Origin of the sequence: Acinetobacter sp. YH12137 (assembly GCF_013418535.1) — a bacterium.
In the GTDB taxonomy this organism is placed as follows: domain Bacteria; phylum Pseudomonadota; class Gammaproteobacteria; order Pseudomonadales; family Moraxellaceae; genus Acinetobacter.
Window position 1 is genome coordinate 1 of record NZ_VPBW01000015.1, and the last position, 57671, is coordinate 57671.

The 57671-nt window shown below is 40.9% G+C and carries 36 protein-coding genes, 9 pseudogenes and 2 other annotated features (1 of these 47 running past the window's edge); of the genes and pseudogenes, 17 read left to right on the forward strand and 28 right to left on the reverse strand.

The window, feature by feature from the left end; translation table 11 throughout:
- Positions 1-293: 293 nt before the first annotated feature.
- The 5 genes from FTU72_RS09215 to FTU72_RS09235 all read right to left on the reverse strand — a co-directional run bounded on the left by FTU72_RS09215 (position 294) and on the right by FTU72_RS09235 (position 7431).
- On the reverse strand, positions 294-1193 hold the full coding sequence (locus tag FTU72_RS09215) for a cation diffusion facilitator family transporter (RefSeq protein WP_005028603.1): 900 nt from the start codon (positions 1191-1193) through the stop codon (positions 294-296).
- Between the two features lie 86 nt (positions 1194-1279).
- A complete protein-coding gene (locus FTU72_RS09220; RefSeq protein WP_016658776.1) occupies positions 1280-4420 on the reverse strand; it encodes an efflux RND transporter permease subunit in 3141 nt (1046 codons plus the stop codon).
- Complete coding sequence (locus FTU72_RS09225; RefSeq protein ID WP_016658777.1) at positions 4410-5639, reverse strand: efflux RND transporter periplasmic adaptor subunit; 1230 nt, start codon at positions 5637-5639, stop codon at positions 4410-4412. Before FTU72_RS09225 ends, FTU72_RS09220 begins: the two co-directional genes overlap by 11 nt.
- Before the next feature lies 1 nt (position 5640).
- The gene (locus FTU72_RS09230; RefSeq protein ID WP_035269736.1) at positions 5641-6966 is read right to left on the reverse strand and encodes a TolC family protein; all 1326 of its coding nucleotides are present in this window, start codon (positions 6964-6966) and stop codon (positions 5641-5643) included.
- A 48-nt stretch (positions 6967-7014) separates the two neighbouring features.
- Complete coding sequence (locus tag FTU72_RS09235; protein ID WP_257223833.1) at positions 7015-7431, reverse strand: cation efflux protein, CzcI-like; 417 nt, start codon at positions 7429-7431, stop codon at positions 7015-7017.
- Between the two features lie 289 nt (positions 7432-7720).
- Between FTU72_RS09235 and FTU72_RS09240 the strand changes: the two are divergent.
- Positions 7721-7957: pseudogene (locus FTU72_RS09240) on the forward strand (hypothetical protein); the annotation flags it as partial.
- A 123-nt stretch (positions 7958-8080) separates the two neighbouring features.
- On the opposite strand, the gene brxL reads toward FTU72_RS09240, so the two are convergent.
- The 8 genes from brxL to FTU72_RS09280 are packed head-to-tail and all read right to left on the reverse strand — an operon-like array spanning position 8081 to position 22904.
- Entirely contained in the window at positions 8081-10120 is a 2040-nt protein-coding gene (brxL, locus tag FTU72_RS09245; RefSeq protein WP_005021615.1) for a protease Lon-related BREX system protein BrxL, read from the reverse strand.
- A 29-nt stretch (positions 10121-10149) separates the two neighbouring features.
- Positions 10150-12774: a BREX-1 system phosphatase PglZ type A gene (gene pglZ, locus FTU72_RS09250; protein WP_180052743.1), complete on the reverse strand. Its 2625-nt coding sequence runs from the start codon at positions 12772-12774 to the stop codon at positions 10150-10152.
- Complete coding sequence (locus FTU72_RS09255; RefSeq protein WP_180052744.1) at positions 12771-13550, reverse strand: hypothetical protein; 780 nt, start codon at positions 13548-13550, stop codon at positions 12771-12773. The genes pglZ and FTU72_RS09255 overlap by 4 nt, the downstream gene beginning before the upstream one ends.
- Positions 13547-17056 carry a BREX-1 system adenine-specific DNA-methyltransferase PglX gene (gene pglX / locus FTU72_RS09260; RefSeq protein ID WP_180052745.1) on the reverse strand — a complete coding sequence of 1170 codons (3510 nt, stop codon included), beginning with the start codon at positions 17054-17056 and terminating at the stop codon, positions 13547-13549. Before pglX ends, FTU72_RS09255 begins: the two co-directional genes overlap by 4 nt.
- A 46-nt stretch (positions 17057-17102) precedes the next feature.
- A complete protein-coding gene (gene brxC / locus FTU72_RS09265; protein WP_180052746.1) occupies positions 17103-20783 on the reverse strand; it encodes a BREX system P-loop protein BrxC in 3681 nt (1226 codons plus the stop codon).
- A 40-nt stretch (positions 20784-20823) separates the two neighbouring features.
- The gene (locus FTU72_RS09270; RefSeq protein WP_136143646.1) at positions 20824-21399 is read right to left on the reverse strand and encodes a DUF1788 domain-containing protein; all 576 of its coding nucleotides are present in this window, start codon (positions 21397-21399) and stop codon (positions 20824-20826) included.
- A 16-nt stretch (positions 21400-21415) separates the two neighbouring features.
- Positions 21416-22027 carry a DUF1819 family protein gene (locus tag FTU72_RS09275; protein ID WP_136143647.1) on the reverse strand — a complete coding sequence of 204 codons (612 nt, stop codon included), beginning with the start codon at positions 22025-22027 and terminating at the stop codon, positions 21416-21418.
- 10 nt (positions 22028-22037) lie between these two features.
- On the reverse strand, positions 22038-22904 hold the full coding sequence (locus FTU72_RS09280) for a WYL domain-containing protein (RefSeq protein ID WP_180052747.1): 867 nt from the start codon (positions 22902-22904) through the stop codon (positions 22038-22040).
- A gap of 208 nt (positions 22905-23112) precedes the next feature.
- On the opposite strand from FTU72_RS09280, the gene FTU72_RS09285 reads away from it, so the two are divergent.
- Entirely contained in the window at positions 23113-23442 is a 330-nt protein-coding gene (locus tag FTU72_RS09285) for a DUF4236 domain-containing protein (RefSeq protein ID WP_000506885.1), read from the forward strand.
- Between the two features lie 131 nt (positions 23443-23573).
- Here FTU72_RS09285 and FTU72_RS16565 read toward each other — a convergent pair.
- From FTU72_RS16565 to tnpA, 4 genes and pseudogenes are all read right to left on the reverse strand, one after another.
- Positions 23574-23675, reverse strand: a pseudogene (locus FTU72_RS16565) (HNH endonuclease); the annotation flags it as partial.
- A 38-nt stretch (positions 23676-23713) separates the two neighbouring features.
- Positions 23714-24946 carry an ATP-binding protein gene (locus FTU72_RS09290; RefSeq protein ID WP_005021600.1) on the reverse strand — a complete coding sequence of 411 codons (1233 nt, stop codon included), beginning with the start codon at positions 24944-24946 and terminating at the stop codon, positions 23714-23716.
- A 552-nt stretch (positions 24947-25498) separates the two neighbouring features.
- On the reverse strand, positions 25499-27154 hold the full coding sequence (locus tag FTU72_RS09295) for an HNH endonuclease signature motif containing protein (protein WP_180052748.1): 1656 nt from the start codon (positions 27152-27154) through the stop codon (positions 25499-25501).
- A gap of 644 nt (positions 27155-27798) precedes the next feature.
- Positions 27799-28197 carry an IS200/IS605 family transposase gene (tnpA, locus tag FTU72_RS09300; RefSeq protein WP_074382711.1) on the reverse strand — a complete coding sequence of 133 codons (399 nt, stop codon included), beginning with the start codon at positions 28195-28197 and terminating at the stop codon, positions 27799-27801.
- 58 nt (positions 28198-28255) lie between these two features.
- Here tnpA and FTU72_RS09305 point away from each other — a divergent pair, with 58 nt between their 5' ends.
- The gene (locus FTU72_RS09305; protein WP_180052749.1) at positions 28256-29560 is read left to right on the forward strand and encodes an RNA-guided endonuclease TnpB family protein; all 1305 of its coding nucleotides are present in this window, start codon (positions 28256-28258) and stop codon (positions 29558-29560) included.
- Between the two features lie 254 nt (positions 29561-29814).
- Here the strand turns inward: FTU72_RS09305 and FTU72_RS09310 are convergent, their stop codons facing one another.
- The 3 genes from FTU72_RS09310 to FTU72_RS09325 form a co-directional block, all read right to left on the reverse strand.
- Positions 29815-35061, reverse strand: a complete 5247-nt coding sequence (locus tag FTU72_RS09310) for a tyrosine-type recombinase/integrase (RefSeq protein ID WP_257220261.1) — start codon at positions 35059-35061, stop codon at positions 29815-29817.
- A complete protein-coding gene (locus FTU72_RS09320; RefSeq protein WP_180052750.1) occupies positions 35058-35729 on the reverse strand; it encodes a hypothetical protein in 672 nt (223 codons plus the stop codon). Before FTU72_RS09320 ends, FTU72_RS09310 begins: the two co-directional genes overlap by 4 nt.
- 177 nt (positions 35730-35906) lie before the next feature.
- Positions 35907-36806, reverse strand: coding sequence for a LysR family transcriptional regulator (locus tag FTU72_RS09325; RefSeq protein ID WP_180031414.1), 900 nt, complete (start codon positions 36804-36806; stop codon positions 35907-35909).
- 102 nt (positions 36807-36908) lie between these two features.
- Here FTU72_RS09325 and FTU72_RS09330 point away from each other — a divergent pair, with 102 nt between their 5' ends.
- Entirely contained in the window at positions 36909-37352 is a 444-nt protein-coding gene (locus tag FTU72_RS09330) for a CidA/LrgA family protein (protein WP_180052751.1), read from the forward strand.
- A 2-nt stretch (positions 37353-37354) separates the two neighbouring features.
- Positions 37355-38038, forward strand: coding sequence for an LrgB family protein (locus FTU72_RS09335; protein ID WP_166137095.1), 684 nt, complete (start codon positions 37355-37357; stop codon positions 38036-38038).
- 87 nt (positions 38039-38125) lie between these two features.
- Here the strand turns inward: FTU72_RS09335 and FTU72_RS09340 are convergent.
- Positions 38126-38206, reverse strand: a pseudogene (locus FTU72_RS09340) (type II toxin-antitoxin system RelE/ParE family toxin); the annotation flags it as partial.
- A gap of 70 nt (positions 38207-38276) precedes the next feature.
- On the opposite strand from FTU72_RS09340, the pseudogene FTU72_RS09345 reads away from it, so the two are divergent.
- The 3 pseudogenes from FTU72_RS09345 to FTU72_RS09355 all read left to right on the forward strand — a co-directional run.
- Positions 38277-38438: pseudogene (locus FTU72_RS09345) on the forward strand (IS1 family transposase); the annotation flags it as partial.
- A 15-nt stretch (positions 38439-38453) separates the two neighbouring features.
- Positions 38454-38567, forward strand: a pseudogene (locus tag FTU72_RS09350) (transposase); the annotation flags it as partial.
- Positions 38568-38617: 50 nt separating this feature from the next.
- Positions 38618-39837: pseudogene (locus FTU72_RS09355) on the forward strand (IS3 family transposase).
- Positions 38893-39009: a sequence feature (AL1L pseudoknot), on the forward strand. Its footprint overlaps the pseudogene before it by 117 nt.
- Positions 39838-39875: 38 nt before the next feature.
- Here the strand turns inward: FTU72_RS09355 and FTU72_RS09360 are convergent.
- Positions 39876-40019 (reverse strand): annotated as a pseudogene (locus FTU72_RS09360) (IS481 family transposase); the annotation flags it as partial.
- 184 nt (positions 40020-40203) lie between these two features.
- A complete protein-coding gene (locus tag FTU72_RS09365; protein WP_180031416.1) occupies positions 40204-41376 on the reverse strand; it encodes a replication initiation protein in 1173 nt (390 codons plus the stop codon).
- Between the two features lie 857 nt (positions 41377-42233).
- Here FTU72_RS09365 and FTU72_RS09370 point away from each other — a divergent pair.
- The 5 genes from FTU72_RS09370 (at position 42234) to acnA (ending at position 48393) form a co-directional block, all read left to right on the forward strand.
- Positions 42234-43007: a ParA family protein gene (locus tag FTU72_RS09370; protein ID WP_166134659.1), complete on the forward strand. Its 774-nt coding sequence runs from the start codon at positions 42234-42236 to the stop codon at positions 43005-43007.
- A gap of 12 nt (positions 43008-43019) precedes the next feature.
- Complete coding sequence (locus FTU72_RS09375) at positions 43020-43931, forward strand: ParB/RepB/Spo0J family partition protein (protein WP_180052752.1); 912 nt, start codon at positions 43020-43022, stop codon at positions 43929-43931.
- A 218-nt stretch (positions 43932-44149) separates the two neighbouring features.
- Positions 44150-45067: a DnaJ C-terminal domain-containing protein gene (locus FTU72_RS09380; protein ID WP_180031418.1), complete on the forward strand. Its 918-nt coding sequence runs from the start codon at positions 44150-44152 to the stop codon at positions 45065-45067.
- A gap of 11 nt (positions 45068-45078) precedes the next feature.
- The gene (locus FTU72_RS09385; RefSeq protein ID WP_166134667.1) at positions 45079-45387 is read left to right on the forward strand and encodes a chaperone modulator CbpM; all 309 of its coding nucleotides are present in this window, start codon (positions 45079-45081) and stop codon (positions 45385-45387) included.
- A 249-nt stretch (positions 45388-45636) separates the two neighbouring features.
- The gene (gene acnA, locus FTU72_RS09390) at positions 45637-48393 is read left to right on the forward strand and encodes an aconitate hydratase AcnA (RefSeq protein ID WP_180052753.1); all 2757 of its coding nucleotides are present in this window, start codon (positions 45637-45639) and stop codon (positions 48391-48393) included.
- A 388-nt stretch (positions 48394-48781) separates the two neighbouring features.
- Here the strand turns inward: acnA and FTU72_RS09395 are convergent, their stop codons facing one another.
- Entirely contained in the window at positions 48782-50293 is a 1512-nt protein-coding gene (locus FTU72_RS09395; protein ID WP_166134673.1) for an aldehyde dehydrogenase family protein, read from the reverse strand.
- 201 nt (positions 50294-50494) lie between these two features.
- Between FTU72_RS09395 and FTU72_RS09400 the strand changes: the two genes are divergently transcribed.
- Both FTU72_RS09400 and FTU72_RS09405 read left to right on the forward strand, forming a co-directional pair.
- A complete protein-coding gene (locus tag FTU72_RS09400) occupies positions 50495-51676 on the forward strand; it encodes a transcriptional regulator (protein WP_159123513.1) in 1182 nt (393 codons plus the stop codon).
- Positions 51677-51911: 235 nt separating this feature from the next.
- The gene (locus tag FTU72_RS09405; protein WP_180052754.1) at positions 51912-52973 is read left to right on the forward strand and encodes an RNA-guided endonuclease TnpB family protein; all 1062 of its coding nucleotides are present in this window, start codon (positions 51912-51914) and stop codon (positions 52971-52973) included.
- A 144-nt stretch (positions 52974-53117) separates the two neighbouring features.
- Here FTU72_RS09405 and FTU72_RS09410 read toward each other — a convergent pair whose 3' ends face one another.
- From FTU72_RS09410 to FTU72_RS09420, 4 genes and pseudogenes are all read right to left on the reverse strand, one after another.
- Positions 53118-54290 carry an iron-containing alcohol dehydrogenase gene (locus tag FTU72_RS09410; protein WP_159123511.1) on the reverse strand — a complete coding sequence of 391 codons (1173 nt, stop codon included), beginning with the start codon at positions 54288-54290 and terminating at the stop codon, positions 53118-53120.
- Positions 54291-54545: 255 nt separating this feature from the next.
- Positions 54546-54818, reverse strand: coding sequence for a hypothetical protein (locus FTU72_RS16515; RefSeq protein WP_166134682.1), 273 nt, complete (start codon positions 54816-54818; stop codon positions 54546-54548).
- A pseudogene (locus FTU72_RS16520) lies at positions 54815-55159 on the reverse strand (PepSY domain-containing protein); the annotation flags it as partial. The pseudogene FTU72_RS16520 and the gene FTU72_RS16515, both read right to left, overlap by 4 nt.
- 39 nt (positions 55160-55198) lie before the next feature.
- Positions 55199-56276, reverse strand: a pseudogene (locus tag FTU72_RS09420) (IS3 family transposase).
- Positions 55885-56001: a sequence feature (AL1L pseudoknot), on the reverse strand. Its footprint overlaps the pseudogene before it by 117 nt.
- Positions 56277-56533: 257 nt before the next feature.
- On the opposite strand from FTU72_RS09420, the gene FTU72_RS09425 reads away from it, so the two are divergent.
- Positions 56534-57466: an IS5-like element IS17 family transposase gene (locus tag FTU72_RS09425; protein WP_099475569.1), complete on the forward strand. Its 933-nt coding sequence runs from the start codon at positions 56534-56536 to the stop codon at positions 57464-57466.
- Positions 57467-57468: 2 nt separating this feature from the next.
- On the forward strand, positions 57469-57671 hold the beginning of the coding sequence (locus tag FTU72_RS09430) for an Imm44 family immunity protein (RefSeq protein WP_218947516.1). It continues 247 nt past the right edge of the window; only the first 203 of its 450 coding nucleotides appear in the window; it begins with the start codon at positions 57469-57471; the stop codon falls past the right edge of the window.

Here is a 57671-nt window from a genome sequence, read left to right on the forward strand (position 1 = left end):
AGTACCAGCGTACGGCCCACAGAATGATGTCACGCTGAAAATGCCGGCCTTTGAATGGGTTCATGTGCAGCTCCATCAGCAAAAGGGGATGATAAGTTTATCACCACCGACTATTTGCAACAGTGCCGAAAAATGAACAATTTCGTAAATTATAAATTTTTAATACCAAAGTTACATGTTATATATGATTAAAAATCATTTAAATGGTACATAATTTTACGAACTTTTAGGCTGTTACTTTAGGGTATACTTTAAAGTTACACAAAACATCTATATGAAGACTAAAGTCCAAATTAGTGTTTATGTTGGTTCAATGTATTACATTTCGTATTTTCTATTTGTAACGTAATTTCAGTAATATTATGATTATGTTTTAGAACTTCTAAGGCCTTTTGATAGAGTTGATCTGTATTGCTATTCGGAGCAACCAAATGAGCAGTTAAATGAATATTTCTTGAGGATATAGCCCAGACTTTCAACTGATGAATCCCTTCAACGCCCTCTAGCTTCAATAAATCATTTCTTAACGACTCAATATCAATCTCATCAGGAACTCCTTCAAGCAGAATATGAATACTTTGTTTTAATAAAATCCAAGTTCGAGGTAAGACCCAGAAGCCAATTAACACAGCGATTACGGTATCAACCCACATCCACTGGGTAAAATAAATAACTATTCCTCCGATAATCACGCCTATCGATCCTAGAGCATCACTAAGAACTTCTAAATATGCACCTTTTATATTTAGACTTCCTTCAGCACTAGCAGAAAGGATTTTCATTGAAATCAAATTTATGACCAAACCAATGACCGCGACAATCATCATTCCAACACTTTGAATTTCAGCAGGATTCGTAAAACGTTGATAAGCTTCATATACAATATATATTGCTACCACAAAAAGCATCACCGCATTAAACAGAGCCGCTAAAATTTCAAATCGCTGATAGCCAAAAGTTCTTTTATCATCTGCGGCTTTTTTACCAATTTTGATAGCGGCAAGAGCAATAGCTAAAGCGGCTACATCAGTAAACATATGAGCTGCATCAGATAACAAAGCCAAACTTTGGGTAATAAAAGCAGCGACAACTTCTACTATTAAAAAAGTAGTCGTTAAACCTAAGGCAACCATTAACTTCTTACTATTTTCTTCAGTAACAACCGCATGGCTATGATCATGATGTTCTGACATAAAATATTTTCCTTATTCTATTTATGATGAGCAGAGATATTGGATAACAGCCAATATCTCTGCTGTAAATCGACTAATCTATTGGATTAAGAAACTTTCTTTTCATTTATCCAACGATAAAGCACGGGTAACAGCACCAAAGTTAGTAATGTTGAAGAGATAATCCCGCCAATCACTACGGTTGCCAGTGGCCGTTGAACCTCAGCCCCTGTTCCGGTTGCCAGCGCCATTGGTACAAAACCCAGTGAAGCCACACAAGCTGTCATCAACACTGGTCTTAAGCGCAAAATAGCCCCTTGCCACACGGCTTTATGCACTGGATATTTGTCCCTTAATTCCTTAATAAAGGTCAGCATTACCAGTCCATTGAGGACTGCAACACCAGATAAGGCAATAAAGCCAATTCCAGCTGACATCGATAATGGAATATCCCTTAGCCAAAGGAACAGCACACCACCGGTCAAGGCAAAGGGTACCCCGGTAAAGACCAATAGACTTTCTTTGACATTGTGAAAGACCGCCATCAGTAAAATAAAGATAGTGATTAAAGCCAGTGGAATCACGATTTGCATCCGTGCTTTGGCTGAAGCCAAATTTTCAAACTGACCGCCATATTCTATCCAATAACCACTTGGCAAAGTGTATGCTTTGAGCTGTGTCTGTACATCAGAAACAAAAGACCCTAAATCACGCCCTTCAACATTCGTTGTAACCACAACTCGGCGTTTACCATTTTCTCGACTGACTTGGTTGATTCCTTCAATGGTCGAGACTTGCGCGACATCCGACAATAAAATACTGCCACCATTTGGAAGCTGAATAGGTAACTGGGAAACAGATGCGACACTACGGTCTTGCTCTCCAAGACGGATAACAAAATCAAAACGACGATCGCCTTCTAAAATCTCTCCCACGCTTTGTCCACCAATACTGGTTGCCACAAGGTCTTGAATTGAACGCACACTCAAACCATATTGTGCAGCCAAAGTTTTATTTACCTCGACATTCAGTAATGGCAAACCTGAGGTCTGCTCAACTTTCACGGCACTGCTACCCGATATTTGCTGAATGATTTTGGAGATTTTAGTCGCCTCAGTATTGAGGACATTCATATCATCACCGAAGATTTTCACACCAACATCACTACGCACACCTGAGATCAATTCATTAAATCGGAGTTCAATCGGTTGTGAAAATTCACTATTATTGCCTGGAATCGTGGCTAAATACGTCACCATACGGCCACGTAATTCATCTAAACTTTCTTTAGGATTTGGCCATTCTGAACGAGGCTTTAACATGATATAGCCATCTGAAATATTGGGTGGCATGACATCTGTTGCAACCTCGGCTGTACCCGTTCTGGCAAATACTGCCTTAATTTCAGGGAAACTCTTTAAAAGAAGTTTTTCAGTATTCTCCTGAATACGTAAAGACTCTTCTAAGCCTGTACTTGGTGAACGTAACTGTTGTACCGCAAAGTCTCCTTCACTGAGCTGTGGTGCAAATTCACTGCCGAGTTTGGTACTGATAAATCCCGTAATCACTAATACACACAGTGCAAAAGTCAGCACAACTGCTTTGTATTGATACGAAATATCAAGAGTTTGCTGATATTTAGCTTTTAGCCATAACATCCAACGACTTTCTTTTTCTTGAATATCGCCTTTGACCCACAATGCCACAGCAGCAGGCACAAAGGTGATCGATAAAATAATGGCTGCAACAAGGGCGAGTACCACTGTCAATGCCATCGGATGGAACATTTTTGCTTCCACACCACTTAAAGCAAAAATCGGCAAATACACCACCAAAATAATAAGCTGACCAAAAATAAGAGGACGACGTGCTTGGCGGGCAGCCAGAAAAACTTCCTTAAAGCGTTCACTTTGTGTGAGAGGTCGTTTTAACAGTTGCTGTGTATGGGCTAAACGCCGGATACAGTTTTCGACAATCACCACAGCACCATCGACAATGATGCCGAAATCGAGTGCACCTAAACTCATCAGATTGGCACTGATATTTTTCTGTGCCATCCCGGTTAAGGTAAACAGCATAGAGAGTGGAATGACACAGGCAGTAATCAAGGCAGCACGGATATTCCCTAAAAACAGGAACAGAATGATGATGACCAGGATTGCTCCCTCTACCAAGTTTTTCTGAACGGTTTTAATCGCCTTCTCAACCAAGGTAGTACGGTCGTACACCGTTTCAATCACTACCCCTTTAGGCAAACTATTCTGAATATCTTGAAGCTTGGCATCCACAGCTTTAGAAACAGTCCGGCTATTTCCACCCATCGCCATCATGGCAACCCCTAAAACGGTTTCTTTGCCGTTATAGGTTGCCCCACCGGTTCTTAAATCATGCCCAATAGAGACTTGCGCAATATCACCAACCCGAATTGGGCTGCCATTTGGGCTACCCAGCATGGTGTTCTCAATATCAGAAAGCCCATTGAATGCACCCGGTACACGTACCGTCAGTTGCTGACCATTGTCTTCAATATAACCTGCACCTCGGTTCTCATTATTTTGCGCTAAAGCCTGTTGCAGTTGTTCTAATGAGATATTCAGTTGCTGCATCCGGTTTAAATCGGGAGAGACCACATAGGTTTTTTCAAAACCACCAATACTGTTGACCTCTGCAACTCCCTTAACACGTTGCAGTTGAGGACGCACAATCCAGTCCTGAATCTCACGCAAATCCATCGGCGTGTATGCAGTTCCATCCGGCTTTTTCGCATTCGGATCTGCCTTCAGTACCCATTGATAAATCTCACCGAGACCCGTAGAAACGGGGGACATCGTCGGTGCGATTTGTGCAGGCAACTCAGATTGCGCCTCCTGTATCCGTTGGTTAATCTGCTGACGGGCCCAATAAATATCAGTCCCATCTTTAAAGACAATGGTGACTTGAGAGAGTCCATAACGGGATATGGAACGGGTAAGCTCCAGATCCGGAATGCCAGCCATGGCATTTTCAATGGGATAGGTAATCCGCTGTTCGACTTCAAGCGCAGTAAAACCCTTGGCTTGAGTATTAATCTGGACTTGGGTATTGGTAATATCGGGTACAGCATCAATCGGGAGTTTCTGATAGCTATACACCCCGACCGCAATCCAGGTACAGACAAAGAGCAACACCCAAATCGCATTTTGTATGGAAAACTGAATGATTCGTTCGAATAAACCTTCTGGTTTTGGCAGATCAGAATTAATGTTCATGGCCTGCCTCGTCTTTTTCTAATTCAGATTTCAACAAGAAACTGCCTTGAGCGATATACTTCTGCCCTTCAGTCAGCCCAGAAATCACTTCAAGCCATTGTCCATCACTTGAAGCCTGCCCCAATTGCACTTTCTGTGCTTTTAAGTGGACTTGACCTTTTTGTTCTGAATCTACGATGAAAATACTGTCTTCACCTTCAATACTTTGCAGCGCAGACTTTTGAATCCGAAGGGCTGATTTTGCTGTAGCTTCCGGAATCAACACTCTCACTAACACATTAGAACGCAACTCAGTAGCTTGCGCATCGAGTTTTGCGCGCACCACCAGACGCCCTGTTTGTACATCTGCCTGAGAGGTTAAGCTTTGTACAGTAGCTTTATAGATTTGATCTGAATCATTCACTTTAAAGTCAATTTTTTGCCCGGCTTGCAGTTGACCTGAGAATTGATTCGGCAAATTAAACTCAAGCCATAAATCTTTCAGCTGTTCAATGACAAAGAGCTGATTAGCCAGTTGCACATTTTCACCGACCACAATATCTTTTTGACTGATCACCCCAGAGATCGGTGCTTTAATCAGAAAACGCCCATTGTTATTGCCACTTGCACCTAATGCATTTAAACGTGCTTGTGAGGACTGGACAGTAATCTGCGCTTGACGGTAGGCATTTTCGGCACGCTGGTAATCCTGTTTGGCAGAAATCCCCTGTGACCAGAGTTGCTGTTCGCGCTGGTAATCTTTACGGGCCAAATCCAGATTCACCTGTGCCATACGCAGATTTGCCTGTTGGTCGATCAGTTCAGGCACGATTAGTACAGCCAGCGTTTGTCCTTTTTGCACGCTCTGTCCTAAAGCCACATTGACCTGCTCGACATGACCACTAAAATTAGGCGATATATGCGCTTGTTGATCGGTATTCACCACCAATTTACCTGGCAGGGTTGTCAGCTTTTCAACCAATCCTGTGGATGCAACAGCAACTTTTAAACCTTGTTCAACCATTTGTTGGCTGGTCAGTTGTATTTCGCCTTCTTCAGCATGTCCTTCTTCAGAACTATCTTCATCAGAATGTTCGGCATTTCCCTCATCATGACCATGCCCCTCAGATTCAGTTTTTTTTGAACTTAACCAAATAACCAGACTGACCAAGACCGTAATCAGAATCAAAATTGCAATCATGAGAGACTGGGATATTTTTCCGTTTTGCTTGGCGTTCATTTTATCGTGCTCCCCCATTGATTAAATTTTGCGATGCTTCGACTGCCTTTTTATTCAGTTGTGTATAGGCATCCGAACGGCTAATTTCTTCATAACTTGTGCCAATACTGAGTGCCTCAGCTGCGAGGGCAGTTTGCCAAGCTTGACGTAGAATTTGTAATTGACCCAATCGAAGATTCTGCAGTTGGGTGGTTGCTTGCTGAACGTCGGTAATGGACAGTTTCCCTGCCTGAAACCCTTGTAAAGTACGGCTCTGAACTTTGGTCGCCAAAGTAACTTGTGCTGTTGTGGCATCGAACTGGCTACGTAAACCTTTGAGCTGATGCATGCTGTTGGCAATATTGAGTATTTGTTGCTTCAGCTCACGCTGCTGCTGTTGGTTCAGCAATATTTGCTGTTGCTGGACCATCGGGATCGCATATTGCTGGCGGTTGAAAATATTCAGTGGAATAGCCACGCCGATTGCCAAAGTCGTATCGTTGCTTTCATTAGGGGTTTTGCTACGTTTCATGCCTACATTTAAAGTCGGATTGGGACGTGCCTGAATTCTTAAATTTTCAATTTGATGATCCGATTGCTGAATGTTCAAGGCATAGAATTTTTCTAGCCACCCTTCAGCAATATACCGTTGCACAGTTTGGAGACTTTGCTCTGGCCAAGGGATAGCGGTTTTATTCAATTGAAGATGTGAAGATGTTTCTCCCCCCCACAAATTAGACAGCTGACGACCGGCAGCTTGTTTATTCAGCATCGCTTGCTGATAAAGTCGTTGGATTTCTAGCGCTTCAATTTGGGTACGCTCAAAATCAACCAGGGCAATACTGCCTGCCTGATAGCGTTTCTGGGCACTGTCCAGATTGGCTTTACTTGTTTTTAACTGTACTGAATAAGCAGACTGCTCAACCTCAGCAAGTGCAAATTGCGACCATGCAAATTTAACAATCAGTTGGCTTTGTGCCTTCCATAATTGCTGTTGCAATTGGATTTGTTGATTCGAGGTATTGGCAATCACCCGGTTCAGCTTACGCTGACCAAATAGATCTAGAGGTTGACTAACGCCAACATTGAATTCCTGTTCTTGACCTGAGCCAAAGCCAGACTGTTCTAAACTTATACTTGGATTCTGCCATAACCGACTTTGCTGAATATTCAATTCAGATATTTGCTGAACTTGTTGCCACAGCTTGTCTTGAGTCTGGTAACTTTGTACTTTTGCTAAAGCGGATTCAAAGCTGGTAACGTTTTCAGCATAGCTATATTGCATAGCCGCTGCACATATACAAGCAACCAAGCTATGACGCAAGAGTATAATTGATTGTGAAGACATGATTTTTCCCACTTATTTAAATAATAAAAGTGGTGGGAATGTTTTAGGCTACCCCACCATGAGCGGGGAAAATTCGGGAGGTGGGCTTTGTTGAAACAGGTCAGGAGCCTGATAGCTGTTTTTCCAATGAAATTGTGGATTCACTTTAACTTCAGAGCTTGGAGGAAACACATCTACTTTTTCATTTTGTACAATCAAATGCGTCATCGATGGTAGATGATCTTGATGATCTTCACCGATTTCTAAATCGCTACTGAATGTTTTTATGTTTTCTGACTGTCCATTATGATCGTGTTGACGACTATCGCTGGCACACAAGGTATTTTGGTGATGACCAAAATGATAACTCTGCTGTGATTGAGGCTGTTGTTCATGGACACAAAAGGCCGCCGCCACATTCCAAAAGCTTTGGAACATGAACAATCCAACCAAGACTGTAATCCATGTAGTAGAACGCATCATCATAACAATCGAAAAATTTGTACCAAGTATAAGGCTTAGAGCCACTCCAAGGTCAAGCTTAATAAATTAAATTAAACATTCAATGAACACTGAATAGCCGGCACTTTTGCAAATTTACCTTGTCTCTATAAGCTCACATCAATTTCAGGTAAGAATAACAATAGATAGTGAACCGTACCGGGTTTGTCGGAGACTTTTTATTTAAGTTAGGCCACCTGACCTAACGGGTTAATCTTATCATTGTACATTGCTTCAAACTCAAAAGGCGATACATTGTCAACGGCATTCTAAAATTGACCCCTTTTACCTTACAAATGGCAAAGTAAAATTGCCCCCTGAAATCAGAGAAAGAGCGGTTCAATTATTGATTGAATCTGAAAAAGATTATCCTTCTACTTGGGCAGCAATCACAGCTATTGATCCTAAAATCGGTTGTACTCCTGAAACATTGCGTGTTTGGTATCAAAAATATTTAGATCAACAAAATCCTGTCAAAGTACAACAGATATCTGATCAAGAAAAAATGAAGGGTAATCCCCCCTAAAATACTAGCTCTTTAAAAGAGGCAGTATTATGCTTTTACAACATGGTGTTTAACTTGAGAAACTGAATTTAAAACAATCTACTGTAACTCTTCCAGACAGATATGAAATTAATCCACCCCTAGCCCCTTAAACACAGCATCTACCGGATCTGCATAAAAGCTGGTCTGGAACTTGGTAAACAGTTCCACAGGAATCGTTGGGATATCTGCCGCACTACTCATTGGCAAAGCAACCTTCTTGGCACCCGCATCAAAAGCAACTTGCAGACATTCGGCAATACTTTCCACCGGTGTCACTGAACCACCCAAGCTCATATCACCCAGTACCACCATCTGACTTTGAACCGATCGTCCTAAGAGGCCAGAAGCGAAAGCCACTAAACTTGGCAGAGCAAGATGGCTGAGCGGCCCGGTATTCTGTAATTCAACCACATGTAAGTGGAAGTCATGTTCCAGCACCTTACTGCCACCCGATATTCTGGATGCATTGGCCTTGAAGTAGTCAAATGCGATCTTGACCTGCTCCTTGGCACTGCTTGAATTCCATAAGCCTGATGTCGCCAATTTTCCAGAACCTTTGGTCACTTGAAGTTCTAAGCGGTATAACCCCGGCATGCCTTTATTACTGAGCCCGATGGTATATAAGAAACCTGGCTTGGCTGGACCTTCGGGAATCAGTCCGCCACCACCCTGCTCTTTGACTGAGACAAAATGTTCTTCTAAGGTGTCATTGTCGATATAGCTGAAATGAACGTCATAGAATTCCATACCACCAATTTTCTTCAGCTGCTCTTTGACCCGACGGCGTACCTGCAGCGCATATTCCAGACACTGGCGTACATCTTCTTTATTAAACTGACCGTGTGGGTAGAGCAACTTCATCAATCCAGAAACCGTCTTGCGAACGGCAATCACATCGCGCTGATTCAGGTTATTTCCGAGTTTGAAGTACTTCTCAATGGCATCCGCAAAACTACGCTTACGCATTTCCCGGAAGAATTCAGCCAGATAATCAACGATTAGACCATAACGGTTGGTAAAGAATTCCGGACGCATTTTTGGAATTTCCCAACCTGGAATATAGGCATGAAAACGATCGAAGAATGCCGAATCGATCATGGCTTCAGGGAAAGGTGCCAAGAGATGGCTGGTTTTTACCAACGATTCGACGCTTTGGTTAATATTACCCACAAAAACCATTGAAGCAGATGCTTCCATCTGTTCCCGGCCACGGGCAAAAGATCCCGATGCCATGTAGTCTTTCATGATCTGAACGCCATCTTTGTCCTTAAAGGAAATACCGGCAACTTCATCAAAGGCCACCACATCCCACAACCCCACCAGACCAATACGGCGGCTACTCATGTTATAGAACAGATTGGCGACAGTCGTTTGCCCACCCGAGACTAAAATACTGTTCGGTGAACACTCTTTGTAAATATGGCTTTTCCCGGTACCGCGTGGTCCAAGTTCACAGACGTTATAGTTATTTTCAACGAACGGAACCATACGCGCTAATAGGTGCCATTGCACATCCTCTTTTAGCGAAGCCGGTTCCATGCCGATCGAACGGATTAAACTCTCGCGCCACTGATCCGTGCTTAATGCTGCTCTGCCACTGAAAAGTTCATCCATATTCATATTCGGCATCTGAATCGGCTTGAGTAAGCTGACACCAAATGGCGAGCTGGTCTGTCCTTCTTCAAAATAATAACTGAGCGTAGCAATGACCCAGATACCACCAACAAGTAATTTTTCATACTCTTTGACGATGCCTGCCGAGATTTCGGCATCTTTGATGCCCAGATTACTAAATGATGCTTCGTATTTGTCCTTACGCTCATTCAGCTTTACGGTCACCCGATCAATGACCTTATAACTGCCCCGTTCACGGACCAGGGATTTCACCTTCTCAGCTTCATCAGGACGGACGTAGTTCTCAGCCAGTACGGTCTTTACGTTACGTAGTCCCTGCTCAATGATCTCAGGATCATCCGAGGCACAATACATCCCTAGCAGGTATTCGAGTACATAGACAGGAACGTTAGCCCCTTCTTTGATCAGTTTAGTCAGATCCTTACGTACCACCCGCCCAGCAAAGTGTTCATTCAGCAGCTGATCCAGTTCTTTATCGTTAGCAGATTCCATGTAGGCTACGCTCTATCGTTAATTCGTTATTAGAAGAAGTCATCGGTAAATGCCAAATCAATGGTGACCTTATAGCGCTGCACTTCGATATTTAGGTCTTTGTCCTTCAGTACCAGGAAGTAATCTTTCTTACGGTCAAAATCAGTACCGGACAATGACAGTCTGACCTGTTTTACCCGTTCCGCAACAGAGTCGGTACTGCTATCAAAGGTCAGAGTTTCTTCACTGGAAACTTTGACATCCCCATCATAAATGGCAATCGATAGGGTTACTGGCATAACCAGCTCACTGACAGCTTCGGTTTGCATCAAATCAAACTTCTGGATGTTATTGACCATCTTCAGCGTGGATTTTGTAGAAATGACCTCAACTTTACGCTTGGTCCGCTGTCCAGCCTTTTCACCACGTAGCTGTTTTACCGTCAGTACCGGCACCACAATTTCCTGAGGCATGATGCCACCATGCACGAAACGTGAGCCTCCTACAAAATGGAAACGGTTCGCCCCTTTTGGAATCCAAAAATCAGTCGCAGATAATGTGCCTGCCGTAGCTTGGGTTGAGCCTTTCCAGGCTTCCTTACTCTCTGGCAAACCATGCCCAATCACATAGCGTTTCTTGCTCTTCAATGCATTGGTCGGTTTTTCAGTCAAGCTTGAACGATCCGCAGATTCCAGTTTACTTTGCTGGAACAAGAAGCCATGGTCGGCTGTAATCAACAGGGTGGAAATATTGAAGTGCATTAAAATTTTACGGCTGAGTTCAGTCAGCTCTTCAATAGCATGTTCCACCGCCATAAAGGTCTCAGATTCTGTAGAGGCACTGTCTCCCCGAGCATCAATCACGTTGTGATAAACGTAAATCAAATCATGGTCTTTAAGTGCTTCACGGCCTTCATCACGCGACCAACCTTTTACCGTTTCAGCGGTAACCGCCAATCCATTATAGGCAGCCAGAATTTTGGATCGTGCTGCAGTCCCTTTGCTGGACTGCCCATCTACTAAAACATCATCACCTGCGGCCTCTTTGTACTCCAAAGTCTGATGCGGCAACAACGAGGCCATGCCAAGTGTGGTGTAACTTGGGACAACGCCCAGCTGTGAAGACAAGGTCGCTTCAGAATAACGCTTTTCATTGATACGATCACGCAGCTCTACCGCAGCTTCATAACGGAAAGCATCACTGATAATCACCACAATACGGCGTTTCGTTGCGGAACTGAGTAAGGGTCTAACGTGAGTATCGTAGAAGTTCTGCTGATTTGGGATATCTGCCATTTTCCAGACATTCAAGCGTTGCTCAGCTTCAATCCGCTCGCCCCAGTTGCGTGCCAAGTGGTCAATAAACCAGTAGGAATAGCAATTTTCCACTTCTTCATCGAGTTTTTTCAGGATATCGACATGAGCGCGTTGAGAAGCAGCACTGTAGTGGCGATAGGCCATATCAAAGCGATACAACTCCTGCTCGTAGGCTTTATACAAAGCTTCACTGGAGTCGAAATAGAAACCGGCATCAAACTGCTGTCGCAGGCTAAACAGCTCAATGGCTGCCTGCAACGCTGTATAGACAGTACGATATTTACGGCGTGTTGCATCATCCTTATGTTTGGAAGCCCAATAGCCATCCAGACGGGTAGAAATAATCGTTCTGAAATGTTCCAGTTCAGCTTTGGCTGCTGCAGGGATATGACTGGCCAGATCAATAATGATCTTTTGTTCAATCACTTCAAAGGTCATGACATCGAGCAGCTGCTCCAGATCAAAGGCCCCGACCTTCTCCTGGATCCGCAGTGCATTGGCCACGGTCTGGGAGAGTGTATCGAAGGTTGGGTAGTATTTAGAACTGTCTCTCCAGCGCGACAAAAAGGCTCTAGCCGTCGCACGGGAGCTGACGGATGACATCACCAGTTCTTGAGCCCATAGCGGTATATCGCCCAGGCTTTCACAGAAACCTGTAGTCATCAAACGGATAAAGAACGTACCGAGCTTGAATGGTGCTTCCCCATTCAATTCTTCAACCGATGCTGGATAACCAATTTCCGCCTGTAATGCGGTGACCAAAGCTGGCACCAGTTGGAATTTTTCCAGTTCAGCAAAGGAGTCTGGATTGACTTCCAGAGCCAGGTTCTGCTGTACCATTTCATCTGCCAGTGCCAGAACGATATGCATCAGCTCGGCACTATCAGCCTTGACCACAGCCGCAATCATGGCCATGTCCAGATCCTGTTCATCTGCATCAGGCTGGATATAGCGTTTCAATGTACTCAGACGGGCTTTGGCTTTAAGGAATTCTTCACGTTTGGCCAGATGTTCTCTTAGACTCTGCTGCTGTAAACCCAGCTCATTGAAGATAATTGAGAAACGATCGGCATAAAAGCTACGTGAATACAGCTTGATGTCCAGTAACCAGTCTTTTTCGGTTTCAGGCTCAGGACTTGGAAAATACAGCAAGTATTTGCCCTCCTGATCCTCAAGTTCCAGTTTAATCTTGATCGCCAAACTCGATTCTTCTGCCATATTCAGAATCTGGACATCTTTCAGTTTTAACGCCTGTATTTCATCACTGAAAGATTGTTCCGCATCGTACCAGAAGACAATCCGGTGATTTTCATGAAAGAAAGCCTGCTCTAAGCCTTGCTGAAGTTGACTTAAATTCATTGCAGCACCTGCGAATCCACTTCTTTTTGCTTTTGTTCCCATCTATCCAATAAATAGGCAATTTTAGGATGGGCATCTTGTGAATTTTGCAAAATATCTTGTTCAATTGCTTTTAGTTGTTGACCAGCACCTTCAACAGTCCATGAAGGACTTTCAAAAATACTGACGAGATCAAATACTTTGTGCCCATCAAATGCTGAAAAAATAGCTTTTAAAGCTGGGTGACTTTCACTAGATTTACTTAAAAGGTTATAAGCATTATCTGCGATAACAACTCGTGGATAAATCGCTAGTTTAGATTCCAAAGAATAGGCTTCATTCATAGCAGGACCAAATAATGCTCCACCTTCTTCATGAATGAGCCGTCCTAGAGCAATTCCTCCACGCAAAATCATACCTAAATCATAAAAGAACATAAGTTTTATTGTATAAATACATTCTAATAATAAAATACAAGATGCTGAATTATTACTTGGGCAAGAAATAACAAATGAATCAGAAAATTGAGTGATCTTTAAAGGAAAAGACTCTGAAAACTGTTCTACAACATTGTCACCAAATACGTCACCTGCAGGTTTTACTGTATTTTTCTCATCCAAAGTAAAAAAGGGGATGTTTCCATAAACTCTCTTTTTTAGTGAGCTCTCTTTTAGATCATGAATTAAATCATACAAAGCTTTACATATTTCATTATTTTTAATCGACTGGTCTATGGCTGATTTAAATCCTAATAAATCGATAAAACAAACCAGATGTTCTTGATAATCTATGCTCATTCCCCACTCCCCCCAGTAATGTCCTTCACATTCGCCAACAAGTCGCCAAACTTGCCATAGTTCACTTTCACCCCATCATCTAGATCCAGTGATATACGCTGATCGGCATAATGACGTAGTTTTTCTTCAAAAGTACTCAGCTCAGCCTGTTGCTTATGCAAGTTTTGTAGCTCTTTCTCTTTGCGTTTGATTTCAGCAGCTGAATCACTGTTTTCGATTTCACTTTGCAAAGAATTAACCATAGCCGCCATTTTTGAAATCAGTGGCATGACATATTCGGTACGCATACGTGCCAAAGTACTTTCGTTATAGCGGTGCAAGTACACCAACGCCTGGAAAGCCCCCTGTTTACCACTGCTAAATAACCAGTAAATCGGGCGCTTTTTATAGGTTTGCATGTGGTCTTTATAGAACTTACTCGCTAGGTAACGGCGAATCGTATCTTCAGCAGTTTCGTTGGCTTTTTTATCCAAGCTTTCTGCAAGCCACTGCATATTGGCATCCAGCGTGTCTTTACCCCAAACCGCAGTTAAGAACTCTCGAATACGATGTGTAGCATCATCTTCAAACCAGTGCATTTCGGTCAATGGAATAATACCGTCTGCATCGGCTGGAAATGTTTGATAACGGCTAGCATCAAAGTCTTGATTACCTGCATGGGCATAGATCAGACCTGGTTCATCCAGACTATAACGCCCCATCATGCAGCCAAGTGCATAAGAGACTAAACGCTGGCTGTCTTTTTCACGGTCGGCACGAGTTAAAGTGATCTGTTCATCTGGTACGTCTGGTGTAAGTTCATCCTGTAATCCATAAGCATCAATAAACAGTTTATTGTTTTCTTCTTCCAAGCGTTTCATTTCAGCCACGGCGGCAGCATTTTGCTGTTGCCATGTATTAAATGCTTGTTCGAGGTTTAGCTGCCCCGTACGGATAATTGGGTTTTGAGTAAAGTCCCATGAAGTTTCGTAGGAGTCCCAGTCTAATTTTGCAATTTTGATACACTTTTTGGAGTTATTAGCAACCGAAATAATATTTTGAATGAAAGGAACTTTTCTCAATGGTCCTTCATGATAATCAATAGTTGGGCTTAATGCTTTTAGAAAAAATTGAACTACTTTTGTATTTAAATATCCTAAAAGATAATATACATCAATTGATTCTTTAGGAAAGCAAATTGAACCTTTGGTCTCAAAAATAGAATTATTGGAATATCTAAAAGAAATTAATGCATTACTTAAAGTTGACCATGTTGCTCCCTCGCGAAAATAAAATTCACGTGATGGTAGATGATTCCCCATATTTGATAAATCATCATAACTTTTAGAATCGAATTTAATAAGAAAGTCATTATTACCATACCATCTTCTGTAAGATCCCCCTTTTGTAACAGGAAACCAAATTCCTGTTACACCTTTCTGATAGGAAGTAAAACTTTCAACATTTTTATTAATTTCTTTCTGCCCAACCTCATGCCAAAGTCTTAGAAATCTTTCATTATTACCTGTCGCTAAACCTTGCCTAGGTTCTGCAAAATCATTTAATAAATTATTTTCGTAAGCATCAAATACTCTTGGACTAGACCAATATGCTAATGGACTTCCTGGAATTTTTTTAAAATTATTTTGATCTCTATCAAAAATTATCTGAGAAGTTCTACTTAAGAAAATTTTATTTTTATCTGCAGTCTGTGGTGCATTATTTAGATTAACATAATTACCTTTAATGGATTTTATGTTTGTCTTTAAAATTGAAAAGCCACATGCTTGAGCCACCTTTGAATTAAGTTCAGGAAAACTATTATACCCAATTTGGATAAGCGAAATAACGCTCCGATCCTGTAACATTTTTTCACGCATCGCTTCATAAGAGGATAAAAACATCCAGTTTTGCATGGTCACCATGCTGTTAAAACCACTGTCTTTACACCATGCAAAGCCGCGCTCTATAAACATGGCGAACAAGTCTGATTTACTGTCAGGAAACTTTTTTTGGGCGAAGTTTTTTAAAAGCTTAATACCGGAGCCTCCCATATACGGCGGGTTGGCAATCACAGCATCATATTGCTTAGCGAGTAATTTAGCTTGCTGTACTAAAGGTAACAGCTCCTGCGCTGACTGCTGTGCAAAAATATCCCCTGACTCTGACGCTGTATTCAGCTTGCTTTCTAAATCAGGCAGCTTTTTAGCAAATGCTACAGGGATTTGAATCAAAGAACCAAAGGTTGAGGCATGTTCAAACAAGTCCAACAGTTCTTTTAAATCTGTCTGTGCAATACCAGTACTTGCCAAGTCCTGACTGAATGCATCCAAACGTTCCGGCTGACTATCCTGTAACGCAATAATATTCAGCCTCGGTGGACTGCTAAATAAACGGCGGTCGTCCTCACGCGCTTTCATCAATAGCGCAAAACTGGCGAGCTGTGCGGCACGGGTATCAATATCAATGCCGTAGAGGTTGTTTTCCAGAATCAAACGTGGAATATCTCGGCTACGGTAGCCACGCTCTAAGTAAATTGCTTTTAAGCAATCATAGGCTTCCACCAGAATATGCCCCGAACCACAGGCTGGATCCAGCACCGTAATACTTTCAGGGTTTAAAGTATCGCCATCTTCACTGATCCGCACATCAATCAGTTGTTTTAACTGTGCATTGACTTCATCGCTTTGCTCAGCCGGCTGAATATAGTATTCCCACCCACTGGCAAGCATACTTTCCGGCTGTGCCATCATCCATAGACGACCAACACTGTTTTGCACCAGATATTTCACAATCCAGTTTGGGGTGAATAACTGTGTCGCGGCAGGAATGTCCTCACTCTTGACGACTTTACCAATCACCTGATCTTTCTTTTCAGAAATATAGAACTGATACAGCCAACCAATAATCTGCACATCCGACCAGTCTTCTTCCGGAATGCTGCTGACCAGATCACGGATCAACGAATCGGTTTTGGTCAGGTTATCCGGTAACAGTAGTTCAGACTCATCAGAAACCTGTTCAAACAAGAGTGGCATGACCTGATTCAACGCATGACACTGAGCCAGTAACAGTTCCCGATACAGCTCTTCGTCTTTATTGCCATCCAGCTTCAGTTCAGCCACACGGCTGGCATCTAAACCTGGTAGGTCAATATCCAGACATTCTTCCAAAATCTGTGGCAAGCCTGCACTACCATCGGCACTACTGAGTACACGGCGACCATGATCCAGTAAGCCTTTGCACTCCATGTAACGAATCGCACAAAGACGGTTAAACCAGCTATAAGCGATATAATCAATGGTTTGCTCAAAACTGCTGGTTTGAATGCGTTTGATCAGCTTGTCACGTGGTTTCATGACTGATAGCGGAAAAACCTGATCGCCAATCAGCAACAAGTCGCCTTTCTGTTCTGCCGGTAAAATGCTGTCTGCGGTGATGCCGTATTTGGCGGCCTGCTTGCGCATGGCTGCGATAAAATCGTTACGTGCTTGCGGTGCGTATTTTTTAATATTGCTGGTGTTCATAGTTCAACCTTAAATGAATTACTGATGCTGATATCCCTAAGCCCTGTTAGCGGATACGCACACGCTTTTTATCACTCACGATTTTTTTCAGTTCAGCTTTGAGTGCATCTACAAACTGATCCACTGACTCTTCTGTTTCCAGATAGACACTGCTGGAGGTTTTGCTGTAAATGCTAGCAACATCGACTTCCACCACCGGTTTCGGTGGCACTACGGCTGTCACAGTCTGTACCGGACTCGCAGCAGGTGTTGATGTAGCTGGGCTGGAGGTGGTTGCAGTGTTGGTTACACTCTCTGCTTTGCTCTGAGCCAGTTGTGCCGCTTTGGCCTGACGCTGGATTTCCGCCTGAACTTCGCTTTCCAACTCATACAAGGCTTCATCAAAACGCTCCACGGCGGTTTGGGTTTGCAGCATATAGATGGTGGACAGGCTAGTTTCCACTTCAATATCCGTTTTCAGCAGTTGTAGTGGGCGTAATAGCTTGTTACTCAGCTCAGCGCTAGCGATGCCACTGTTTTTAATCTCGGCTTCTAACTGTTTGATCTTGTCATCAATGTGTTCTATCGCCTGATTGCGCTTCTCAGTCAGCAATTGCTCATTGACGCTTTCCACTGTACGAACCAAATCAGCGACTTTATTTAACAGGCCATAGGGCGATTCAAGAGTGGCAATACGATGTAATTCAGACAGGGCTTTTTTTGCCACCTCATCACTGCCCAGCGCCTGTTTGTTTTTCTCAAAATGACGTAAGGCCTGTTGCAGTTGTTGCCAGCTCGGCATCTGGTTAGTGAAGAACTCATGAATATCACGATAATCTTCTTCCAGATCCAGATAGTCGTCCTTGTTCTCAACCACGGCCTTAAAGAAATCGAAGCTGTCGCTATTCGCCAGCAGACGTTCCAAAGTCAGAATCGATTTTTCAATCACTTTCTTGCCCGGGAACTGTCCGACATCAGTTTTACTCTTATACGACTTAAAGTTGGCTAACCAAGCCTTAAAATGCTGCAAATAGAATTCAAATAGCTCTTTCTCAGTCGCTGGTCCCATGGCCGAGAACAGTTCTTGGGTCAGTTGGCGTGCCTGTTTCAATACCTGATCATCAGTCTGGCGTTTTTTAATGATCGACACATCACGGCGGCGGCGGCTGTTTTGTAAAGGCTCAAAGGCATCTTTTAACTGTAAGCTGCCGCCATTTAACTGCAGAGAAATCCGCCCCATCGCAGCCAGCTGACCCACCAATAGTAAAATCTCGGCATCTGGCCAGCCATAAGGACGTTTGGCAAAACGATCCACCACATCTGACACCAGAATACGTTCGGTACCGGTTGAACGCAGCGAGATGTACTGTTCGACATCCTGTAGGGCTTTCGGGTTCGTCTGACCGCCATCCAGAGACAATCCGAGCTGCGCCATATCATCCACAGTCAAAACAGCGTTCAGTTCACGCCAGGCATCCTGCTGATAGACTTGCAGATAGCTCAGTTTGGTATAAGTGTTTTCCAGCAAATAACGACAAGCCTCATCCAGCTTGGTGGTTGGACTTGAAGATGAAAGTTGTAAATGTTGACCCAAGGCATAACTTTCCGCATCCAACAACATTTCTTCGACCCGGGCACGCAGGCGTTTTTTACGCTCCTGATTCTCACGGCCACGGTCTGCCAGAATACGGGAAATATCGGACTGAGTGCCATCATCATTTAAGCGGATGAATTTATTGGTTTTCAGCCAGGTGCGCAGTTCATTAAAGAACTGTTTATCGTCTGCCAGTTTAAACAGCACTTGTCCTTCGGTCTGAGTACTTTTACCAATACAGTAAGCTTCAGTGTAGAGGTTGTATTCCGTATCCAGTGGAGAAATGATTTCAACTTTCAAATCGCTCTCATACTTGCCATCCAGGCTATGGCTATCTAGGAAACGACCAATCTGATAGTCCATCTTGTTGGCTTGATGGCGGTATTTGTTCTGATCCCGCAGTAAATCTTTAAAGATCAGATTGGCTAACTCTTTATTTTCTTCTGAAGCTGCTAAGTCTGTGGCTTTAATTTTGCGGGTAATATCACGTTCTTCATTGGTCAGGAACAGGAACTCATCGCCATTACGAGTAATCAGGCTCTCTTTTTCCAGACGCAGCAGGCTTTCTTCAATGCGCTTGCGTAATGCCAGTTTGTCTTCGTCAATTTTCTCAATCGACAAAGTCACCAGGTTATCCAAGGTCCCTTTGATGATATCGACATAGCGGATCATAAACAGGGTACGCAGCATCTGCACATCAAAACCATCCAGGGTCTTATTCTGCCCTGCCTGGTCGATGGTACGCTTCACTGCTGTATCCAGGAAGCCTTCCACTGAAGTATAGAAGCGGTGGAAAGGAACCAGTGCCCCGACTTCATCTGTGGCAATCGCATTCGCGGCCATCTGGAACGCATCCAACATGGACCGTTCACCATAGGCCAAGTGTGCACCAGTCGCACCGACCTTACGGATTTCTTCAAAAACTTTTTGCACCAACTGGAAGTGATACGGCGCAAAAGGATAGTTATGGATAAAGCTGTCTGGACCCTCATAGTTCTTGAGGGTCGGGCCTGAACGGTCAAAGGTAATCTGGTTTTTGAGAATATCACCCTTTTGCTCAAACACCGATCTGAGCAATGCTTCTGCTTCTGGGGTTTTACGTAATAAACGTTTCTGGATGACTTCATCGGTATTTGAACTGGACAGCGATAACCGGGTTTTAAAACGTCCAGCAATCTTGGAGAAATCATTGGCTTTGGAAGAAGACATCTCACCTAAAACAGCATCGATGTCTGCCTGTGAGGTGACGATAATCCAAGCGCGGCCTTTACAGATCGTACCCAGATTTTCAGTAATGGTTTGTAGTGTCAGCATCAAGCGGGTATCGCTGCCAATAAACTGCCCCACTTCATCCACCAGGAACAATATCCGTTGCTGTGGTCCTTTGCTGTCCAGGTATTCTTTCACCCACTGACAGAAGTTTTCGACCGAAACACTAAAGGTCTGCTCAGAATCCTCAAACCATTTATGCGCAGCTTCAGCAGATAAGTTGAGGGCTTGGGAAATCGCGGTTTCAACATCATCCTGATAGAACTGATAGCCGTCACGCTCCTCTAGCCAGGACATGCCGCTGGATTCCTCAAACGCCTGTTTAAAGCGTTCGTAGACACCTTTCTGGCTCAGGTGACGTTCCATATGGGCAATATGTGGATGGTCAGCACTAAAACCCTGATACTCGTTAAACACACGTAAAAACACATTCAGGATTGGATTGCCATCATCATTGGAGCTGGCTTTACTGTCGATGTTAAACAGGATGACATCGGCATGATGGCTGACCGCCTTGCCAATATCGGCACGGATAAATGCATCGCGGATTTTAGTTTCATCAAAGAATTCTGCAGCACTGCGTTCGTTACCTTGCGCATCGCGTGCCACTTTATTGGCCAGAATATACGACAAGGTTTTCAGAAAATGTGATTTACCTGAACCAAAGAAGCCTGAAATCCATACGCCGACTCGGTTAGCAATCGAAGGATCGCTTAGGTCTGTGCCATAAGACTGGAAAAAGTCCCGAAAATGTTTTTCCAGTTCATTGGTGACCACATACTCATCGAGTTCCTGATAAACCGTAGTATTGTCATTCTGGTCTGCTTTTACGACCCCGTTAATCGCACGATCTAATGGCTTATAAAAAAGTTCTTTAATGTTCATCTCAATCAATTCCCCCGAATTCTTATTTCTATTTGCCGTGTTAAGGCACTAATCTGAATGCTCTGTAGTAATTATTGCTTGGAATTTTTCCAAATAAACTCATCGCTTGACCGTCGTAATAGCCTGGGTAAAACAGCACCACTGGCTTATGCCCCAGTAACGAATGCAAACTATTTAATAAGTGATGGGCACGTAACAGTGGCCAAACCGACCCTACCCCAGTCATCAACACAATATCTTGCGCATTGGTGGCATATTTACTCACCAGATAGGGCGCGAACTTATCCATATGCAGTGGGCCTTTCAGCGCTTTGAGCAGCGCATCATCGCCTTTGGCTTTTTGCATTTGAATGGCTTTATCGATGAAGTTACGCTCAGCCAGATAATCCACCACGGCTTGCAGCAGGTTGATATTCACCACCTTCAGCTGACTGTGTTTTTTCTCCAGCATCCCGTCTAGAAAATGCAGATATTCGCGCACTTTCAACTCATCTTCAGGTGCATAATCAAAAATCCAGAAGCCAATTTCATTGCCCAGTCCTTGCCCGGTGAGAAACTCGGTGGAAAGAATTCGCTCTGGAATCTGATTTAGACGCTCATGTATTTTTTGATTCATTGCTGCCCCTCTACAACTACCGCGTCCATAGCGACACTTCCATAGATCTTTTAATGCGTTGTTTATAATGTTCTTCCAACAGGCTACGCAGCTCTGCTCTGACGATCACACGCTGCAACTCCAACTTACGGGTACTTTTTAAGTAACCGGCTTCTGCCAGCATGCGAAATACCACCTGCCCCATTTTTTTCTTGCTGGACTCTTTCCAATCACAGATATCAAGATCGCGTTGTGAACGCTCATCCAGAAAATCTGACCAGATATAACTGTCCAGGTATTGAGCCTGAGAGATATAGGCCTCTCTCATCACCGTTTCCATAAACTCAAGCAGCAACAGGTTGCGTTCCAATGCGCCACAAAAAGCCACCTGGGTCGCCAGCTCATCATCCCCATCACGCAAAGCTTTCCAGAAATCAGGCTCTAAGCGCTCCAGACGCTTACGAATAGCGGTGGCATTGCGTTGAGCTGAGGCTGCGGTTCTTTTTTGCAGAATATTGTCAACCTGAATGGCCTGATGCCATTGTTCTGGAGTCGCCTCTCGTAATAACAGATCCGCGATCAGCCGGCTTTCACGCACCATCAGTGAGCCACCAATTAGGTCACTGTCATAATGAAATTGTTCTAACATAGCCAATCTCCTATGAAGCTTGATCAAACAGGTAAGACGACAGCTTTTCGATATCTGAACCTTGTAACACCAAGGGATATTTCAAGGCATCTTCCGCCTCAGCCAGCGTGATCGCGGCCTGATAGCGCTGCAAGGTATAGTGAGCCAGGGCTTTTTTCACCGGAATCTGTAATCTGCCATCAGGCATGCCGAAGTCTTTTTCGACCAGCGCTTTTTGAGCTTCATTCAATTTTGGATTAGGGATCAGCGTCAGTAGAATTTCTTCATGCCATTGCTGATCTTGAGCAGGGTCTACTGACTCAATCGCCACCACAACAGGTGTACGATCAATTCTGGAGAGTAAAAAGTCCTTAAACTGCTTGCTCTGATGGCAATAGGCACGGACATGCCAGCGAAAACCGGTATACACCAGGGTGTGTGGGGAAATGATGCGTTCATGCCACTGCGGATTCTGCATCGAGGCATAAATCATTTTTAAAGTGTTTTGGTTTCGGCAGGCACGCAAAACTTCCCGAATCACTTCAGGACGTACACTGCGATCAGGTAATTGAACTGCTGCAAGATTCGGTTCTGGCATCGCAATCAGGGCATGCGATTCACTAACCAAACCTGACAACATATTGAGATATTCATTGATATGCGCTGTAGTCAGTACAGGCTGGAAGCTGGCCTTAGGCACATAACCCTTGACGGAGGGGTCATGAATCAAGGCATCTGGGTTATACAGCGTATTGTAACGCTTGATATCCGCAGAAGCCTGCTGTCGACTGAGCCCAAACCAGCTCATTAAACGATTGGTAACCAAACGACCTTCCCAGTAAGCAAGCAGCTCGATCGCTCGCATTCGTAGCAGGACTTCATGCTTATCTGTCGTCATATACCAATCAGTCAATAAATAGCAGCTTTAAGATTACCCTACAGCAAATATACAGTAAACATTTTTGACGGTATTTAAAGGTAGTATTGCAATCATCAGATAAAAAATATACTAGTATCCTGATGATAGCCGTCAAAGTACGATCTCTAGCAGATCATGGATCCTGGTATAGCGCGTGAATTGAGCTAAGTTTTAGAATGAGAGCAATATGGGTTTTAGATTTCGTAAAAGTATTAAATTATTCCCGGGTTTTAAAATTAATCTGACCCATAAAGGCATCAGCAGTGCCAGCATTGGCAAACCTGGTGCTTCTCTAAATATTGGGAAAAAAGGTACGCGAACCAGTGTCGGTATTCCAGGTACGGGACTATCTTACTCTAAACACCAGCCTTACTCTAAAAAGACCCGTGTTCCACAACCGACATCGCTAGAACACACGGAATATAATCCTCAGAATTTAGAACAACCGAAGACAAAGATCTGGCCTTGGATTATTTTTGGAATATTGTGTTTTATGGTGGGTGCCGTCATTTTTTAGCAAGAACAGCATTGTATTTTAATCAAAAAAAATGCCCAGATGGATGAATGGGCAAACTAAGGAATTAATATCCTTCAGAAACTCCAGCGCAATTCTCGCTACTTTCAGTAAGCGACTCTGGCTCAATCATGATGATCTGACTCAATCGAGTCGAGGTAAATCAATCCATCACAAATGGAGCAGAAATTATGCTTGATCACACTCTTGGTTAATGCTGAAAAGTCTTTGAGTTTTAATTAATAAATAAGAGTATCCATGTCTACCCTCAACTTTACTTATTTTCAGATAGCAACCAATCGAGAGCACTCATTTTTACAATACCATTATAATTCGCTTCAGTCCCTATCGTGTCTAAGGTAAGCAAATACTTGGGATACGAATCAGAAATTTTCTGTAATGGACGTAACTCTCGGCTGAGTGTCTCCTCATTGAGCGTTTCTAATGCCACCTGATAATAAGTTAAATTCTGTAAAGTATCGACAGCAACAAAATCAATTTCATATTCATCAACCCGCCCTACATAGACCGTATAACCTCGTCTGACAAGCTCAAGATAAATCACATTTTCTAAGATATGACCTTGATCAGCATTAGCATCAGGCAACATAATCCGGCGCAATCCGACATCAACTAAATAGTATTTTTCAGAGGATTGTAATAACTCACGCCCACGTACTTTAAATTGTGCGGCACTATAAAATAGCAAACTGTCCTGTAAGCCCTGAATATAGCGTTTTACTGTTTCAAATGAGATTTTAACCCCGCTTGAAACAAAGGTATTTTTAATTTTATTGATGGAAATGGGTGAGCCTGTCACGCTTGCCAAATATCTTGCGACACGCTCGAGAGAGTTAATATCAGCAGTATTCAAACGAGGAATAACATCTTTAAACATTACACTGGCATAGACCGCTTGCAAGTAATCATAGGTTTCCTGCTGACTAGTCATGGCAAGCGTATAGGGGAAACTACTGTGCGTGTACATGGCATACAAATCACGATTGGATAATTGTTGGATGATCGGATTATTTTCAATATGCCACTGTTTAAACTCTTGGAATGAAAGGGGTAAAACATGTTGCTCTATATAGCGTCCTGTGAGTAAAGTCGCAAGTTCTCCACTCAGAAAGAATGCGTTTGAACCTGTAATATATAAATCGATATAATCTCGAACATATAAAGAGTCGACTACTTTTTCAAAATTAGTAACATGTTGTATTTCATCTAAAAAAACATAGTTTTTTTTACTTTTATCAACTTTGGATAATACATAATCATGTAGTTTACGGTAATCGGTGAGTTCTTCAAATTCCATAAATTCGAAGTTGATGGCAATGATGTTTTCGGCTTGTACACCCTGTGCTTTTAGGTCTTGTTGAAACATCGCCAATAAGGTGGATTTTCCAGAGCGACGCACACCTGAAAGTACTTTAATGACATCACGGTCTTGCCATGTATTCAGAAATTTTAAGTAGCCATCACGTCGAATATTAGCGCTTCTCATTATTCACACTTAGAATCTAAAGTTTTAATAAATTCTATCAAATTTTAGAACGTATATGTAAATATATTTAATTTTAGAAAAAGTTTAAAGTTTAAGTGAAACATTCAAAACTACTGTTGAAGTATGCAAACAGCAGATTTGATGAAAATCCAAATTCTGTCTTTTTGATTATTTTCCATGTCATGTTATGTCATTGATGCTGCGACTTAACTGCTATATAAATTAAGTGAAAAGTAAAAGGAATTAATATGTTAACTAGAGTGGAACTCATTTTTGTGGTGCTGATGGTGTCAGGCTTAATCTTGATTGCTTATGAAATGCTAAAAGGTTTATTCTAGGGCATCTACACATGATTTTTGATCAAAAAAAATGCCCAGAGAAGGATCAATGGGCAAAACTAAGGACCTTGACGGTCATTCAGAAACTACAGCTAGCTTCTAGCTATGATTCTGCACTTAATTAAAAAAAGCTACACTGGCTGAATGTATCAAAAGTTAAATCATGTGATTAATCATTGATACATCTGCAAAAATGAGATCATCGCTCTGCTGATCAATACAGTAATTCACCAAACAAATCCGCTCTAATCTCTTCCAGACTCAGATCTGATTTCATTCTATTACAGATGGGATGAACCAGCAGACCATTCTCTAGAACACCTTGCCCACCTACGGCTTTGGCAATCCGATGATCCGATTCAGTAGAATCAAGATAGATCAATCCATCACAAATGAGGCAAAAGTTATGATTACCCACCAGAAAATTGTGCTTAAGCAGACTCTTGGTTAATGCCGAAAAGGCCTTGGGCTTTGACCGAGAAATTGGACTAATCGACTCCACATATCCCACCACATGCTTGACGACTGCATCATCATAACCACCCAAAAATCTTTCGACATAAAACTCGTTAAAGTTTATGTACTTGAAGGCCTTAGACATGGACAGAATAAAGGTATTCAGGCATTCCTCATCATCAAAATCAACTTCCATTTCCAAGCTTAAGCAAATAAAGGCTTTATAGACAATTTGTAGCCGATCATAGCCCTTGATACCACTGCCGAACTTGCCGACCGTTTCAGTGGTCGCCACGGGGAAATTAGCAATCAAGAACTCAATACTACGGCGTACCCGGGTGAAGTCTTTGAAACTAATCGTTCGATGATGAATCTGCATGAGGCTTTCATGAATTTCATACACAATTGAAAACCATGCAAGAAAAGAAGTAATCTGAAAACGCTGGTCCTTATAAAAATATAAGTATGGATGAAAGCCCAAACTCGGAACCCCAGTATTTTTTACAGGCGTCGCTATTCTGCAAAGAATGGTCAACAGATGCGACATCAGGTTTTCAACGCGTTCCCCCTGATTCAGACTCATAATATTATGAATCTGATCACCAGCAATGATATTCATCAACTCATTGACCAAGCCAATTTTTTTGCCATGACTCATTTCATTGTCTAATAAAATGGTCGAAAAAAGGAGCTGGTGGATCCTCTCCCCTAACTCAATCAGCTCATTTAAACGTGTATATTGGAGCTCTTCCAAGTTAGATTTATTGTCATTGATATAACAACAGGCATAGATCGCATAATAGGCGTCACTCCCGCGACTTCTGAGATGATATTCCTCATATTTATCTAGACGTTTAGTATCTGAGTTAATCGATTGAAATACCCGTCGCGCATCTTCCGGAGTTCCCAGTACCTGCCTGAAACTGATTTTAATATCGCCTAATTTCGATTTTTTTTCTGCGAATTCGGCATCAGTACAAATTTTTTGAAAATCAGCAAGATCTCCTAAATAATTGCGGAGGTAACGAATATCTTGTTTTTGTTGATCATTGAAATTAGGTGCTTGAGGGACTTGCTCATCCGCAAAATATCTATTAATCCACGCATAGATACAGGAAAGACGATGTGCTCCATCAATAATGTAAATATTGCCGTGTATATCTTTCCAATACAAAATGCATAAATTGATGTTTTGATCTTCTGTGCAATCCTCAATAAAGTTTGCAATTTCTTGCACGCTCCAACATTCCGTAGAACGCTGGTTATCCGCCTTAAATAAACATTTGATGATTGGATGCTTTTCAAAATCAGTCAGTGCCACTTCAAAATTGTCACGCTGCATTGAAGGTGACATTTCTTCTGGCAACATAACTTTACGCTGAATAATATTGGTCAATAATCGTGTTGGACCCATTTTTATTTTCTCCAGACAACACTGTCCTACTTTCGCTCAAGTACGAAATTTGAAAGTGTATATAGTTCGATTTGGTTAAAGCGATGAATTAAATGACCGTCAATATTCAGTCAGCGCTAACAAAAGAAACCTAAGAGAAATGGGTACTTTTAAAATGATATTTTTCATATTGTAATCTCGTTGATCAATGTGAATTTTGCCAACATCTTTTCCACGAGATGGTGGCAAACCAAATAGGGGTGGAAATACCGCTCAACGAAACGGCCAGTCATAGACTGCCCTACTTGGCCTGCCATAAAGCATTGCCATGCAGACACAAAAGAGCCACTAAAAGTGACTCTTTAGCACGTTGAGATGCGGGTTTCCACGCCCGATTACAGATTTTGCTGTAACGTAATTATCATATGGGTATCTTTTTCTTTGGTCAAACCAAATTAGAATTTTTTTATTCATTTTTAAATAAAAAAATATAAATCGATAACATATGGATCAAATTGAAAGCAAAGAACAAATCAAAGTCGCTGATTCCTAGGCCCCTTAGGTTGAACGATATATGCTTAGGCTATTTGCACAAGGAAGGATGCTATCTTTAAGTGAAAGAGGACTCCACCCGACAGTCAGGGTGGAGGTGAATTTCACAGATTTTAACCTTGTTGGTTTTGAATGTATTTCTTAATAATATCTAAGGGCGCACCACCGCACGACCCTGCAAAATAAGATCGTGACCATAAAACAGGTTTTGCATAACTACCACGTAAATCTAAAAATTCATTCCGCATTCTTCTGCTTGTTACCGATTTTAAATTATTCACCAACTTACTAAGCTGAACAGTTGGTGGGTACTGAATAAGCATGTGAACATGGTCAGCCTCACCATTACATTCTTTTAGCTCTGCATCAAAATCTTTGCATATTTCGGCTACACACTCACTAAAATACTTATGATGTAGATCATTTAGAATTTTCTTTCTATACTTTGTAATAAATACTAAGTGTACGTGTAAGTTAAAGGCTGAATGGCGGTTTTTATAGATTTCAGTCATTGTTTGATTGTTCGTTTAATGATAGCATTTGATTATATTAACACATACATACTCATTTATGAAAATCAACAAAGCGTATAAATTTAGGCTTGAGCCTAATGCAGAGCAGGAGCTTGTTTTAAACAAGTTGCTTGGCTCTGCACGTTTTGTTTGGAATCAAATTTTAGCTGTATCGTTCGAGATGCTTGCTAATAATGAGCGAATCAACAAAGTTAATTTAGTCAATAAAATTCCTGAATTACGAAAAAAACCTGAGTGTGCTTTTCTAGAAAATAGTTCAAATGGCGTTTCACTTCAACAAAAAGTGCGTGATCTTGGTGATGCCTGGGGGAAGTTCTTTGACCCGAAAGAACAAGCCAAGTTAAAGCAAAAACCATTTAAAGCCAAAAAACCAAGATTCTTTAAATTGCCTGATGGTCGTGAAGTCCAACTTAGACCACTCATGCCACGATTCAAAAAGAAATCTAATGGCTGTGATTCCATTCGTATTGTTCAATTCAATAGATACTGTTGGGTTAAAGGCAACCAAGTTAAGTTACCTAATGACATTGGCGTTGTGAAATTCAGAAAATCACAAAATATTGTGGGTGAGATTAAGAACGTCACAATCTCCAAGCATGTCGGGAAATGGTATGTGTCATTTGGTGCTGAAAATACGGTAGAAGCACCAGTCCATCCATCGAAATCAGCCATTGGCATTGATTTAGGTATTAAAAAGTTAATTACAACGTCTAGTGGTCAAGTATTCGACCCGATCAATAGTTTCAAGGCCAATCAAGTAAAGTTGGCTAGGCTTCAGCGCAAGCTGAGAAAGAAAAACAAGTTCAGTCAAAATTGGAAAAAGCTGAATCTCAAGATCAATACATTACACCATCATATTGCCAATATTCGGCATGACTACTTGCACAAAGTCACCACAACGCTCAGCAAAAACCACGCAATGATCGTAGTTGAGGACTTAAAAGTAGCCAATATGTCGAAGTCAGCGAAAGGCTCAATCGAGAAAAAAGGAAAGAATGTTAAAGCCAAGTCCGGCTTAAATAAATCAATCCTGGATCAAGGTTGGTCAATGCTTGTTAATATGTTGGTGTACAAACAGCAATGGCGAGGTGGTTTACTCGTTAAAGTTGACCCTAAATATACAAGTCAGACTTGTAGTTCATGTGGTCACGTTGCAAAAGAAAATAGGCTCACTCAGGCAAACTTTAGTTGTGTCGAGTGTGGCTTTAGCGAGAATGCAGATATTAATGCTTCTCGCAACATTTTAGCGGTGGGACACACCGTTTTGTCTGTCGAGGGAAGATGCGGTAAAGATCGCCCTGTGAAGCAGAAAGCAAGTGAAATCCGTGAGGAAGTCACCTAAGAGCTTTTGCTTTTAGAATCCCCCACTTGAACATCGTGAAAGTGGTGGGAGTATGTCAAACGGCTTCTAGCAGCATATTAAATGCAAGGTATGATGTAGTCAGGTAAATGATATTTATGCACACGTAGCTGTCTTGAACAAATTCACAGAATTTGGCTGCACTTATACCCAAATTGTCACTTGAATTTAGCTCAATTAGGGTAGCGCTGTCTTTCAAAACTTTATGTAATAAAGCGTGCGTAAGTCATATTTACTTAAATTCTGATATGATCTCTAATCACCAAATATCGTACACTCAACCATGCTAGTACCCATCGCACGGCGCTTAATGACGCTTGTTGAGACATAATTCTAAAATAATCATATTTATTATGTTTCATCACTATCGGAAAAAACTGATGTTCTGTAAGGATTGAAAGCATAGGTTCATCCTCTGCCGTAAAATGCATCAATACTTTTGTTACATTACTTTCATACAACCATTTTTTTATTAACCAATTATAAGTTTCTGATTGGTTTTGTTCTAAATAATCAAATCGCTCTAAAATCTCTTGTGCAGAATTAAAATCTACAGCACTGAGTAATTCAGGCAAACGTGCTAACTTTCCTTGTGTCGATAATGGATGTCTTCCTATATTTGAACCACGTTTACCTGACGGAATGTTTGCCATCATAATTAAAGCTTTCTTCCAGGACTCAATATCTAATCGTGGCTGCCCCTGCCCAGAAATAAGATACCGCTCAATATCTTCAAACTTTTGAAATAATTCGTGTTTAATTACTTTTCCAGTCGAATTCCCTCTTTTTTGAGCATAGATGACCCACCTCTGACTTTGTCTTTTTTTGAGTACATATTTTTCGATGGTGTCTCTCAACTCATATTTTAGATTACCATTCTGTTGATGAATCGCTTGGAAATGCCTGAATAAATTACTCCGACTCATGACTCGCTTAAAAAATGCAGTATGTAAATTGGGTTGCTGTTGTTGCATGCTATAGGCATAAGTAGCCAGAAATAAGATATGAACATAATGCTTTAATGTTGTCGATTCATGTAAATGTCCAAGCACTCGACTAATCGCCTTAATCCCTTGCCCAACCTGTCCTTCATTGCCTACTAGCGTATTAAATTGCTCATTCGATGGCATCCAATTTTGTAGCCATGGCAATTCTATCGTGAGCGCTTTAAAATCCACCACTGTTTGCAAACACTTTAAAGTATATGTACTTGCAAACGTATGTCTTAAATGATGTAAGCTGAGATCAACATCTCCAGTGACTTTCTTTAATATTTGAGATATTTGAGCAAAAAAAGGCCTATGCTCACTATTCTCATCAGACATTAATATCGAATATTTTTTATTCTTATAAATATCATTTAATCCATTTTGAATCGTCTGACTTAATAAATTCATCGGAACAACACGTTCTGATCCAAGTGTTTTTAACTGATGCTCACCATAAGGACGAATTCGGAGCATATCCTCATCAATATCTAAGGGCCGTAAATGAAGTGTCTCTGAACGGCGTACACCCATCGCTGCAGATAAACGAAAATGACGCTGAATCTCTAGACGTAAAGCAGCATCATTCACCCCAGATTCTACAGATTGTAATATTTGAACGATCTGCTGCACTTCATTTTTTGAAAAAACTTTAGCACTTGCTTGATGCGCTGTACGCTTGTGTAACTTTATACGATTATCATTTAACTGAATTAAAAAATCTCTAAAGCGATTCCACGCAGCGAGATGCTTGCGGTGTGGAAAATGCTCTTGCGTCAACTCCATCCATTTTTGAAATACATCTTCATCAATCTGGCTATCTTTTGTTAAATCTTCTGAAAACCCCAATATACCTGCACTGACGATGGCCAAATGTAGGTGAATCATATTTCGATTCTGTTGACTTAACTCTTCTGCTTCACAGCGTCGAATCAACCATTGCACAAAGTTCGTTAATAAATTGACTGAGTCGTGATTCGTTTTAATATTGGCGAGCTGTTTAAGCCAAATGCTTGATCTAGACTCATCTTTTAGCTGCTGAACTATCGCCAAAATATCAGACAAATGTAATTGCTCATCGTCTATGTCTATTTCAATTTCTGGCTCAGTACGATCTAAACCTATGGTTAATTTTTCATATCCAGATAAGCGTAATAATTCATTTATGGAAAGATCTTCAGTCAGAACTTGGCCTGATATATAACCTGCAATCAACGGAGTGCTATTGAGCATCACATTTTGCTGTAAAGCTTTCAACCATTGAGCTAACGATAGAGTTGACTTAAACCCGATTTGCTTTAAATATCTATTAAAACACTTTTGCCAAGCTGTTCTTTGTTGATTTCTTGACTTTCCTAAAATCTCATTTAATCGGGGCTGTAAATACTGTCGGTCTACTAAAATTAATGTCGAGACATAAGGACTTAACAGTACTGTCCGGCGTATCTTCGTCACAGATCGATCATTATTCACTGTCAGCTCAACGAGCCGACTATTCCCCATAGCGACTATATGTTGATCAGAAGCAATAAACTCCAACATCGCTTGTAAATGGCTTACTCGGCACAGTTGCGAATACAGGGACAGTACAACCAGCAAACGTCCTATTTCAATATCACAATTTTGATATTCAGGTAAATGTTCTAAATCTCTCTGAATAAGAGCAAGTAAGTTCTGTTCAATATAACACCAGATACTAAAATTATTTTCAGATGTCAGCCATGTGCGATTCGCTTGTTGAGGAAGCTGAACGAATAAAGGAATTTTAGTTTTATCACGAATATAAGCACAATATGCCTTGATCGCTTGTGGCAAATCAATCTTTGAATTTTTAGCTAAATTAGAAGCCAATACATGTCCAAGCTCTAAAGATACTTGAGGCTCAGGATTTCCTTCAAAAATCAACTGACAATAGGGCTCATACTCAGAGTTTTTCAGCCATTCTTTTACATCATTTTCTGAATATTGTATTCTCGGCTTCGTCTCTACTTGAGCTGTTTTAGTCTCTTGGGTTAAAACAAATGTTGGAATATGCTTGATTTTAAAAAAATCAAAACCTTCAAGACATTCGAAACCTAATTGTTTTTGCAAGTTTTCTTGTACATCAAGCCACTGTTGTTTAAATGTTGATACAGGAAATACTGATAACATATCCCATGGATAACGACCGCGCACCCAGTGCCCAAGTCCAGCATCCTTGAACCGTCCAGATAACTGATTATCATCAGAGCGAACCAGCTTCCGTGCCCAATTTCTGACTAATCCTTCAATCTGAAGAGGATCACAAAGTTGCACAGCATAAGATGATAAATCAACACGTGGTTCAACTTGATGTCCTAGCATTCTCATCAAAGCACGTAAAATTTGAATCTGTCTGATCAACGCTCCCGTCAATGGCACATAGCGATCGGTTGATTCATCTGGACGATGTTTATCTTGAATCAATGCCCAACTTTGCTGACTGATCCACTTTGAAAATGGTTGCTTAATCCCTCTTCCTGCAGTGGCAAGATTCATCCATAATTCTGTATACAACGTTAAGTTATCAAAGAGCATCTGCCAATCTTTCTGTTCGGCAGCCTGATTTATCGTTGTTTTTATGCGTGTAATTTCATTTTGTATTTCAGCAATCTTGATCCCTGTCGGGCTACCCACACGTTCACTAGAAGAGTGTATATATTCAGGAATATCAATTTTTATCGTTCTTAAACAATCCGCCCATAACTGTTCAAGTTTCTTTTGATCAAAAGATGCATAATGAATCAAGTTATCATAATTCAGACCTGATGCATTCGTCACTGCTTTAACGACAGCTAAATCACCTTGGCTATGCTGATATAACAACTGCGGAAGAACATCTTTAATACTTTTGAGGCTTATTTCTAATTCTTTAGGCACACTATTAATAAGTGTTTTCACTTCGCGCTCAACTGCGAGTTGACGGGTTTTAATCGCAAGATTTTTTACTTGAGTAATCAAATTATTGAGCTCATTTGGTAAAACTAAATGTAGTCTCTTGGTCCATGGCACATGAAATTTAGATTCTTCTGGCTTTATTTTGAGTGTTGGTGTACCTGCGAAAACACTCAATACATATGCAGATAAAGTATGATCATACAGAATAGTAATATTATGCTGATCAGTGTGTTGATCATACTGATCAGCAATATTGTTCTGATCAGTATTTTGACTAAAATACGGCGCTGTTAACTCACTCACCGAACGTCCTGTAAGTAAACTCAATATTAAAGCTAATTTTGCGCGTAGAATTAAGCTAGTATCAGCCTCACATGGTCGACATAATCTAAATACTTCTTGGATCGAATTTAATGACAATTTCCATTTGGTCCAAACCAAACCAACATTTGCAGCTTCAAGATGCTGAGAAACAGACTTAGAGGCATAAAAACCTCGAATTAAATCGGATTGTTCTGCCAAAAAAAATGTAAATAACGGCTCCAATGGTGTTTCATCTTCTTCAATATCATCATACCCAAATACATCAGTGACCAGACCACGATGTATTTCATCCATATCCTCCAAAGGTTGGATGGCAATACTTAATGAGCCGTATCGTTGCAAGATCAGTTTTTGATGCTTTACCCCTATACGGTGTAAAAACTCTCGACGTTTTTTCTTATTTTTTAGTGAATCATTTCGCCAAATTTGTGATAAAAACAGCTTTAATGCATAAAAAACTTCCTGTAATCGCTTATCTTTACAAACAGCGGACATTAGATTAATCAATTGTTTTGGTTCGTTATTGATCAGTAATTTTTCGACTAAGCGCTTATTTTTATAGACAGCGGACATTAGATTAATCAATTGTTCCGGTTCATTATTGGTCAGTAATTTTTCAACTAATGGCTTATCTTTACAAACAGCGGACATTAGATTAATAAATTCTTCCAGTTCTTTATTGGTCAGTAATTTTTCGACTTGTTCTAAAATATCCTTATAACTTGGATCACCCAACAGCCTAATCGCTAAAAAGGCGTTATAGACACGAGAGCCTTTTTGATCTTTCAGCTTTATGCGTCCATCACCATTTAAATAATCACTATAGAGCGTTAAAGTATGTACCTTTTGTTGATAGTGAAATATTTGCTCTAAAAACCAAATGATTAAATTATCAAAACGCTCATTACTCTCAATTCGGCCTGCTTGAATCAAGAGCAAGTCACAAATTCCGCTGTCTCCAGTGTATGGACGTAATGGCGTGGGTGTATGTCTATTTCTATCTATTGTTCCTGAGAAAAAATGTGAATGTTCTGGAGATTCCTTTAATGTACTAATGATCTTTAACGTATTAAGCTCATCACGAAATTCTGATAATTCATCATCCCCAATCAATGTGAAGATTCGCTGACAAATGACAACAATGCCAGCTAAGCTATAGTGTGCACGCAACAAAAATAATGCTTGGATCAGTTGTTCTTTTTCTATATTTTCATTCTGATTAATACATTCTAGGAGCTGCACCAAATACTCATTCATGAACTACTCCGAATACGATAGACCCATGCCTTCTTCCAGTCTGTTAAAGCTAAAGCAACTTCTGCAGTTGGTGCCGCACAAACAATTTGCTGCTGATGTTTTTGATAAAGTTCCTCCAATTGAGGTAAAAATACAAAAAAGTCAGCTAAATGAAAATATGGTTGCACAGATTTTCCAAGCTCTTTTACTTTAATTTTTTCTAATGGCAAAATCTTTTGGGCGATATAGCCTGCTAAAACATTTTCGATTAAAAAATTACCACTCACCACCGGTGGTGCCCAATCAACCAATTTTTGAACAAAGAAAATCGGCAGCTGTTTTAAAAAATGCTGTGTATTTAAAAATAAAATCATTTCTTCTAGATCTAAATGCTTTAGTCGAAGTTGCTTTGCAACCACCATCTTATTCTGTGCTTTATCCACTTTAGCCCAGTGTCTTCTTTTCACACTGTTCTTTAGAGTTTCTACATTCAATAAATCCCTATCGACAGCAAGCAGTAACTTACGATATATCGCGAGCAGTAGTAAGGCTTGATTTTTAATTTTTTTTGAAGACTCACTGCTCATTTCCTCATTGAGTAACATCATTTTCAAAACTAAAACTGGGCATGGTTTTTCAAACCTACCTTCAGATATTGTTAATGCATCAATGAGCAATGGTGTCATCATTTTTTTCTGCACAGGTAAATTATTTTTAGCGTTACAATAATAGAATAACACAGTCCCAAAATTAACAAAATTAATTCAAATAGATTTTATATTTAATAAAAAAATATTTGATTTATATGATTTATTTACTAACTTTGTTTTTATACTAAATCAAAAACTGGTTGTAAAAGCATTGAACTAAAAGTGAATTTTCTGTTTATGATCTTTTACAATATTTAGCCATGCTCTAGTTGCAGGACTCATTGCTATAGTCGTATTCCAGGCCATACTTAAAGTCCAATTTAAACCTGGATTTTCCAATACGGCAGTGTTGAATTTTTCCTGATCTAATTGCTGGCAATATATTTGAGGAAGTAATGCGATTCCCATATTTGATTCAACCATTTTTGCAATAAAGTCCCATTGACTGCTTTTACAAACAACTTTAGGTTCAAAACCTACTGTATTTGCTGCTTTAATAATCATACTATTCAAAGTAAAGGTATCAGAAAATAATAGAAAGGATTCTTCTTTTAATTCAATCAAATTGACAGTTTTCCTATTTCTCCACTGTGAATCTTTTATGGATAGTAAGCACATTGTTGAATCAACAACTGGGATTGACGCAAAAGTCGGTCGAATATTACCAAGTAAAATACCAACATCAATACGTTTATCTGCAATTGCTTCCTCAATACTATTTGAGCCTACCTCTAAAAAACTAAGCTGTATATCCGGATGTTGCTTATGAAATAAGGCAATAAGTGAACTAAATAAGACAGAACCTAATGGTGGTAAACCTAAAGTCAGTTTACCCTTTTTAAGTAACTTAACTTGCTCAATCGTGTTATAAATTTTTTCATGTTCTGACAGTATGTTTAATGCATGCTGATAAATCAGTTCACCTGTATAAGTCAGTACGACTTCACGTTTTCTTCCTGCTTCACCTTTTTTAAATAGTGCTGTTCCCAACTCTTCTTCTAAGCTTTTAATGATCTTGCTTAAAGTCGGTTGCGTCATAAACAAGCGTACTGCAGCTAAACTAAAACTCTGGCTATTAACAGTTTCAACAAAAATTTTAAGTGATTTTAGATCCATAAATTATTCCAATATAGAATAATATTTATAAAATTATTCATGATTTCGCATATGTACAGCATATAAAATTTACATTATCTTCAAAATCAAGCTGTGATATCAATGCCTGTACAAATCGAACATCCGACCCGATTTAAATATATCAGTAAAATCATTTTGCAAATCAGTTTATTACTTGCTTTCTGGTGGATTGGCAGCATACTTCAATCCTTATTTAAACTTCCAGTATCTGGTGCAGTGATCGGGCTTTTTATTGTTTTAACAGGTTTATTGACTGGATTTTTTAAACTCGAATGGATCAAGAGTGGCTCCGATTTTATTTTAGGTGAGTTGGTTTTATTCTTTATTCCCTGTTTTGTTGGACTAATTAAATATAAACATCTTTTTTTAACAGAAGGCTGGCAATTAGTCTTTGCTGTTATTCTGGGCACCATTTGTGTCATGGTGGTTACAGCATATAGTGTACATCTTGGCTTTCAGTTTGAAAATAAAATCAAGAATAATCGCTCCCAATCTCTGCGTAATATAGATCAGGATGGAAAATAATCATGACTTTAATCGCCATTGTTTGTCTGATTTCAACTTTACTTTTTTATACTGTCGTAAAAAAAATCCATCAAAAATATCCTTATCTGATTTTATCACCAGCGATACTACCCCCTATCCTTCTGATTATTTTAATCTTATCTTTGAATATATCCTATGATACGTATATGCAAGATAACCAATGGATTGTCTGGATGTTAGGCCCTGCAACAGTCGCCTTTGCCATTCCAATTTATGAATACCGTGAAATAATCAAAACACATCTACTTTCTATCAGTATGGGCGTGGTGATGGGGATGCTAGCAGGAATGATCAGTTCATTTTATTTGGCTAAGCTGTTTAATTTTGATCAGTCAACAACCTACAGCTTAATGGCGCGTTCCATTTCGACACCTTTTGCAATGGAGTTGAGCAGTCATATAGGTGGCTCTGTCGAACTGGTTATTTTGTTTACCATGATTACTGGTGTTATAGGTATGATCATTGGTGATATTGTGCTAGGCGCCTTACCGTTAAAATCTCATTTTGTCATGGGTGCATCTTTGGGCAACGCAGCACATGGATTTGGAACGACTAAAGCCTATAGTCGTGATAAAGAAGAAGGGGTGATTGCCAGCTTAACAATGGTACTTGCTGGTATTTTTATGGTTTTGGTAGGTCCTTTTCTGGTTCATCTGCTTGTATAGTTTGGTTCTGTCGTATTAAGGAATTTAGCTACATTCAACATAGTGGTGATTATATGAATGCAAAAATGCGAGCTTATACCTCTCATTTTAGTCTTTAATTCGCTTTTTCGCTTCGTCATAAACTATGCTATCAGCTCGTTTTCCAACGGTATTCAGCAAGATAACAACCTAATCATCTTCGGTGGTGTTTCAAAAAGTATGCTGAAAAAAACAGGTTGGCTTTTGATAAGATAGTGAGATGCAAATAACACTAGAAATCAAATGTCCAACCTGTCTAAGTGACGGTGTAAAGAAAAATGGCCTCAAAATATATGACAAGCAAAGCTATCAATGCAAAAACTGCAAGCGTCAGTTTATTGGTGATCATGCTCTTAGTTATCGAGGTTGTCATTCTGGTATAAATTGTAGTGTTCCGATGAAAGAACCCAAATATACCCCTGAAGAATTCAAAATTGAAGCAGTAAAGCAAGTTACTGAGAAAGGTCATAGTGTAGCTGAAGTTGCTGCACGTTTAGGGACCACCACCCATTGAACCGTACCGGGTTTGTCGGAGAGTCAATATTCTGAGAGACTATCCCGATGACAAAATTAAAATATACCCCCGAAATTAGAGAAAGAGCGGTTCAATTATTGATTGAATCTGAAAAAGATTATCCTTCTACTTGGGCTGCAATCACAGCAATTGCGCCTAAGATTGGTTGTACTCCTGAAACACTTCGTGCCTGGCATCAAAAGCATTTAGATCAGCAAAATCCTATTAAAGTACAACAGATATCTGATCAAGAAAAAATGAAGCAAATGGAACGTGAAATTAAAGAATTAAAGCGTGCCAATGAAATTCTACGTAAAGCAGCCGCTTTTTTCGCCCAGGCGGAGCTCGACCGCCCACACAAATAATGGTGGATTTCATCCATAACAATAAAGATCGATATGGTGTTGATGCGATTTGTAGGATTTTACCGATCGCAGCTTCAACCTATTACCGAACTTTAGATCTCGCTGACAATCCAGAACATCGAGCGAAACGAGATCTACATGATGAGCATCATGCTGAACAAATTCAACGAATTTGGAAGGAAAGTTCAGGTCGATATGGTATGCGTAAGGTCTGGCAACAATTGAAACGTGAAGGTTATGTTATTGCACGTTGTACAGTTGCTCGATTGATGCAGAAGCTAGGTATACAAGGTGTTTGGCGTGGTAAGAATAAACAAACCACCCGTAGCCGAGATGATCAAAAAAGAGCAGATGATTTAGTGAAACGTAATTTTAGAGCTGATCAGCCTAATCACTTGTGGGTTGCTGACTTTACCTATATTCAAACTCATTCAGGCTGGGTCTATACCGCCTTTATTATTGATGTGTTCTCACGAGCAATTGTTGGATGGAAAGTATCTACACGGATGAATACAGATATAGTGCTCGATGCATTAGAGCAAGCATTGCACGATCGAGGCATGCCAAAGAATGTGATTCATCATTCCGATAGAGGTGTTCAATATCTTTCTATTCGCTATACCAATCGTTTAGAAGCTGCAAATTTACGAGCATCATTCGGTACGACTGGTGATTCATACGATAATGCTCTGGCTGAAACGGTGAATGGCTTATACAAAACAGAGGTGATTGAATATTTAAAAGCAGATTGACAAGGTTTAGCAGATGTACAACTTGCGACACTAAACTGGGTAGATTGGTTCAATAAAAAGCGTGTACACAGTGCACTGGGTTATGTATCGCCTTTTGAGTTTGAAGCAATGTACTATGATAAGATTAACCCGTTAGGTCAGGTGGCCTAACTTAAATAAAAAAGTCTCCGACAAACCCGATACGGTTCAGAAGTACGTTTCTTCCATTTTGCGACGGTCTTTTGATTGATGCCGTAACGCTTGGCTAGCGTTCTTAAGCTCTCTTGACTATTTTGTATTGCTCGACGCACTGTCTGTGTCGTTGTGGCGCTGCTGTGTAGAACTTGTCCCATAGTGCTTCCTTCCATTTATCTGAGAATATTGCACCATTAAAATCTGGGACTAAACACCTAACTTAGGAAGGATCTATCTCTAAAGCCTATATGCAATAGAGCCGTTTTTCTTCTATAGTCCTTACCACTTGTATTTTTTAAGAACATATATCTCCAAAAGTGTAGCAAGTTGCTACACTTTTTTCTAAATAAGGTCTTTACCAAAAATATCATTCAGTCTTTCACGAATACTTTGAACGAATTCCGGATTATTTTTAAGTTTATGCTTCATGTTTCGTTTAAAGTCATTCAGCCCTATACCAATTTCAGCAAAATCCATTTGGAATAAAGTGTCATTAATGACAATATTTGCTTGAGAGTCAGTGAGACACCCTACTTTTTTAAACCACTTCTTGAACTGCTGATAATTTTCATCATTATTAAAAATATACCAGGAACGTACATTCATATCGAATTTAGCACCTAACTCTTTTACGAATGCATTGTCTTCAAATGGAACATCAAGATAGATTTTTTCAATTACTGCCATTTCATCCGGTGCTTTATCAGCAATCCGATGATGCAGTTTAAAATTCACACCCACAATTGGACGGCCTTTCTTAACAGTTTCATACTCTAATTGTAGATCTGTATTTTCGTTAATTTCTGCCACTATTTTGTCTAATACATAGCGCCTGAAATCTACCCAACGATCATATTTTGTTTCATTAATATCAATCAGTGCTTTCAAATTTTCTAAAAGTAATGGAACTTCATAACTCTTCTGGTTGGCATACTTGAATTCGTTTTTAATGAAATACGTATAAAGACTCATACTGGCAACAGAATCAAGGGCGAAAAGATGTTTTAGCTGATAGGTAGTAAAATTTCCCCCAGCTAGTTGAGTAAAATACGGTAATACTTCACTGGTAAAACGGATCTGAATTGCATTTTTAGAGTCATCTTCCCATCTTAATTCACGGATGATGGGAACAACAGAATGCACTTTTTTCGTTTTTCTCTTCTTATCATCAGCAGGCTCCTCAATAATAAAATGAGCTACCCGAGATGAAAGTTCTTTATAGATCCGGTCTATTGCAACATTAATTGAATTGCGTTTATTCAATCCTAGTAAATCTGCTAGATCATCCTTATACAAATAAATATAGGTTTGTTCGGTGATTTCACCATTTATCCTATTTTTCTCACTATAATTCGCAACTGCCATTGCATATAGAAGCGCCTTATATTCATTGGCTGATAACTCGATTGGGCGAATTAAACGGTTACTGGTACTGACAACACCATTATGGCGAATGTTGCCTATACAGTAAGGAATATAATTCGATTCTTCTTGCAATGGTTCAGATTCTGTCATAACCGTGATATTTATAATTTGACTTAGTTTTTATATACAAAAGTGGAAAAACTTTCAAGACTTTCACCACGAGATTCTAAAAGTGGAAGGTTTGTCATCAGAAAAAAGCCTTTTAGCCGTTTTTTTGTTTTTAAAGTGGAATTAAATATAATATTTCCACTCTATAGTGACAGATCTTCCACCTTTAGCCGCAAGATTACAGTCCAGAATGCCTATTTTTACTTTTTTTCATCCAGATTCAGGTAGGTTAAGTCAGATAGAAACCCTGATGTGACAAGGCTTCCACCTTTCAGTTAGATTTTAAAGGTATAACTGCACATATAATCATCAGGAAATATCCAATAAAAACAGATTATCCACAGGTCAAGAATATACAGTGACAACCTCTCCACCTTTAAAGCTTAGTTATGAGACTTTATCAACACCTTAAATATTTGTTTTATAAATTATTTTTAAATAAAAATAGCATTTTAAAAAATAGCAGTGACAAACCTTCCACCATAGTGACAAACCTTCCACTTTACGGTGACAAACCTTCCACTTTACGGTGACAAACCTTCCACTTTACGGTGACAAACCTTCCACCTTACAGTGACAAACCTTCCACTTTACGGTGACAAACCTTCCACTTTTAAAACCACAAGCATTTGTTTTATATAGCAAAAATATGCTCCTAATTATTAATTAGCTAAATAACTAATTATTCTAATTATTAATTAAGCTAGCTTAGTTAAAGATTTATTTTTTAAGCTGTTTTACATCTGAACAAACAGGATTTATAAATTTAAAAACTATAGTAAGATGAACGAAAGTTATTTATATTACTAGACATTCAAATACGGAAGCATCTGACACGCATGTCTGCAAAAATTATTACTGTTGCTAACCATAAAGGCGGATGTGGCAAAACAACGACTGTTGTACACCTAGCCTCAGAACTTGCCAACTTGGGCAATAAAGTTCTAGTGATTGATTTAGATCCTCAGGCAAACGCAAGTTTACATATTGGGATTCAGCATCCAAGTGAAATTTCTGTCACCACAGCAGAATTATTGGTCGGTGATATTTCATTATTAGCTGATGCATTACAAGAAGAAACGAACTTCGAAAAAGTATCATTAATTTACGGATCATTAAATTTAGGAAAAACAGAAGACCAGCTGAAAGAAGAAGCACCACGTCCTTCTGAAGAACTTAATATCAAGCTAGAACTCTTAAAAGACCTTTATGACTTCATACTGATTGACTGCCCACCAAGCTTGAAACTTTTAACCAGTAATGCACTGGCATCTTCAACCCATGTCATTATCCCGATCGAATCTGGATCACAATATGGCTTGTACGGGGTTACAGATCTTTTAAATCATCTGGAAAAGATCAAGCGTATTAATCCAGACTTGGCGCTCTTAGGCGCCTTGCTGATTAAGCATGATGAGCGCCAAAATGTATGTAAACTGATTCGGGATGAGGCATTAAAACAGGTTGGTAAAATTTTAGAAACTACGATCCCTCAAAGTACTAAGGTCAATCAGGCAGCAATTTTGCAGCAACCCTTACTCAAAGTAGAAAAAAATTCAAAAGTACGTAAGGCCTTTGAAAGCCTAGCCACTGAAATTGTAGCTAAAGTATAAATTGAGGTCGTTATGGCAAGCACCAAAGAGCTTTTAGCTCAGAAATTGAAACTGAATACTGAGAAACACCAACAGGCACAAAAAGATAATATTAAAGAGCTAAAGGAGTTTAGGCGTAATGTTCCAATTGAGGACATTAGCCGAAGTCCAAACCAGCCGCGCAAAATATTCAAGGAATCGGAATTAAAAGAACTGGCTGATTCTATTGAAGAAGTCGGTCTTTTGCAGCCGATTACTGTCCGTAAACTGGATAACTTGAAATATGAGCTCATTGCAGGCGAGCGACGCTTGCGTGCACATCAGTTACTGGGTAAATCGGTGATTGAAGCGATCATTGTGGATGCCAATAATGAAGAAGCTTCATTATTAACTTTGGCGGAAAATCTAAAACGCCAAGATCTGACAGATTATGAAGTTTTTGTTGGCCTGAGCGCATTGGATGAAAAATTAAAGAAAAACAAGCAGCGTTTGGCCAATTCTCTGGGATTGAACCGCGAAGATATGTACAAATATCTGGCCTATGAAAAGTTGCCACAAGTTATTTTAAATGATCTTGAGCTCAATCCTGGCTTACTGGGTCGTACTGCGGCAACAGCATTTAAAAAATTTTTGTCGGATCATATACAGGAACTATCTGCGGCGGAAGCTGCCTTGCTTCAAGGCTGGGAGAAAGTAAAAGACAAAAAGCTTGAGCAGACCAAAGTGACAGCTTATGCAGAAAAATTATTAAGTCAGGACCCGGAAAAACTGACGACCACCTCAGTCGTAAGAAAAATCGAATACGATGGTAAGATTGCAGGAAATATCAAACTTAACCAGAAGCAGCTTAAGGTCTCGCTCAATATTTCCCATATTGATGAAACAAGTCTGTCCCAGCTAGAAAGCCTGTTAAAAGAGCTGATCCAGAAAAGTGAAAAAGTGTAGCAAGTTGCTACACTTTTTAGTTGAGCCAGGAAAAGGAGGTGAATGCGTAATTCTGAATTAGTAGTTTTCTTCACAAAAACCAAGGTTATGCTATGATTTTTAAATAATTATTATTTTCGTAAAAGAAATAATTTATAACAACAAAAATCTTTAAAAGGTTTTTTTATCTATAAAAAAAATGAATAATGAATAAAACATAAACCACCAATAGGGCAGAGATGACCAAGAATTATTATGAAATATTAGGTGTATCTCGAGATGCAACTGTTGAGCAAATTAAAAAAGCTTATCGTAAACTTGCCAGAAAATATCATCCTGATATTAGTAAAGAAGCTGATGCAGAAGAGCGTATGCAAGAGTTAAACATTGCCTACGATGTGTTAAGTAATGATGAAAAAAAAGCAGAATATGATTTTGAATTAGACCATCCACAGAATAGCCAGGGTAGGGATGCTCATCAATATTATTCAAATATGGGCGGACAGGATTTTTCAGGGTTTGAAGACTTGTTTGGTCGCTTTGGTGGTGGTTTTGGTGGTTTCAATGAACAGCGTTATCAGGGGCGAGCATCCTATAGAGGTGATGATCAACACGCGACTCTAGAAGTAGATTTGGATGTTGCATTCCATGGCGCAACGCAAAATGTCACTTTACAGATTCCAACTATCAATGCGTACGGGCAAGCAGAAGTACAGCGTAAAGTCTTAAAAATTAAAATTCCAAAAGGCATGAAAGCAGGGCAAAAAATTCGTTTAACCGGCCAGGGACAACCGGGTATTCATGGGGGTGAGAATGGCGATCTGTATATTGAAATTCAATATAAAGCTACAGATTCAACTTATGTTGAAAACTCGGATGTCTATCATCATCTGAAGATTAGTCCATGGGAAGCAGCACTTGGACAATCGATTACGGCAAGCTTACCCAATGGTAAACAACTCAATATTCAAATTCCAAAAAATGCCAAAACAGGTCAACAATTACGTTTAAAAAATCAGGGGATTCCTGCTAAAGATGCAGGGCATTTATTTCTCATCCTCGATATTGTGCAACCAACTGCGCAAACCGAACAAGAACAACAAGCTTATGAAGCATTTGCAGCAGCATTTCCAAACTTTAAGCCGAGATCATCATAAGGAGTAAAATTATGACGACAGTTAAATATTATGAGGTGGTCTTAGAAGATATCCAACAGGTAGAAGTTATAGATGAGCAACAATATTATGATTTAAATAGTTTTGCTCAACTTTGTGGTCAAAGTCCTGAATGGATTCTGCAACTGATTGAATACGATATTTTGCCGAATCGTGTAAATGCATCAGATTTATATTTTTTAGTGGATGATGTGGCACGTGCACAAAAAGCGTATCGTTTACAGCGTGATTTTGATGCAAGTTTTACTGCTGTAGCTATGATGTTGGATTTAATCGAAGAATTAGAGAAACTTCGACGTTGATGACACTGAACAAAGTAATACGCTGGTCAATTTAGCTTATGTCCTTAGGGGATGGGCAGAAACGTTGTTGATGCCAGATTTGAACTGTCGGCAATTCTCTGGAAAAATGCCCTGGCAGCCCTGCATTTAACTGGCTAGCGCAATCCTATAATAAATAATAACAAACCCACCGCTCAGTTAGCATACAGTAAGTAAAGAAGTAGTTGACTGTGATCATAAAAATAACAGCTCAAGCCGGAGGGAAGCTAGATGGCCAAGTATAGTGATATCAATAGTTTTAATACCTTAGAAACATTAACCGTCGGTTCAGAACACTATCTGATTTTCAACCTGTCCAAATTGCAAGTGCAATTAGGTGACCTGTCCCGGCTTCCCAAGTCCTTAAAAGTCTTGCTGGAAAATTTACTACGTTTCGAAGATCAACTCACGGTGAAAACCGAGCATATTTATGCCTTGGCAGGCTGGTTAAATAAACGAACTTCAGAACAGGAAATCCAGTATCGTCCGGCACGGGTACTGATGCAGGATTTTACCGGTGTTCCCGCAGTGGTTGATCTTGCTGCGATGCGTACAGCGGTGGCCAAAGCCGGCGGTGATCCGGAAAAAATTAATCCGCTGTCACCCGTGGATTTGATTATTGATCACTCGGTGATGGTCGATTACTTTGCCAGCCCGCAAGCTTTTGAGCAGAATGTCGCCATTGAGATGCAACGCAACGGTGAGCGCTACCAGTTTCTGCGCTGGGGGCAGGCGGCGCTCAATCAGTTTCGCGTGGTGCCGCCAGGAACCGGGATTTGCCATCAGGTCAATCTGGAATATCTGGCACAAGTGGTATGGAGCAATGAGATTGATGGGCAGCGCTTTGCCTATCCTGATACCTTGGTCGGTACTGATTCACATACCACCATGATCAATGGCTTAGGCGTGTTAGGTTGGGGCGTAGGCGGTATTGAGGCGGAAGCGGCCATGTTGGGTCAACCGATCTCCATGCTGATTCCAGAAGTAATCGGCTTTAAGCTTACCGGTAAACTCAAAGAAGGGATTACAGCAACTGATCTGGTGCTGACCATTACCCAGATGCTGCGCCAAAAAGGCGTAGTTGGAAAATTTGTCGAATTTTATGGCGATGGCCTAGCAGATTTACCCCTGGCGGATCGTGCCACGATTGCGAATATGGCACCCGAATATGGCGCTACCTGTGGCTTTTTCCCTGTTGATGAGGTGACGCTTTCCTATTTACGTTTAACCGGACGTCAGCCGGAAAGAATTGCCTTGGTAGAGGCCTATAGCAAGTTGCAAGGATTATGGCGCAATCCGGGAGATGAGCCCGTCTTTACCGACATGCTGGCTTTAGATATGTCGACGGTAGAAGCCAGTCTGGCAGGTCCGAAGCGCCCGCAGGATCGTGTACTCTTGTCACAAGTGCCACAAACCTTTCATGCCTTCATGGATCTGACCTTAAAACCGGTCAAGGAAGAAAAAGATCGTCTGGAAAATGAAGGAGGGGGAGGTACGGCGGTTGAAGCTAAACAGGCCAACCTGCCCCATGAAAATGTTTTTTGTATGATTGAGGGTAAAAAATATCCGTTGCAGCATGGTGATGTGGTGATTTCAGCCATTACCTCTTGTACTAATACCTCGAATCCCAGTGTCATGTTGGCAGCAGGGCTATTGGCCAAAAAAGCAATCGAAAAAGGTTTGCGGCGAAAACCCTGGGTGAAAAGTTCACTGGCTCCAGGTTCCAAAGTGGTCAGTGATTATCTTGACGCTGCAGGGTTGATGCCTTATTTGAATCAACTGGGTTATAACCTGGTGGGTTATGGTTGTACCACCTGTATTGGTAATTCGGGGCCTTTACCTGAAGTGATTGAAGAAGCTGTGCAATGTTTTGATTTGAATGTAGCCTCAGTACTCTCCGGCAACCGTAATTTTGAAGGACGGGTGCATCCTCTGGTGAAAACCAATTGGCTCGCCTCACCACCTTTGGTGGTTGCCTATGGTCTGGTCGGGAATATTCGAACTGATCTCACGACTGAGCCGATAGGTGAGGGTTTTGATGGCCAGGCGGTTTATTTAAAAGATATCTGGCCGACACAGGGAGAAATCGATGCCGCACTGCAGAATGTGAATACCGAGATGTTCCATAAAGAATATGCAGAAGTTTTTGAAGGAGATGCCAAGTGGAAAGCAATCCAGATTCCCCAAAGTCAAACTTATGCTTGGGATGAACAATCCACCTATATCCGGCATCCTCCCTTTTTTGCAGAAATTGATCAGCCGGTGCAACCAATTCAGCCGATCAGCCAGGCAAGGATTTTGGCGGTACTAGGTGATTCCGTCACGACGGACCATATTTCCCCGGCGGGCAATATCAAACAAGATAGTCCGGCCGGAAGATATTTGCAGCAACAGGGGGTTGATGTAAAAGACTTTAACTCTTATGGCTCCCGTCGTGGTAATCATGAAGTGATGATGCGAGGTACCTTTGCTAATATCCGTATCAAAAACGAAATGCTGGGTGGCGAGGAGGGTGGCAATACCCTGCATATTCCAAGTGCAGAAAAACTCTCGATTTATGATGTGGCAATGCGCTATCAGGCAGAACAAACCCCACTTCTGATTATTGCCGGGAAAGAATATGGCACCGGTTCCTCACGTGACTGGGCGGCCAAAGGTACCAACCTGTTAGGGATAAAAGCAGTGATTGCTGAAAGTTTTGAGCGGATTCACCGTTCCAATCTGATCGGTATGGGAGTGTTACCATTACAGTTTGTGGAGGGTCAGAACCGGCAGATCTTGAACCTCAGCGGGCATGAAACCCTATCAATTCTAGGCTTGTCGGATGATATTCATCCGCATCAAATGTTGGATGTAGAAGTGCAACATACCGATGGTACATATAGCCATTTTCAGGTGTTGTGTCGTATTGATACCTTGAATGAGGTGCAATACTTTAAGGCTGGTGGGATCTTGCACTATGTCTTGCGCAATTTGCTCGCTTCCTGAATTGAATGATGAAAAGACCCGACACCTGCTGGGTTTTTTGTGTCTGTAAGAAGGCTACGGAGAAAATCAGTAAAATAGCGACAAATACATGAATAATTGCGCCGCTAATTCTCTCATAAATAACTGAGGTTAAAAGTAGAAGTTTTTACTTGCCATTCCATTAAACCTGCCCGTATTGCTTTGTCAGCATTATTCCAGGCTTGACCTTAATGTGTTTAAAAAATAGCCTAAGCAAAATAAAAGCTTAATAATTTAATTTTCTAATAATGGTATGGTCTTAGCAATCGCAACTTGACATCCTCTCCCCCTTAAAAGATGTTGCTGATATTTTGTGAAAGCTAGCTAGCATACATTCAAAGCGAACCGAAGTTCGCTTTTATTTCACTTCTTAAAAGAACCCGGCTGGTTTGGTCGAATAGCTGACTAGCAAGTTTTTAGTCTGCTGATAATGATCCAGCATCATTCTATGATTCTCACGCCCAATCCCTGATTTTTTATAACCACCGAAAGCCGCATGGGCAGGGTAGATGTGATAACAGTTAGTCCAGACCCGACCTGCTTGAATAGCACGGCCTGCACGGTAAGAGGTATGCGCTGAGCGTGACCAGACACCGGCACCAAGTCCATAAATCGTATCATTGGCGATCTTGATCGCATCATCGAAGTCTTTGAAGGTGGTCACAGCCAGTACAGGCCCGAAGATTTCTTCCTGGAAGGTCTTCATGTCATTGGTGCCTTTAAAGATGGTCGGTTCAATATAGAAACCTTGACCGACTTCCTGACGTGCTTCACCACCAGTCAGGATCTGTGCACCTTCTTCACGGCCAGTGGCAATACAGCCCAGAATCTTGTCCTGCTGTTCCTGAGAAGCTTGCGCGCCAATCATAGTATCAGTATCCAGTGGATGACCGGTTTTAATGCGTTGTACCCGTTCTACTGCACGCGCTAAAAACTCATCGGCAATACTTTCCTGTACCAAGGCCCGGGAAGGGCAGGTACAGATTTCACCCTGGTTCAGGGCAAACATGGCAAAGCCTTCCAGAGCTTTGTCCAGATAATCGTCTTCCTGATCCATAATGTCGGCAAAGAACAAGTTTGGTGATTTACCGCCAAGTTCCAGAGTCACCGGAATAATATTTTCAGTCGCATATTGCATGATCATCTGACCCACGGCGGTTGAACCGGTAAAGGCAATCTTGGCAATGCGTGGATTGGTCGCCAGTGGACGGCCGACTTCGACCCCATAGCCATTGACGATATTCAATACGCCCGGCGGCAAAATGTCCTGAATCAGTTCAGCTAGCACCAGAATACTGACCGGAGTCTGTTCTGCAGGTTTCAGCACAATACAGTTGCCTGCAGCCAAGGCTGGCGCGAGTTTCCAGGCGGCCATCAGAATCGGGAAGTTCCAGGGAATGATTTGTCCGACTACACCAAGCGGTTCATGAAAATGGTAGGCGATAGTATCTTCATCAATTTCGGAAATGCCACCTTCCTGAGCCCGGATACAGCCGGCAAAATAACGGAAATGGTCAATGGCCAGTGGAATATCGGCAGCCAGCGTTTCACGGATCGGTTTTCCATTGTCCCAGGTTTCTGCTACAGCCAACATTTCCAGATTTTGTTCCAGACGGTCGGCAATTTTCAACAGAATATTGGAGCGGGTGGTCGGCGATGCTCTGTTCCATTGTTCTTTGGCTTTGTGCGCTGCATCCAGGGCCAATTCAATGTCTTCTACAGAAGAACGCGGAACCTTGGTAAAGACTTTGCCATCTACCGGAGAGATGTTGTCAAAGTATTCACCTTTGACCGGAGTGACCCATTCGCCACCAATGAAATTATCGTATTGTGCTTTAAAATGAACTTTTGAATCAGGTTGATTAGGATCGACGTAACGCATATGTATTTCCTTTGCTTATTTTCGTGTGACCAAACTGCTTCTACAGCTTTGGTATAAGGTACTTATGTACGCTATTTGATTAACATAACTGGTATAAGGTTGGAGAAAGGTTGGAGTGAAGCAGGTTTACACTCTTTTCGATCCATCTAAAAAATAACGATTACAGCGGATGTAAATCATGAATTGTTGTGAGAATAAGAAATGATGACAAAACAAGATTTGATGCAGAAAAGGCGCGATGCTGATCAGTTTCGGCAAAGCAGCAGTTTGTCTCCCTTGCATGCAGAGCAACTGGAACAAAGTATTGCCAGCTCTTGGCAACGTTCATCTTCGGCCGAAATCCCTAAGAGTCGTTTAGCAGCACCGCTGACAGACGTAAAAAAGACTGCCTCTTCTTCAACTTTAGCCCACGCACTTCGCCATTGTGCACAGGATTTAAAACATATTGCTGAACAGTCATCTATGGTGCTGGCGGTTGGAGATATCGGCAGTACCATCATTTGGGCAGCCTCTAGCCCACAAATGCAAAGTGCTGCAGAAAGTGTACACTTTATTGAAGGAGGGCAATGGCGTGAAGAGCTAGTCGGAACTAATGCACTGGCATTGTCCTTAAAAACTCAACAATCTAGCTGTGTCTTTTCCAGTGAACATTACATGTCCTCGATTCATGATTGGGTTTGTTACGCCGCTCCGATTATTGATCCCTATTCAAAACAGGTTTTAGGTGTCATTGACCTTTCTACCACTTGGCAAAAGCATAATAGTTTGGCACTGTTGGCTGCTGAGCGCTGTGCCACAATCATTCAGTCTGCCTTGCAGGAATGTCAAAAACAGCGCTTATTTATCCGGGCTTTTACAGTGCCACAAGTACTGTTTAATGGTAAAGTTTTAGTACTTACTCCTCGCCAGATTGAAATTCTGACTATTCTAGCCTTATGCCCGCAGGGTCTGAGTCTGGACACCTTGCATCAGGCCTTATATGGTGAACGTAAAGTCAGTATCGGTACTCTAAAAGCAGAAATGTCGCAGCTGCGCGATATATTGGGTGGCATGCTTGGCTCTAGACCTTATCGATTACTGGCGCATGTAGAGGCTGACTTTTTACTGACAGAGCAATCTCTGGATGCTGGATATATTGATTCCGCCTTGAAGTTGTGTACCGGTGTATTTCTGGCCAAAACAGAAAGTCCATTTTTATGTGCTTGGCGCGATTGTCTGGAATCACGTTTAAGTGATGCTATTTTCAAAGCAAATGAAACCGATGTGTTGCTGAAACATGTGGCACATTTCCCTGAAGCGATTGATGCGGTAGAACGCCTGATTGAGCTGATGCCCAAAACCCATCCTGTCCATCAAACCCTGTTAAAATATAAAAATCTTTAAAAGCCGGAGCATCGATCGGTAGAAGGCTAAAACAGCAAAATCCTGGAATATGGAGCATCATCTTTGCTTACTGCGGGTTAGCTTATCAATTTAGCCTGAATCCGATTTTAAAATTTTATCAAATGGAGTGTAAAGTGCTGTCCTTCAGGGCAGAGAGATAAGCGACACGACATGAAATGTCGTTGGATTTTTTTAAAATCAATACCTTTAATTTAACATGAGCTAATATAAGCCCATGAAAACACTTAAATTACGTATAAGAGACAAACATTGCAAGATGCTAGACCAATTAGCATCTGAGGTAAACTTTGTCTGGAATTATGTCAATGATTTAGGGTTTAAACATTTAAAAAGAAAAGGTGAATTTCTATCAGCTTACGATGTAGCGAAGTACACAAAAGGCGCATCTAAAGAATGCAACCTACATAGTCAAACCATTCAGGCTGTGACAGAAGAATTAGTAACAAGACGCAAGCAATTCAAAAAAGCAAAGCTAAAATGGCGTGTAAGTAACAAGAAATCAGCAAGGCGCTCTCTTGGTTGGATACCCTTTAAAAAGGTAGCCATCAAATCTGCTGATGGATCTGTTCAATACGGTAAGCACCAATTCAAGCTATGGGACAGCTACGGATTAAGCCAATACCGCATTAAAACAGGCTCATTTGTTGAGGATAGTCGTGGTCGCTGGTATGTCTGCCTGGTGGTGGATTCACCTAAGCAAGCCAAACCAACCGTAACGAAAGCGATTGGTATTGATCTTGGCTTAAAAGATATTGCGACCTGTTCTGATGGTACAGTCATTTCCAATCCCAAGTTCTATCGCAAGTACGAGCAGAAATTAGGAATTGCTCAACGAGCGAGAAATAAAAAGCGTGTTCGTGCATTACACGCCAAAATTGCAAACTGTCGTAAAGACCATTTGCACAAGGCCAGTACCCAACTTGCGAGGGAAAATGCACTGATTGTTGTAGGTGACCTGAGTGCTAAAAAGCTTGTAAAAACTAAAATGGCAAAATCGGTTTTAGATACAGGGTTTTCAAAACTTAAAACAATGCTCAAGTATAAATGCGAGAACGCAGGGGTAATGTTTGAGGAAGTCAATGAAGCCTATACCACCCAGATCTGCTCGTGCTGCAAGCAAATATCAAGCAGTAGTCCGCAAGGTAGGGTTGATCTTGGAATAAGAGAATGGACATGCCAGAGTTGCGGTACAGTCTGGCAGCGGGATTTAAATTCCGCATTGAACATTCTTGCGCTTGGGCATAAGCGTCTAGCAGTAGGAATCTCCTTCTTTTAAGGGGGAGAGGATGTCAAGAAGGGGGAAGGATCAGCCAAGAGCAGAAAAATGGGTTCTTTCTCTTGGCATACTTCCTTAGAAAGCGAAACAGGGGCTGCTAAAAATGTAAGTCAGATGATTGGAGAGATGACTTATAGGAAGGCATTACATTGCCGCTTTAAAAATATCCACCACTTGAGCATGATTGGCCTTACGTGGATTGGTCAACATGCAGGCATCTTTTTGTGCATTTTCCGCCATGATGGCCAAGTCAGCTTCTTTTACATTCAATTCCGTCAGCCCAGATGGAATACCAATTGAAGCCGAAAGCTGACGAATGGCGCCAATCGCTTCATAAGCTGCTTCAGTTACGGTTAAGCCTTCTGTATTCACCCCCATCAATTGCGCAATTTTGGCATAACGTTCAGGACAAGCAATCAGGTTAAATTCACAAACATGGGGGAGCAGAATTGCATTACAAACACCATGCGGCAAGTTGTAGAAGCCTCCGAGCTGATGTGCCATCGCATGCACATATCCTAAAGAGGCGTTGTTAAAGGCCATTCCGGCAAGATATTGGGCATAGCTCATGGCATCCCGTGCTTCCAGATTATCCCCATTCGCCACTGCCGGGCTAAGCCATTCGCTGATCATGGTAATCGCCTTTTCTGCACAGGCATCAGTGATTGGATTTGCTGCTGTAGACACATAGGCTTCTACTGCATGCGTCAAGGCATCCATACCTGTTGCCGCAGTCAGCCCTGCAGGTTTGGCCAACATAAGTTTAGGGTCATCAATCGCAATGAGTGGTGTACAACGCCAATCTACAATCGCCATTTTCACATGGGTATCGGTATTGGTAATAATACAGAAACGTGTCATCTCCGAAGCTGTCCCTGCCGTAGTATTGATTGCAATCAGTGGTGTCATCGGGACGGTACTTTTATCAATCCCTTCATAATCACGGATATGTCCGCCACCTGCAGTGACTAGGCCAATGCCTTTGGCACAGTCATGTGATGAACCCCCACCTAACGATACAATAAAATCACAGGCATTTTCATTATAAGCTGTAACTCCATGATGCACGTTAATATCAGTTGGATTGGGTTCCGCGCCTGGGAAAATATAACTGTCAACACCCGCCTCTTTCAAATAATTTGCAATCTCATCTGCAACACCAAATTTAAACAGCCCCGCATCAGTTACAATCAGCGCTTTCTTGGCACCTAAATTTTGTGCTTTTATCCCGATTTCTTTAGCACAGCCGGGACCAAAAAGTGAAACACAGGGAATATAAAAACCGTTAGTTTGATCTGAAATATTTTTAAAAGCCATGGCTTGATTCCTTCTACCATTCATTGATTATTTTATCGGTGACCCTCACCGTAATATGAGTATTGGATGAAGTTAAAAAGAATCCTACCTACCAAATACCTACCAATTTAAATTTTTGATTCTAGCCAAAATAATGAATCTGAAATATTTAAAAGTAGGTTAGCAAGGTTTAGCAGATACTGGGTAGATTGGTTCAATAGAAGGCATGTAAGTAGCGCACTAGGCTGTTTGCTACTTTCTGATTTTAAATAAATACTAAAATGCTTTATTCATTTTTAAGATAAAAATAAACAGTACAGGGCTTAGAAATACCCATAGAGCCACAAAGCTGATACTGTAGCTAAACCGGGTCCGTAATAGAACCATTGCGACGAATAAGAAAATACCTGCTGTGAATTTAGTGTACGTAGGAAAATTCGCTAAAAAAGCGTACCGAGATTTTCGGGTTTTTAGGATCTGCTTTGCACTTACCGCATAAAAACCAAAACAGCTCAGCCAAAGCAGACCGATCACTGCAATCCATATCATGTTGATGATTCCTGTTGCGTAATTTTTAGTTTGGCGTGAATTTTATTGACCGCCTTTTGCTGAATAGGGGTAATTTTCTGGTGTAACAATAGGGCGAGAAGTGCCAAGTTCCACAGCATCAGATCGATTCGCAGAAATGGCCAGTAAGTCGTAAAAGAATCAATATAATCATGGAAAATGAGATAATAAATATTGATCAGCGGCAGCATAAAAGCAGTACCAATCAGGATTTTAAGCTGAATTTTCCATAAATATTGCTGCGGTGTTAAACATGCCAGAATGAAACTGCCGAGCCAAATACTGAAAAAACTATAAATCTCATAATTTGGTGCACCTACAGGTGAACCGTACCGGGTTTGTCGGAGACTTTTTTATTTAAGTTAAGCCACCTGACCTAACAGGTTAATCTTATCATCGAACATTGTTTCAAACTCAAAAGGTGGCACATAACCTAGCGCACTAGGTACACGTTCTTTATTAAACCAATCCACCCAATTTAATGTCATAAGTTGTACATCTACTAAACCTTGCCAATCTGCATTTAAATATTCAATCACCTCTGTTTTGTATCAGCCATTCACCGTTTTAGCCAGTGCATCAAGCACCATATCTGTATTCTTACGTGTCGATACTTTCTAGCCAACAATTGCACATGAAAACACATCAATAATAAATGCGGTTTAGACCCAACCTGAATGAGTTTGAATATACGTGAAGTCCCCCACCTGAGAAGCATTGCTTCGCAAGGGTTTTGATGATCAGCACTAAAATTACGTTTCACTAAATCATCTGCTCTTTTTTGATCATCTCGGCTACGGGTGGTTTGTTTATTCTTACCACGCCAAACACCTTGTATACCTAGCTTCTGCATCAATCGAGCAACTGTACAGCGTGCAATAATATAACCTTCACGTTTCAGTTTTTGCCAGACTTTACGAACGCCATACCGCCTCGAACTTTCTTTCCAAATTCGTTTAATTTGTTCAGCATGATGCACATCATGTAGATCTCGTTTCGCTCAATGTTCTGGATTTTCACAGAGATCTAAAGTCCGGTAATAGGTTGAAGGTGCGATAGGTAAAATTCTACAAATCGCCTCGACTCCGTACAGCTCTTTATTATGATGGATAAAATCCACCATTATTTGTGTGGGCGGTCGAGCTCCGCCTGGGCGAAAAAAGCAGCTGCTTTACGTAGAATTTCGTTAGCACGTTGCAGTTCTTTATTTTCACGTTCGAGTTGTTTAATCCGTTCTTGATCTGAAAGTTGCTGTACTTTAACTGGATTTTGTTGATCGAGATGTTTTAAATACCAAACACGTAGTGTTTCAGGAGTACAACCTATCTTGGGTGCAATTGCTGTGATTGCAGCCCAATTCGATGGATAATCTTTTTCGGATTCAATCACAAGATGAACCGCTCTATCTCTGATTTCAGGGGTATATTTTACTTTTTTCATCGGGGCATTCTCTCAGGAAAGTTGGTCTCCGACAAACCCGGTACGGTTCATTTAGCCATTAAAAAGCACCCTTCAAATTAGACTAAGAGTGTCCAACTTTCGGGGTGCAGATTAGGATGTCGGGGTTTTTTATTATTATAATATTAATGGGTTGTATTGATGAAAGTATGGTTAAGCGCTGAATTAAGTAAAGAAGTTTTAACGGCTTTGTTGCACAAACCTATCTGTAAAGGCTTTTTCAGCGATATAATTTTCAAATGAAGAAGCCTACACACAAAATCTACCGCACAACCAATTGGCCCGCATATAACCGAGCACTCATGAGTCGCGGAAATATTGCCATTTGGTTTGATCCTGCTACGCAATGGTATGCTCCATCAAAAGGCAAACAAGGGCGAAATCAAACCTACTCCGACGCAGCTATCCAATGCTGCTTAATGATTAAATCTCTATTCCGTTTGTCTTTACGTATGGTCACTGGCTTTGTGCAAAGTCTGATTAAACTTTGCGGATTAAATTGGACCGCACCAGATTACAGTACGCTTTGTAGAAGACAAAAGCATATTGATATTGCAATCAGCTACCAAAAAAGTAGCGATGGGCTGCATCTACTCGTAGACTCTACAGGCATGAAGTTTCTAGGTGAGGGCGAATGGAAACGCAAGAAACATGGAGCTGAATATCGTCGCCAATGGCGTAAACTACATATTGGTATAGATGCCAAAACCCTACAAATACGCGCTATTCAGCTCACAACCAATAATGTCAGTGATTCACAGGTGCTTGGTGATTTACTTAATCAGATTCCACAAGATGAGCAGATTGACTCTGTTTATACCGATGGAGCTTATGACACCAAGCAATGCCGTCAGGTCATTGCAGATCGGCAAGCGCATGCGGTGATTCCACCTAGAAAAAATGCGAAACCATGGAAAGATACAAAGAGTAGCTCGCTAGAGCGAAATGAATTACTTCGAACAGTTAAACATTTAGGCAGGACATTATGGAAAAAATGGTCAGGCTATCATCGCCGCAGTTTGGTGGAAACCAAGATGCATTGCATCAAATTATTAGGCGATAAATTAATGGCAAGAAGCTTTCCTAGTCAGGTGAATGAGATCCATGCACGTGTAGCAGTCCTTAACAGATTTACGGAATTAGGTCGCCCACTTACCCAAGTTACGCCTTAAATTTGGATCAATTAGGGGCGCTTTGCATTTCAAATCTTTGTGCAACAAAGCCAGTTTTAACTGAAGAGCAAATTCTACAGGAATGTAAAGCACGTAATGCAGTTGTTGATACCTTAAACCTGAGGCTAAATGATAAATTCTATAATATTCCCTTAAATAGTTGGGATTGTATAATCATTATAATGGGTGAAGATAGTTTTGAAGA

Excerpts from the sequence above, each read along its gene's own strand:
- FTU72_RS09215 (WP_005028603.1), bottom strand. The coding sequence starts at position 1,193 with ATGTCAGAACATCATGATCATAGCCATGCGGTTGTTACTGAAGAAAAT.
- FTU72_RS09220 (WP_016658776.1), bottom strand. The coding sequence starts at position 4,420 with ATGAACATTAATTCTGATCTGCCAAAACCAGAAGGTTTATTCGAACGA.
- FTU72_RS09225 (WP_016658777.1), bottom strand. The coding sequence starts at position 5,639 with ATGAACGCCAAGCAAAACGGAAAAATATCCCAGTCTCTCATGATTGCA.
- FTU72_RS09230 (WP_035269736.1), bottom strand. The coding sequence starts at position 6,966 with ATGTCTTCACAATCAATTATACTCTTGCGTCATAGCTTGGTTGCTTGT.
- FTU72_RS09235 (WP_257223833.1), bottom strand. The coding sequence starts at position 7,431 with ATGATGATGCGTTCTACTACATGGATTACAGTCTTGGTTGGATTGTTC.
- brxL (WP_005021615.1), bottom strand. The coding sequence starts at position 10,120 with ATGGAATCTGCTAACGATAAAGAACTGGATCAGCTGCTGAATGAACAC.
- pglZ (WP_180052743.1), bottom strand. The coding sequence starts at position 12,774 with ATGAATTTAAGTCAACTTCAGCAAGGCTTAGAGCAGGCTTTCTTTCAT.
- FTU72_RS09255 (WP_180052744.1), bottom strand. The coding sequence starts at position 13,550 with ATGAGCATAGATTATCAAGAACATCTGGTTTGTTTTATCGATTTATTA.
- pglX (WP_180052745.1), bottom strand. The coding sequence starts at position 17,056 with ATGAACACCAGCAATATTAAAAAATACGCACCGCAAGCACGTAACGAT.
- brxC (WP_180052746.1), bottom strand. The coding sequence starts at position 20,783 with ATGAACATTAAAGAACTTTTTTATAAGCCATTAGATCGTGCGATTAAC.
- FTU72_RS09270 (WP_136143646.1), bottom strand. The coding sequence starts at position 21,399 with ATGAATCAAAAAATACATGAGCGTCTAAATCAGATTCCAGAGCGAATT.
- FTU72_RS09275 (WP_136143647.1), bottom strand. The coding sequence starts at position 22,027 with ATGTTAGAACAATTTCATTATGACAGTGACCTAATTGGTGGCTCACTG.
- FTU72_RS09280 (WP_180052747.1), bottom strand. The coding sequence starts at position 22,904 with ATGACGACAGATAAGCATGAAGTCCTGCTACGAATGCGAGCGATCGAG.
- FTU72_RS09285 (WP_000506885.1), top strand. The coding sequence starts at position 23,113 with ATGGGTTTTAGATTTCGTAAAAGTATTAAATTATTCCCGGGTTTTAAA.
- FTU72_RS09290 (WP_005021600.1), bottom strand. The coding sequence starts at position 24,946 with ATGAGAAGCGCTAATATTCGACGTGATGGCTACTTAAAATTTCTGAAT.
- FTU72_RS09295 (WP_180052748.1), bottom strand. The coding sequence starts at position 27,154 with ATGGGTCCAACACGATTATTGACCAATATTATTCAGCGTAAAGTTATG.
- tnpA (WP_074382711.1), bottom strand. The coding sequence starts at position 28,197 with ATGACTGAAATCTATAAAAACCGCCATTCAGCCTTTAACTTACACGTA.
- FTU72_RS09305 (WP_180052749.1), top strand. The coding sequence starts at position 28,256 with ATGAAAATCAACAAAGCGTATAAATTTAGGCTTGAGCCTAATGCAGAG.
- FTU72_RS09310 (WP_257220261.1), bottom strand. The coding sequence starts at position 35,061 with ATGAATGAGTATTTGGTGCAGCTCCTAGAATGTATTAATCAGAATGAA.
- FTU72_RS09320 (WP_180052750.1), bottom strand. The coding sequence starts at position 35,729 with ATGATGACACCATTGCTCATTGATGCATTAACAATATCTGAAGGTAGG.
- FTU72_RS09325 (WP_180031414.1), bottom strand. The coding sequence starts at position 36,806 with ATGGATCTAAAATCACTTAAAATTTTTGTTGAAACTGTTAATAGCCAG.
- FTU72_RS09330 (WP_180052751.1), top strand. The coding sequence starts at position 36,909 with ATGCCTGTACAAATCGAACATCCGACCCGATTTAAATATATCAGTAAA.
- FTU72_RS09335 (WP_166137095.1), top strand. The coding sequence starts at position 37,355 with ATGACTTTAATCGCCATTGTTTGTCTGATTTCAACTTTACTTTTTTAT.
- FTU72_RS09365 (WP_180031416.1), bottom strand. The coding sequence starts at position 41,376 with ATGACAGAATCTGAACCATTGCAAGAAGAATCGAATTATATTCCTTAC.
- FTU72_RS09370 (WP_166134659.1), top strand. The coding sequence starts at position 42,234 with ATGTCTGCAAAAATTATTACTGTTGCTAACCATAAAGGCGGATGTGGC.
- FTU72_RS09375 (WP_180052752.1), top strand. The coding sequence starts at position 43,020 with ATGGCAAGCACCAAAGAGCTTTTAGCTCAGAAATTGAAACTGAATACT.
- FTU72_RS09380 (WP_180031418.1), top strand. The coding sequence starts at position 44,150 with ATGACCAAGAATTATTATGAAATATTAGGTGTATCTCGAGATGCAACT.
- FTU72_RS09385 (WP_166134667.1), top strand. The coding sequence starts at position 45,079 with ATGACGACAGTTAAATATTATGAGGTGGTCTTAGAAGATATCCAACAG.
- acnA (WP_180052753.1), top strand. The coding sequence starts at position 45,637 with ATGGCCAAGTATAGTGATATCAATAGTTTTAATACCTTAGAAACATTA.
- FTU72_RS09395 (WP_166134673.1), bottom strand. The coding sequence starts at position 50,293 with ATGCGTTACGTCGATCCTAATCAACCTGATTCAAAAGTTCATTTTAAA.
- FTU72_RS09400 (WP_159123513.1), top strand. The coding sequence starts at position 50,495 with ATGATGACAAAACAAGATTTGATGCAGAAAAGGCGCGATGCTGATCAG.
- FTU72_RS09405 (WP_180052754.1), top strand. The coding sequence starts at position 51,912 with ATGAAAACACTTAAATTACGTATAAGAGACAAACATTGCAAGATGCTA.
- FTU72_RS09410 (WP_159123511.1), bottom strand. The coding sequence starts at position 54,290 with ATGGCTTTTAAAAATATTTCAGATCAAACTAACGGTTTTTATATTCCC.
- FTU72_RS16515 (WP_166134682.1), bottom strand. The coding sequence starts at position 54,818 with ATGATATGGATTGCAGTGATCGGTCTGCTTTGGCTGAGCTGTTTTGGT.
- FTU72_RS09425 (WP_099475569.1), top strand. The coding sequence starts at position 56,534 with ATGAAGAAGCCTACACACAAAATCTACCGCACAACCAATTGGCCCGCA.